The following is a 56,982-nucleotide window of genomic DNA, read 5'->3' as shown; positions in this document are numbered from 1 at the left end:
CCGCCCCTGACGCGGGACCAGGTACTGCTGATGCAGCGCGACAACCTCGCCGACCCGGACGCGGGCAGCTTCGCCGACCTCGGTATCATGCCGCGTACACTTACTGACAGCCTGCCGCGCTGCCTGGCGAGACAGGGGTAGCACCGCCTAACCTTGGTGATCACCGCCTTTGCCCTCAAACGACGAAGAGCCGAGCATGCGCGGCTCTCTTGCTTCCCTGTGTGCCACGCACATTCAACTCTCCAGGCGCTGAAGCGAAATACCACCTTCCCTAGCCATGGCAAAAAACGACTCGACAAAATGCTCTACCGATGGCGGCACCGGGCGCAAGGCAGGAAACAAGATATGAAAATGGAAAGGAATGTTCGGAACGAAGGACTTTATCATTATGTCCGGGTTCGTTTCTTTTGCATGGTGAGCGGTAAATGGATCAACAATCGCCGCACCGATTCCTTCTGCCACCAAGGCCGAAGTGGAGCTGGCAAAAGATACTTCCAGCACGTCACGACGAACAACTCTGGCATCGGAAAACACCTGATTGACACGGCGCTGCGTGACATCCATTTCGCTGCGAATAAAAGGCTGCGACACGAAGTCTTCTGGTGTCAAGACAGCCTTTTCTGCTAACGGACTACCCGACGGCAAAATAGCCACGCAGCTGCAACGCACTTCCGTACTATGGACCCCCGGACAATTCGGATTGTCGACGGCAGCGAAGCCTACATCACAGGACTGAATCTCTGTGCGACGCAATACCTCTTCAGAGCGATAAGCCTTCAACGTTCCATTGAGCTCGGGAGCCTGCTTAAGAAATTTCCCCAACAGACGCGGCAAGTAATTGTGGGCCAGAAGGGGGAAGGTGTCCACGTGAAGACTGCCCCAGTGGTGGGTGCGGATATCCCTGGCACTTTCCGCCAAGGAGTCCATAGCTGTAAATGCCTTGACCACTTCCAGGTAAAACGCCTTGCCCTGATCCGTAGGCACAAGACGCCCCTTGATGCGTTCAAAAAGCTTGAAATCCACACGACGTTCCAGGGCCGTGATCAGCTTGCTTACCGCCGGCTGGGTCAGGTGTAGCCTTTCCCCTGCTGCAGTCACACTCCCCAATTCATAGACGGCTTTGAAGGCATTCAATTGCTGAAATTTCATTACCCCTCTCTTGGCTCGACGCTACTGATAACAGGGCACATGAGCATTGTCGTTGCTTATTCTCGCCGACCGGACGCTGTCTTATTTGGTACAGCGTGCCTGCTTGCGCTTGCGCTACGGCGTCGACCATACCACAAAGGTCATGCAGCGAGAGCTGGCGGGAGAAAGCCCTTATGCGAGAGAAAGCCCTTATGAGGGAGAGAAGCGACTCTCATGATTACCATGCATGGCAGCCATGCATCAACCTGAATACTGGAATGACGAAAGGCGAAACAAGCAACGGGAGCCGCCTGGCTCCCATTGTTGTTTCGACCGTCTCCTGTTAGACGAATTGACTCTTAGCTTAGCAACACCCCAAGGCTCAACAGCACCATGATCATGATGATGAGCATTGCCAGCAGCGGCGCGGTAAACTTGAACCATCGGCCATAGGAAACACGCCCCATTGCCAATCCACCCATGACAATAGCGGAGGTAGGGTTGATCAGGTTAGGCAGACCCGAGGCAGACTGGAAGGCGGTAACCACCAGGTCTCTGCCCACCCCAACGAAGTCCCCTAACGGTGCCATGATCGGCATGGTCATCACGGCCAGTCCCGAGGACGAGGGTACCAACACTGACAACGCTGCCTCGATCCAGTAGACCGCATTGATGAACGCCACTGGCGACAAGTCCTGAACCATGGACTCTGCCCAATAGATAAGGGTGTGGGTGATATTACCGGCATCCATGATCATCACGATGCCGCGGGCTAATGCGATGACCAGGGCCACCCCTAGCAGATCACGCGCGCCGTCGATGAAGCTGGTGGTTAGCTCCTCCTCTCCCATACGGGCCACCAGGCCTATCACTATCGTTGCTCCCAGAAAGAGTGCCGAGATCTCCGCCATCCACCAGCCGGCCAGGGTGACACCCCAGATCATGACGGCGAAAGTTGCAGCGAAGACAGCCAGCACGAGCTTCTGGGTACGTGTGAACACCACGTCGCCCTGGGTATTATGGCCGTGCAGAAAGTGCGCCTCGTTCTCCTCCTTGAGATCCCGCACCAGTGAGCGCTCGGGCTGACGCTTTACCAACCGGGCGTACCGCATCACGTAGAAAACGCAGATCAGCCAGCCTGCCACCAGAATCACGACGCGCAGCAGCATACCTTGAATGAAGCTGATGCCCGCGGCATTGGAGGCGATTACCGTCGCAAAGGGGTTGATGGTAGACCCCAGGCAACCGATTCCTGCGCCTATCATCACTACCGCGACTCCGGTCAGGGCATCATAGCCCGCCGCAATCATCACCGGAATGATGAGTGGGTAGAAGGCGATGGTCTCCTCTGCCATACCGTAGACGGTACCACCGGTGGCAAAGATGCCCATCAGGATGGGAATCATCCATATTTCTCGTCCCTTGAGTCGCTCCGTGGTTCTCCCGATGGCATTATCGATGGCTCCTGTCCTGGTGACTACCGCAAGAAACCCTCCGATGATCAGCACGAAAAGCGCTACGTCGACTGCTGTGGCGGTATAGTCCGAGTGATTGTAAAACCCGTTGATAGGCGCCAGCAGTATTTCCGATATCCCTTGTGAATTGGCTTCCACGGAATGATAGGAACCGGCGACCGGCACCATCCTGCCCAGCACATCATTCTCGACCATATCGTACTTACCTGCAGGAATGAACCAGGTAAGTATGGCGACAATCACAATAAGCGAGAATAAAATCGTATAAACGGAAGGTAGCCTAAGCCTTTTCATGATCATCTCCGTAATATATAGAATTATTATTCATAAAAATGGCTGCCTTGTTGCATTTACTTTTCCGGAGTTCAGGAAACTGCCTGGCGTATCTGGTCGATGGTCATTTCCGCCATTCCCATTTTTTCCAGAGTGCGTCCGCTCTCCATATAGTCGGTGCGGTTGAAGGCATTGGTAATCGTGAGGACGGCCTGAATGATGGGTGTATTCACTCCCGCCAGCTGGGAAAACTCAAAGCAGGGAACGAAAAGAAAGGGTACGTCTTCGGCAATATAGCGCGCCTGCGGGCCGTCGGGTGCGGAGTTCAACTTTCCGTGAGTTTCCGAAGTTCGATTGATTTCATAAACACTTTCAGCATTCATGTCATATAGCGTATTCATCGCATCGAGTTCAGAGCTCAGCTCAAGACCGAGTGCCTGACCCACCGCCAGGCGCTCCAGATCAAGATCTTCAGCTACTCTAGCGACGGCAGGGGAGCAGCAATCCTTGTAGAAGTTAAAATTTCCGTTGAAGTTTTCCAGCAACCCCATGTTCAAGGTGGTCAGCAGCGGGTGACCTCCGAAGTTAATGTTTTCAAGTCCGGCGGCGATCACATTTTCCAGCGGCGTCAGGGGGATCGGAAAATGAGGTTGCAAACGCTCGATGGCCTGCTGGGTACGGCTGGCGGGAAGCGCTGCCAGCGGTAGCATTTCCTTGATACCTAGAATACCTACCTGGGCTTCACCAGCGATACGCGTTGCCCAGGGAATGGAAATGGCATCGACAAAAGTGACATCCAGATCCTGATAACCTTCCTCGTTCTTGATACGGTTGAGCACCAGGGAGCCATAGTTACCCGGCATCAGCAGAATGAGATGCTCACTGGTGAGATAGGGCAGCATATCGCGAAAAAGCGCTTCCTGGGCGAAGGAAGGTACCGGCATGATCAGCACGGAGGAGAATGCCACTGCCTCTTGAATATCCTTGGTGACTTCCAGCGTTTGAAAGCCCGTAAAGGACATCTCGACACCGTTCACCTGCTCGACGGCTTGGATCCCACCTGCCTGGCGGATAAAGTCGATTTGCTCGTCGAAGCCCTCGGAGCCGAACAGACAAACGTCGGAGCCCAGTAACGAAAAGTGGTAGGCGGCAGTCAAGCCGGCATTGCCGGCGCCCAGTACAGTGACTTTGTTAGTGCTCTTCATGAATATTCACCCCGTTGGGATTATTGCTTGCGTGAGTTGCGCAAGGCTGTCTCAATTCAAAGCAGCCGTCCAAGTCGGAAATACGGGGTATGCATGAATAAAAGTTATGGGCTAGAAAACACCACCCTATGTCATTGTTTTAGTTGTAAATATAGGTCAAAAAGCTTTCGATGATCGTTGTGGAAACCATTTGCGCCTGAAAGTGCCGCCGACAAGTGGTGCCTACCTCGCTGAAGGGGTTGCCGAAACTATCTTCTTAGTCCTGACGCCCAGCGCCATCCGTGACTGCTGCCGCCGCCCTTATTCGCCTGGCGCCTCGCCGCCACCCTGCTCTCCCCACTCCCCTCACCGCCCCTGACGCGGGACCAGGCACTGCTGGCGCAACCCGACAACCTCGCCGCCCCGGACGCGGGAGCTTCGCCGACCTCGGCATCATGCCGCGCACACGCTGCATGACAGCCTGCCGCGCTGCCTGGCGAGCCAGGGGTAGCATCGCCTGCCTTATACCTTGCGCCCGGCATCGTGCAACCGGCCCACCTCCACTTGATAAGCATCGAGAGGCAACCTCTTACCCCTCCCCTGCTGGCAATGAAACGACCACATGAAGATACACCAGCAGAAAAAGTTGCCATCAGGGATGAAAAATGAAGAATGCACGCCCGAACCCATCGCAACACAGGCGACCTTCATGGAATTCTTCAACCGGCTGGTAGATGGCGGCAATGGCCTGCTGTGGGGCAGCGTACTGATCTACCTGCTGATCGGTGCCGGCCTCTACTTCACCGTCATGACCCGCGGCATCCAGTTCCGCTACTTCGGCCATATGTTCAAGCTGCTGCGCCACTCACGCCAGGCCAATGGCGGCATCTCCTCGTTCCAGGCGCTCTCCACCAGCCTCGCGGCTCGGGTGGGCACCGGCAACCTGGCCGGGGTGGCCGTAGCCATCTACTTCGGCGGGCCCGGGGCGATCTTCTGGATGTGGATCACGGCACTGGTCGGCATGGCCACCAGCTTCGTGGAGTCCACCCTGGCCCAGGCCTACAAGGTCGACCACGGTGACCAGACCTTCCGCGGCGGCCCCGCTCGCTATATCGAACGGGGGCTCGGCCTGCGCTGGCTGGCCATTGCCTTCTCGATCTGCCTGGTCATCGCCTTCGGCCTGGCCTTCAACAGCGTGCAGGCCAACTCCATCGCTCAGGCGATGCAGGAGGCCTACGCCGTACCCACCTGGGTCATGGGCCTGATACTGGTGGCGGTCGTCGCGCCGATCATCTTCGGCGGGCTCAAGTCCATCGCCCGGGTCGCCGAGCTGGTGGTGCCGCTGATGGCGCTGCTTTACCTGCTGCTGGCGCTAAGCGTGGTGCTGCTCAATATCGATGACCTGCCCGCCGCACTGGGCACCATCATCAGAAGCGCCTTCGGCCTCGAGCAGGCCGCCGGTGGCGCAGTGGGGTATGCGGTAGCGCAGGCGATCATGAACGGCATCAAGCGCGGCCTGTTCTCCAACGAGGCGGGCATGGGCTCGGCCCCCAACGCCGCGGCCACCGCCACCACTCACCCCAACCACCCCGCCGCCCAGGGCTTCATCCAGATGCTCGGCGTCTTCCTCGACACCCTGGTGATCTGTACCGCCACCGCGGCGATCATCATCATGGCGGGACCCGAGCTGCTGACCGGCGACGAGGCCAACGGCATCCAGCTCACCCAGATGGCGCTCTCCCAGCATGTGGGCGAATGGGGCGGACAGTTCATCGCCATCGCCATCCTGCTGTTCGCCTTCACCTCGGTGATCGCCAACTACTCCTACGGCGAGTCCAACGTGGAGTACCTGGCCGGGCGCCGCCGCGCGCCGCTGGCCATCCTGGTCTATCGCCTGGCGGTACTGAGCATGGTGATGATCGGCTCCCTGGCAAGCCTGGGGACCATCTGGAGCTTCGCCGACCTCTCCATGGGGATGATGGCGCTGATCAACCTGGTCGCCATCCTGCTGCTCTCGCCCGTGGCATTTGCGCTGTTCAGGGATTACGAGCGCCAGCTCAAGGCAGGCGAGGAGCCCACCTTCGACCCCGGCCGTTTCCCCAGGCTGGCCGACAAGGTCGACCCCAAGGCCTGGCCCCGGCGCTGATACTGGGCTGGCTACTGGGCTGGCAGGACACGCGAACGCTTGACTACCCGACAACGCCACGCCCGGACGTGGCGTTGTCGTTTTCTCCCGCCGTTCAGAGGCCAACCCCGAACAGCGCCTGGGCGAGGTGGCCGGTCAGGAAGGCCAGTCCCGCCGCCGCGCCGCCCATCAGCAGGGTACGCACGCCGGAGGTCAGCACCGGCTGGTGATAGACGAGGCTCTTGCCCATGCCGATCAGGAAGAACATCAGCCCGGCGAGCGCGAGGCTGGAGAGAAACTGCCCATTGGCCGTCAGGCCGGGCACGGCGTAGGGCAGAAGCGGCACCGCCCCCACCACCAGAAAGGCAGCGAAGGTGACCAGCCCCGAGCGCAGGGGGCTCAAACCCTCGGTCTGCAGGCCATGCTCCTCGCGCAACATGGTCTCCACCCACAGCTCGCGGTCGCTACAGATGGTCTCGACCACCCGCTCGAGGGTCTCGCCGGCGAAGCCCTTGGCGATGAAGATCTGGCGGATCTCCTCGCGCTCCCCCTCGGGAATCACATCGATATGATGGTGCTCATCGCGGCGCACCCCGTCGACATGCTCACGCTGGGCCTTGATCGCCTCATAGTTGCTGATCGCCATGCTGAAGCCATCGGCCAGCAGATTGGCGAACCCCAGCACCAGTGCCACGGTGGCCGAGAAGCCGGCCCCGAAGGCACCGGACACCACGGCGAAGGTCGTCACACAGCCGTCGATGCCACCCAGGATGGCGTCGGGCAGGCTCTGCCCGGCATTGCCTCCCTGCAGCCGGCGGCGAATGGCCTCCGGATGGTGCTCCGCCTCCAGATCGCTACGCTTGTGCCCTTGCATGCGGACTCCTTCCCACCGGTTGATGACATCGCCCCCCACCTGAGAGGGCCAGTGACTTCCCTCGGCCCCTGCAGGGCCTGGCTGGCTCCATGATAAACTCGGGGGAACATCCACAAGGTAGCCACTGCCGGCACGCCTGGCCTGCATCGCGAGGCCCCGAACTCCGCGGGTCTCGGCCGTGTCGCCCGGCACACAAGGAGAAGCAACGAATGAGCTCTACCCCCTGGACCGCCCCCATGCCCGACGAGCAGTTCGAGCTGATGCGCGAGATTCTCGCCGCCCCGAGCCCGGTGGGACTCGAAGGGGCCATGACCTATGGCGTGCTCAAGCCCCATTTCGAGGGCTTCGCTCCCGAAGGCTGGCAGCTGCACCAGTTCAAGGGGCACGCCAGCGTGGTGCTGGATACCCATCCCGGGCGCGACGATCTGTTCAAGGTGATGATCATCGGTCACGCCGACAAGATCCGCATGCAGGTTCGCTCCATCGGCGAGGATGGCAAGATCTGGATCAACAGTGACTCCTTCCTGCCCAATGTGCTGGTCGGCCACGAGGTGACCCTGTTCAGCGAGGACCCCGAGGCACCGGGCAGCTACCGTCGTATCCAGGGTGGCACCGTGGAGGCGCTGGGCGCCATTCACTTCTCCGACCCCGCCCAGCGCAGTGGCGACAAGGGTATCAAGAAGGAGCAGCTCTACCTCGACCTGCAGATCCATGGCGACAACAAGAAGCAGCAGGTGGAGAACCTGGGCGTGCGCCCCGGCGATGCCATCCTGCTGGAGCGCCCCATCCGTCACGGCTTCAGCCCGGACACCTTCTATGGCGCCTACCTCGACAACGGCCTGGGCTGCTTCGTCACCGCCGAGGTGGCACGCCTGATCGCCGAGGCGGGAGGCACCGAGAAGGTCAGGGTAATGTTCGCCATCGCCAGCTATGAGGAGATCGGCCGCTTCGGCAGCCGGGTGCTCGCCGGCGAGCTCGAGCCCGATGCCATCATCGCCGTGGACGTCAACCACGACTATGTGGCCGCCCCCGGCATCGGCGACCGCCGCATGCAGCCACTGGAGATGGGCAAGGGCTTCACCATGTCGGTGGGCTCCATCGCCAGCGAACAGCTCAATCGCATCATCGAGAGCACCGCCCGGGAACACGCCATCCCCATGCAGCGCGATATCGTCGGCGTCGACACCGGCACCGATGGCATGGCCGGCGTGCTCGCCGCGGTGGACTGCGCGGCCACCTCGATCGGCTTCCCGATTCGCAACATGCATACCATCTCCGAGACCGGCAATACCCGGGATGTGACGGCGGCGATTCATGCCATCACCCGCAGCCTCCAGGCGCTGGATGCCCTGCCCGATCCGCACCGCGAGTTTCTCGACAACCACCCGCGCCTCGACACGGCCAGCCCGCTTACCCACCGTGGCGGTGACAAGCCCGGGAATACGCAGGAAAACCAGGAGCTGATCACGGAGAGAGGGCCCGCGACGCCCCGAATGCCTGGCATTCGGGGCGCTATCGTGTGTGGCATCGACCATGCCGCCGAGGAATGATGCACCAGCGACATGGGGGGTGATGCAACGGAATCGGGATTCGCTCTCATTCCCGACAGGCAAGGGCTATGATGGCCTCACAGTCACCAGTTCAGTGAGAGCGACATGCACCCCTTTCTCGTCGATGTCTTTGCCATTCATCCCCGCGGTCAGGAGCAGCATCTCGGTGGCGGCATCTTCCATGCGGCCAGCGCCGACGACGCCGAGGAGCTGGCCACCCAGGAGTTCTGGCAATCCCGCCTGACCGACCAGGGTTACGATATCGGCTTCCGCACCGACCAGCCCGACACCGGCTGGAAGGTCATGAGCCTGGAAAGCCTGCAGGCCTTCGCGCCGCGTCAGGCCTACGCCTGATACACGACACGCCTGGAACGCTACAGAGCAACGCCCAGGCTTGTTATCCGCGCCGCCCCTCGGGGCGGCGCTTGCGTTGGCGCCCCCGCTACCTCCGTTCCAGCAGCCGGGCCAGAGCCTCGGCCAGCACCGGCGCCATGTCGATGGCGTTGCTCGGGTGAGCGATGCAGTCGGTGCTCCACACCTGCCCCACCCCGGCCGCACGAATCACCGCCAGGGCATCCTCGGCGAACAGGGCATGGGTCAGGGCCACATCCACCGAGTCCGCGCCGGCCGCCAGCAGCGCCTCGGCAGCACGGGCCACCGTATGCCCTGAGCTGGCCACGTCATCCATCAGCACCACCTCGCGTCCCGCCACGGGAATGTCGGGCAGTTGAATCGACACCTCGCGGTCACCGTGTCGCACCTTGCGACACACGCCATGATCACCGCCGATGACCTCGGCCGCCCTGGCCACCCACTGACCCGCCTCCTCGTCGGGCCCCAGCAGCAGCGCTCCGGGGCGCCTTTCGGCGACCAGCTCGGCCAGCCGCGGGGCGCCGGATAGGGCCAGCGCCTGCTCGAGGGGAATCGCCTGCTCCAGCCGCTCGATACGATGCAGGTGAGGGTCCACCGTGATCACTCCATCAAACAGCTCCGCCAGGAAGCCCCCCACCAGGGTCTGGCTGACGATCTCGCCGGGATGGAAGGCGATATCCTGGCGCATATAGGCGAGATAGGGCGCCACCAGCAGCAGGCGTCCCACGCCCTGGCGGCGGGCGTGGCGCGCCAGCAGCAACAGCTCCACCAGCTTGTCATTGGGCCTGTCCAGGCTGCGGTAGATCACCAGCGTCTCGGGAAAGGCGCCCTTCTCGGTAAAGGGCAGGGTCAGCTTGAGCTCGTCATCGGGGAAGCGGTGGCGGTCGACGGCCAGCGCCTGCAGGCCGGAGGCAGCGGCCAGGCGGCGCGCCGCGGCGGCTTCGTCGGCGAAGTGGAGCAGTACGGCTCGGTGATCTGGGCTCACGGGGTCACATCTCCACGTTCAGTTGGGGCAGCTCGTCACGCTCTCCCAGGGTGATGCCGCTATCGCGCTCGCTGGACTGATGGGCCAGCGAGAGTTCGTTGCGATGGGCGGCATAGACGGTATTCATCCTAGCAGCCGTTTCGATAAGGCGTCTTGATGACGCACGAGGCGAGCACGGCCTGTGGCGAAGGCGCCGATATCGGTGATGTCTATGCTGACCAGTACGCCTCACCGGTCATCACCCGAAAAATAGAACGTGAGGTTTGATAAGCTTTCGCTCGGCAAGTGAGGCACGCCGTCGCCGTTTCTGTCTGCACTCATCCCGTCGCGATGGCCTCGTCGCGTCCCGGGAGGCCGCCTCGAGCGCGGCGTGACGCCATCATCAAAGGAGAGTCGCCTTGGAGCTGATTCAGTACGCCCTGGACAACCTGGACCTGCTGCTCGCGCGCACCCTGGAGCACATCTCCCTGGTGGGTGTGGCAGTGGGTCTCGCCACCCTCACCGGCGTGCCCATCGGCATCGCCATCACCAAGAACGAGCGGGTGGCACGGCTGGTGCTCTACCTCGCCTCGATCATCGTCACCATCCCCTCGATTGCCCTGTTCGGGATCATGATCCCGGTGCTTTCGCTGATCGGCCACGGCATCGGCTATGTGCCCGCGGTGATCGCGGTGCTGCTCTACTCCCAGCTGCCGATCATCCGCAACACCTATACCGCCATCAACAACGTCAACCCGGCGCTGCGTGAAGCCGCCCGCGGCATCGGCATGAGCCCCAACCAGCGCCTGCGCATGGTGGAGATCCCGCTGGCGGTGCCGGTGATCATGGCCGGCGTGCGCACCGCCGTGGTCCTCAATATCGGGGTCATGGCAATCGCCGCCTATATCGGTGCCGGCGGCCTCGGCACCTTCATCAGCCGCGGCATCTCGCAGTCCGACCCGCGCCAGCTGATTGTTGGCGCCGTGGCGGTCAGCCTGCTGGCGATCATCGTCGACTACACCCTGCTCTTCGTGCAGAAGCGCCTGACGCCCAAGGGCATGGAGCGGGCCGCCGAGCTGGCCTGACCCTGCGAGCCTCTTACCCGGCCTCTGACAAGGAAACCACATGATCAAACTCGATAACCTGACCAAGGTCTTCGATACCCCCAAGGGTGCCGTGGTCGCCGCCGATCACATCAGCATGGAGGTCCCTCGGGGCGAGATCTGCATCCTGCTCGGCCCCTCCGGGTGCGGCAAGACGACCACGCTGAAGATGATCAACCGGATCATCCAGCCCACTTCCGGCAAGGTGTTCATCGACGGCGAGGACACCACCGGCATGGATACCCAGAGCCTGCGCCGCAACATCGGCTATGTGATTCAGCAGATCGGCCTGTTCCCCAACATGACCATCGAGGAGAACATCACGGTGGTGCCCAAGCTGCTCGGCTGGGACAAGGCCAGATACCGCGAGCGGGCCCGCGAGCTGATGGCGATGATCGCCATGGAGCCCGACGCCTTTCTCAAGCGCTACCCGAGCGAGCTCTCCGGGGGGCAGCAGCAGCGTATCGGCGTGGCCCGGGCGCTGGCCGCCGACCCGCCGGTGATGCTGATGGATGAGCCCTTCGGCGCCATCGACCCCATCAACCGCACGGTGATCCAGGATGAGTTCCTCAAGATGCAGCAGGAGCTCAAGAAGACCATCATGTTCGTCAGCCACGACATCGACGAGGCGATCAAGATGGGCGATCGCATCGCGGTGTTTCGCGAGGGCAGGCTGGTCCAGCACTCCGAGCCGGACGACCTGCTGGCGGCTCCCCGGAACGCCTTCGTCGAGTCCTTCCTGGGCGAGGACCGCGCGCTCAAGCGCCTCAACCTGGTCAGGGTCCGCGAGGTGGTCTCCGACGAGATCGCCACGGTCAAGCCAGGCGACACCCTGGAGACGGCGCTGGCCCGCATCGACGACTTCGGTTACCAGAACGCCATCCTGATGGTGAACGACCAGCGCCAGCCGGTGGGCCTGATCACCCGGGCCAAGGCCCGCACCACCAAGGGCTACTGTCGCGATCACTTCCAGAACGTGCCGGCCACGGTGACCCTGGACGATGACCTGCGCAAGGTCGCCTCGCTGATGTTCGCCAAGGACGCCACCTGGCTGCCCTGCGTTGACGACGAGGGGCGCGTCTGCGGTCAGATCACCCAGCGCGCCATGACGCACCACCTGGGTGCCCGCTTCCGAACCGCCGAGCGTTCGCCCCAGGCAAGCACCGAGACCACGAGCAAGGAGTAAGCCGATGCCGATACAGAGCCTCCGTGGGGCCCTGCAGGCGCTCCTGCTGGTCGCCGTCTTCCTGGCCGGCATCTGGGCCCAGTCGAGCGGGGTAATCGATGAGTTCCTCTGGTACCTGCCCGACGTGCAGTTTCTGGCCGTGCAGCATCTATGGCTGACTGCCGTCTCGGGCGGGCTGGCCATCGGCGTGGCGATCCCGCTGGGCATTCTGCTCTCGCGCCCCGCCATGGCGCGCTGGGCCGAATCGCTGATGCAGGTGCTCAACGTCGGTACCACCATCCCGACCCTCGCCGTGCTGGCGCTCTCCATGAGCTTCCTGGGCATCGGCACGGTGCCGGCGGTGTTCGGGCTCTTCGTGGCCACCCTGCTGCCCATCACGCGAAACACCTATGCCGGCCTCAAGGGGGTCAACCCGGCGCTGATGGAGGCCGCCGCCGGAATCGGCATGTCGGCGACCCAGCGGCTGATCAAGGTCGAGCTGCCTAACGCCCTCTACGTGATCTTCGCCGGCATGCGCACCGCCCTGACCATCAACGTGGGCACCGTGCCGCTGGCCTTTCTGATCGGCGCCGGGGGGCTGGGCGAGCTGATCTTCACCGGCATCGACCTCTACGATCCGGTGATGATGCTCTCCGGCGCCATCCCGACGGCGCTGCTGGCGATCGTGGTGGACGCCCTGATCGCCACCGTCGCCTTCCTGGTGGTGCCGCGGGGGGTCAACCCGTCGCGCGCCTGACCGTTCAAACCGTGCTAAACCCTATACAGCCACACGAGGAGAAATAGCCATGAAACGCTTGATGACCACCCTGACCGGCCTGGCCCTGGCCGGTGCCATGACCACCGCCGGCGCCGCCGAGATTACCGTCGGGGGCAAGAACTTCACCGAGCAGCAGATCCTCTCCAGCATGACCACCCAGTACCTGGAGGGCCTGGGCTACGATGTCGACACTCGCGCCGGCATGGGCTCCGCCGTGCTGCGTCAGGCTCAGGAGAACGGCCAGATCGACCTCTACTGGGAGTACACCGGCACCTCGCTGATCAACTACAACGACGTGACGGAGAGCCTCTCGCCGGAGGAGAGCTACCAGCGGGTCAAGGAGCTCGACGCCGAGAAGGGCCTGGTGTGGCTCGAACCCTCCGAGGCCAACAACACCTATGCCCTGGCGATGCGCGCGGAGAGCGTCGAGGAGACCGGTATCGACTCCCTCTCCAAGCTGGCCCAGGCGATCAACGACGGCGAGTCGCTGACCTTCGCCCTGAACGCCGAGTTCTATGCCCGCGAGGATGGCTGGCGCCCGCTCCAGCAGGCCTATGACTTCCGCGTCTCCCGCGGCGACGTCAAGCGCATGGACTCCGGCCTGGTCTACCCGGCGCTGCGCGACGGCGAGGTCGACGTGGGCCTGGTGTTCGCCACCGATGGGCGCATCCCCGCCTTCGACTTCCGGGTGCTCGAGGACGACCAGGGCTTCTTCCCCGCCTACGCCCTGACGCCGGTGGTGCGCCAGGAGACCCTCGACGAGCTTCCCGAGCTCGAGTCGCAGATGAACGCGCTCTCCTCACTGCTGGACGACGCGACCATGGCGGAGCTCAACGCCCGGGTCGACGTCGAGCGCGAGACCATCGAGGACGTGGCCCACTCCTTCCTCGAGGAGAACGAGCTGCTGTGACCTCTACGGCATGGCTGGCATAATGCCGGCTATTTCCACCGCTGTTTCCACAGCGGCTTTTATACCAAGGAGGGCCGCCCGCGGGCGGCCCTCCCTCTTTTCAAGGGGAAAGAGATGCACTACCAGGACAGGCTTCGCGTCGGCGCCGCCCAGATCAATGCCACTCTCGGCGATGTGGATGCCAATCTGGAACAACACCTCGCCACCATGCACGAGGCCCGTGAGAGGGGTGTCGAGCTGCTGGTCTTCCCCGAGCTCTCGTTGACCGGCTACGGACTGGGCAACCGCGTGATGCAGGTGGCCATGCCGCTGGAGGACCCACGCCTACACGAACTGGCCCAGGCCTGTGGCGAGATGCAGACGGTGGTCGGCTTCGTCGAGGAGGCGAGTCCCGGCGAATACTACAACGCCCTGGCCATCCTTCAGGAGGGTGAGATCACCGCGGTGCACCGCAAGCTCAACCTGCCCACCTACGGTGGCCTCGAGGAGGGCAAGTGGTTCACCCACGGCAACGAGCTGACCCAGACCCAGGTGCGCCCCGGCTGGTCGGCGACCCAGCTGATCTGCGCCGACCTGTGGAACCCGGCACTGGTGCATGCCGCCCTGCTGCCCCGCCCCACGGTGCTCTGTGCACCGATCAACTCGGCCTCGGGCGTGGTCAGCGATGATTTCTCCAACGAGCAGAACTGGGTGCTCAATGTACAATTCTACGCCATGACCTACGGCACCCCGGTCATCATGGCCAACCGCTACGGCCCCGAGGGACAGAGCCACTTCTGGGGCGGCTCACGCATCCTCGGCCCCCGCGGCGAGCTGCTCGCCGAGGCCGAGGAGCGCGAGATGCTGATCACCGCCGAGCTGTCGCGCACCGCCATCGCGCATGCCCGCTTCGAGCTGCCCACCCATCGCGATGCCGACACCCCGCTGATCCGCGAGCTGATGGCGGGCTATCGCTGACAACAGCTGACAACAAGGAGCACGAGACCATGTGGCACCAGCAGGAGATCCGTCTTCCCGCCCTGGCGCGGGGGTTCCATCTGATCACGGAGCGCATCGTCGAGGCCGTGCCGGAGCTGGCCCACTGCCGGGCGGGGTTGCTGCACCTGCAGCTGCAGCACACCTCGGCCTCGCTGACCCTCAACGAGAATGCCGACCCCGATGTGCGCCACGACATGGATGCCTTCCTGCGCCGGCTGGTCCCGGGTGACCTGCCCTACTTCCGCCACACCCTGGAGGGGCCGGACGATATGCCGGCCCACGTCATCGCCAGCCTGTTGGGCACCCAGCTGACCCTGGCGGTGCGCGACGGTGGCCTGGCGCTGGGCACCTGGCAGGGCATCTGGCTCGGCGAACACCGCGACCACGGTGGATCACGACGCCTGATCGTCACCCTCAACGGCGAGGTTTGACGCCAGCGGGACTCAGGGCAGGCGCCCCTGCTTCGCCAGGCGCCGCCTGACCCAGGCATCGTAGAGGCGGCGCAGCAACGGCTTGAGCCCCGGCAGGCCGATCAGCCACGCCAGCGGCCCGAGGCGCGGCACCCGCCGCATCAACAGGATATAGGCGTCGATCCCTTCCACGATGTCCCCGCCCTCCTCTTCCACATGCAGCGAGAGCAGCGCCGCCTGAGGATCGACGCCCTTGTCGCGGAGCATCTGCTGATGCTCGGTCACATCGCACCACACCACCCGATCGCCGGCCTCTCCCGCCCACTGCTCGTAGCGGGCGCGATCCTTGCGGCAGCGCGGGCAGATGGCATCGTAGTAGACCTTGAGCAGTGGAAGCTCGGACATCGAAATTCTCCTTTGTGAACTGGCCCGCTGCGGCGGCTCACTCGGCCCCAGGGCCTCATCGAACGCGCGAAGGCCGCAGCATGGCACTCCTTACCACATACCTTACCAGTAAGCAGGGTCGTCGAACGCCGCGACGCAGCGCGGTGCACCCGCCGAGGCCGTTACCTCGCCTCCATCCAGCGCCTGACCGAGCCAGCCTTCGGGCTGGGAGAGCCTGAAGGGCGCCGTCTCCAGGGGCGCAGGCGTAAGGCCGACCCGCGAATAGTAGGCCGGATCTCCATAGGTAAAGATTCGCGTCGCGCCTATCGCCTTCAGCCGCTCGAGACCGAAGCGGATCAGGCGCTGCGCGATGCCCCGGCCCTGGAGGTCGGGGTGCACGGCCACCGGCGACAGCAGGAAGGCCGTGATCGGGGGATCAAACGTCAGCCGCGAGAAGAAGATCCCGGCCACGATCCGGCCCTGTTCCATGGCCACGAAGCCCAGGACATCCTCAGGGGCACTATCGACCATCAGCTTGCGCACCAGGCCCGCAACATGCTCGCCCTCTGCCGGTCCCTCGGCAGCGGAAAAGGTGCGGGAAAACAGCGCCTGAATCTCCGGCGACTGGTGCGTCTTGAACTCTACCAACTGCATGGCCTGGTTACCTCTTTGGGTGGGCGATGGTCAGTCTTTGGGAAGTGATTGGCCAAGCCTTCATCATGGTGACCGATATGGCTGATATCGGCAATAAGCGGACGTTCAGCCATAGCTGATTAACGCTGATGGTAACCGGCGCCGGAGCGCAGTAGAGGGAACCAAAAGCGATAAGCTTTTGGCGTCCGGTTGACCTTTTGGTTATGTATTAACGCATGGCTGTCTGCCATGTGAAGTCGTCCCCCGAGTTGCGTAATTCGACATGCCATACTTTCTTTAAAACTGTCCTGTAGAACGGTAAGCAAAACTTATACTTCAACGTCATCTGATACTCACAGTTCTGAAGGCTAGAGCCAACCGGCATTCCAACGTGCGGCACAGCAGGGAGTTCTGTTTTCTCCCCTGATGCAAGCTTTTTAATCGGCACTCCACAATCGGTTGTGTTCAGATCTGACATCGAGATGCCTCCCATCACAAGGTTCATTCTGCTGACATCAACAATGACATTGAAAGCAGGCAGTTTTCCGATGTTTTTTATGACGAGTCGGGACTCGTAGTTGTGTTTCGTCTTGTCTTTGACTTCTTCTATCGACAGATTAGGTGGGAAAGCATAGTAGGCAGTAACAAAACCAATTACCCCTAGCACAGATGTCGCACCGACAAACTGAAGTACGACTGAACCATAATGTATGAATTGCTCGATTGCCTCAGGGTTCACCAACTTACCTCACGACTAGACTTCAGGAGCGGACGATACATAACGCCCGCATTTGCGGCTGGTTTGGAGCGCAGCGGAAAACCAGTCCGGCAACATGCGCTTGTTAAGCCTTTTTAGACTGACCATCTCTAGCTTCTGCACTTTTTCTTGGTCCTTCAGGCGTGAGAGCATAGAGCGCCTCTAGCTCCTTAGGCTCAGTTATCCCTTTTTTAACAATAAAATTAATTAATTCGAACATTTTTTCGGCAACATGATCGAAGTCTTCATCAGACATTTCGCCAGGATGGACAGCATTATTTCCAGTAATACGGACCGTATCAGCGACTTTTACGACAAGTGGAGGAACTGTATTTTTATCAGCAAGAGCCCTAATATCATCATTAATATTCTTTCCTTTCTCGCCAAGGTGTTTGCAAAGCTTCTGAAGCCCCAACCTTAAGAGTGCAGCAGCTCCGCGAGGAGATTTTGAGAATATTCTAGCCGCTTCAAGATAATCTCTAGCAACATCGTCTGGCATATCTTGTTCTGGCAATGGCGCCAAACCAAAATCTGGAAATAACATTTCCCCTTCAGTCGCCTTCGAATAGAACTGAGATTGTTTCGTCTGTGTTGCTCGCCAAAGACTCGCTTTTTTGCAGTGGGAGCACATTGCTTCAAGATAATCTGAGCCCCTATCATGTGTGGATAGCCACGACCAATCCATGTGTGAATATGTGCCACACAATGGGCAATGAAATGCATCTAGAGAAATTTGGGGAGCTATATATTTCATTAAGGTTCTTATCTCTTCGTATTGAGGCTTAACGCCTCGATCATCGGCTGACGCTGCAACGCAGCGACAGTCCGGTGTAGCCCCGAAGGGGCGAAACGAAATGCATCGACTTGTTACATTTGATTACCACGTCGAATCCCTTGTCATTCGAAATAGTTTCTGTTGTTTCTTTTGTCTGATACGTATTCAAATACGCATTATGAGTTAATATCGCTGAGAGTAGAAGTAACGAAAACAAAAGCATTACGAATCCATTTCTAATGCACATGTAGGCAACTTGATTTCCAACTTGCTTAACCAAGTTCATGTTCTCTTGGCCTATTAACGCCTTAACTATTTCAGATGTGCCATTATTTGCTTTCCGATACTCGTAAAGAGTTCCATAACCATATGTTGGCATTAGTTTAAATGCTCCCAAAGAGATAACACCCCCTTTAAGCATATATAGTGAACATATACTGAGAAACATAACAACTAGCGGTTTTAACTCATGAGCCGGTAGCAGTTTTGCTACCACCGTTGCGGCAACACCCAGAACGGTTAAGCAGACACTCAATCCCAATGTGAATTTCGAGGTTTTATCATCTATTTTTTGTGACCTCTGATGCTCTTCTTTGAGGCGACTGGATACAGTCTCTTCTTCAAGCTGAAAGTAATAGGAATACCTATCGTCTAATACCTTGTTTGTGTCCCGTAGCTTTCTCTCATATATTCCTTTTAAATGAAGGAATGGCAATATTTCTTGGACTAGATGAATAAAACGCATGAGATCTATCCAGCCAACATATTCGCAATATCTTTTTCAATTGGCCGCTTCTCAGTCGAAAGCCACCCCCACTCACCGGTAGGATTAATTTCGATGAAATAGTAACTTTCATTGCTTTCTATCAGGTCGATCGCTCCAAATTTTAAACCCATTTCACTGACGATCTTTCGACAATACTCAACGATAACAGGCGGCAATTTGACATCCGTATACTCAATTTCTTCTTTTTTGAGTAGTCTCCAGTCTTCATCGATACCGCTTCCAGCCGATGTTATTCTGACTGCATGTACTTTTTCTCCAATAACAGTAACCCTGATATCAGTTTTCGGGTAGACGTATTCCTGTACCGTTAATGGAGCTATCTTTGTATTCTTTTCGTTTAACTCTTTGCTAGTAATACTCGATGTGTATGTAAACAAACAGTCTTCACCTTCACGTAAAAGCACAGTATCTAGAGACTTTACGATTATATCGGCATCAAATTTTTCGAAATGGTTTGAATCATTACCAATCATTGTTTCTGGTACTTTAAAACCTACCCTTGAAGCCAACATCAACTGATATGGTTTTGATTCAGCAGAATAAGTACTGGCTGGCCAATTCATCCATATAGCATCTTCGAACACAATGAGGCCTCTTAAAAAAGCTGCCCACTGAGATCTAGAAAGCTGTTCTTCTAAAGCAAGCGCGTGTGCGGGAGTATTTCTTATAAAAACTGGCTGTCTAAACCATACTGAGGTGACATTCGATACCTCTCTATTTATCCCGTACCCCTTCACTGTTAAAACTTTCTTCACGGGGTCAATATTTATAAAATAGTCAGACAGCTCCTCCTTGTTCAGCCGGATATAATCGACACCCTTTTTCTCTAACTCTTGGATTACAAGATCAACGGAAAAATCATACTTGCTACAAAGAACCAGACAGAACTTACTCATTCTCCTTTTTGATCCTCGCCAGTTTCAACGTCGCATTTCTTGGTGACCTGTACGCCGAATTCAGAGCCATGCGACACTAAAACATCATTTGCTTTCGTCCAAAGACCTCTGCCGTAGTCGTAGCTGCACCCCTCCGGCATTTCAGGAGTGGCTGCGAATGGCTTTCTCTTTGCTAAGGCAATTAATACATGGTCTGACATAACGATATCCTTACAGTGTTCTTAATTTGAAATGTAACAGGTATTAGAGAGCGCGCTCGTTTATTGACTTGAACGAGCGCGCGCGTTCAACATTCTTATCCCTCCACATCAATCCATTGATTTTTCGATGTATTTTCGTTGACGTGGCTATATAACACCAATAAACGCGCATGCTGCCTTTGCCAGCATGACCACTTTGGGTCAAAAGCAGCCGATCGCACGATAAACCGGGCTCCTACGACCAGCATGGCAATGCCCCTCTAGTGTTCAACATGGCGAATCCTTCACTCTGCAAGCGGCTCTCCTTTGAAAACCGCTGGAGTGGGCAGGGCAAGTTATGTTTATCGAACACGGTGGCTATCTCTGGCATACCGCCTGCCCTTCTGCATGGCCGAATATGGGCTCCATGATAGCTGCAATTCTCTAGTGTTTCTTGGGCAGCCGAATACTTTTCGCCGAAAATGTAAGCGATAACCTACGTGAAAAATTCGTTTACCACGGTTTGCCGTGGCGATTAACAAGATACGGTACGGGATATAAAGCAAGGTAGGCTTGCGCTGGGGGCGTAAAGGCGATGCTGGCAGCCGCGCCATGTCATCGAGCACATCGCCGACGGCAATGGAGAGCCTGCATGCCGGCCATAGGCAAACTTCAATTCCCCTGTGACCACCTGTTGCGTCACACTGGCCTCGACACTCCAGACAAGCAGCACCACTGACACGGAGATTTTCATGAGCCAACGCATCCTGATGGTCCTTACCTCTCACGACCAACTGGGCGACACCGGCGTGCCCACCGGCTTCTGGCTGGAGGAGCTGGCGGCGCCCTACTACGCCTGCCTCGATGCCGGCGCCGAGGTGGTGCTGGCCTCCCCCGCCGGTGGCCAGCCGCCGCTGGACCCCAAGAGCGATGCCGAGGAGAGCCAGACCGACGCCACGCGGCGCTTCAAGCAAGACCCCGAGGCCCAGCAGCAGCTGGCCACGACTCGGCGCCTGTCCGAGGTCAGCGCCGACGACTTCGACGCCATCTTCTACCCCGGTGGTCACGGTCCGCTCTGGGACCTGGTGGACAACCCCGACTCCATCCGCCTGATCGAGACCTTCTGGGCCCAGCAGAAGCCGGTGGCGACGGTGTGCCACGCCCCCATCGTCCTGCTTCATGCGCGCGACACCGAGGGTCAGCCACTCGTCCGTGGCCGCCGCGTCACCGGCTTCACCAACGGTGAAGAGGACGCCGTGGGTCTGACCGAGGTGGTACCGCATCTGGTGGAAGACGCCCTCAAGGCCGCCGGAGCGGACTACTCCAAGGCGGACGACTTCGCGCCCTACACCTGCCGCGACGGCCGCCTGATTACCGGCCAGAATCCGCCCTCCTCGGAGCCCGTCGCCAAGGTACTGCTCGAGGCACTAAGCGAATAACCCGCGCCTTTTTCCAAGCCCCATGGCAGAGCGCCCCGGCATCACATGATGCCGGGGCGCTCGTCTCTCTACTCCAGGGCCAGCTACTCCAGGGCCAGCTACTCCAGGGCCAGCTACTGCAGGGTCAGGCTGCTGGCAGGGTCGGAACACTTGCAGGGTCGGGATCAGCCGCGCCGGTAGGTGCCCACCAGGCGGTTCATGCCGAGCAGATGCGGCTCGACCTTGAGCAGCAGATCCCGCAGGGAGATCCCTTCGGGCAGGTCGTCGGTGGGCTTGTCCAGCGCCATCACCCAGAAGTAGTAGCGATGGGTATCGTGCCCCTCCGGCGGCATGGGGCCACCATAGCCCAGCTTGCCGAAGTCGTTCTTGCCACGCGTCCCGACGCTGGTCGCTTCCTCCAGGCTGGTGGTGGACGCGGGAATATTGTAGAGCACCCAGTGCACGAAGCCGTAGGTACCGTTCTGCACCAGGGGGGCATCCGGATCGTGGCAGATCAGCGCGAAACCCTTGGTGCCTTCGGGGGCATCCTGCCAGGCCAGCGCTGGCGAGAGATCATCACCCTCTCCCGTATGCTTGGCAGGAATGGCGCCTCCGTCCTCGAAGGCGGGACTGGAGAGGCGCAGGGTCGACAGGGCGAATGCCATCGGTAATCCTCCTGATTGAAGACAGACGAACGTCAACGTAGCCTGGGAAACAAACGAGGAGCTGTCAACATGCCCAAGCGTCTGCTGATCGTTGCCCATGCCCCCTCACCCAACACCCGCAGGCTTCGCGAAGCCGCCGAGCAGGGCGCCCGTCATCCCGAGATCGAAGGCCTGGAGGTCATCGTCAAGCCACCCCTCGAGGCGGGTCCCGAGGACGTGCTTGGCTGTGATGCCATCCTGCTCGGCACCACCGAGAACCTAGGCTATATGAGCGGTGCCCTCAAGGACTTCTTCGACAGAAGCTATTACGAGGTCCTCGAACAGACCCAGGGGCTGCCCTGTGCCCTCTATGTCCGCGCCGGTCATGATGGCACCGGCACGCGCCGCGCCGTGGAGAGCATCACCACCGGCCTGCGCTGGCGCTGGGCGCAGGAACCGCTGATCCTGCGTGGCGAATGGCAGGAGTCCTTCACCGACCAGGTGGAGGAGCTCGCCATGGCCATGGCCGCGGGACTCGAGGCGGGGGTGCTATAACCTTATTCGATAGAATTACGTTGAATGCCCCAGCCTGCCTCACCGGTCCTGCTATACCTGAAAGGCGGCCCTGGTGATCGAGAAATGGCCGGGCCCCGCCTGGCCAACCTGGCCGATACCACAACACCAAGACAACGACTCCAGGATAGCCACACCAGGATAACAATCGAGATAACCGTCAAGATAACCATCGAGATAACAACACAGCCTGTCGACCAGATACCGGGCGACACCTCTCCTGACAGGCATTGCCCCGCCACCTCACTGGTTCTGGTGTGCCTCTGGCCGACTCACTGCTACGAGGTGAGTCATGAACAGCATCGCCAAACGGTTGGCCATAGGTATCGCCAGCCTGCTACTGCACGCTTCACTGCCTGCCGATACCGAGACACCCCTGACCATCGCCACCGCCAGTCCGGCCGGGGTCTACCACGTGGTCGGACGCGCCCTGTGTCGAACCCTCAGCACGCCCTGTCGGGCACAACCCAGCGATGGTTCCAGCGCCAATCTGCGCGCCCTGCGCCGTGGCGAGCTGGCATTCGCTCTCGCCCAGTCGGACCTGCATCAGTATGCCACCCAGGGCATCGAGGGTTTCCGCCAGGCCGGCGCCGATACGGCCCTGCGTTCGGTATTCTCGCTGCACAGCGAGCCATTCACCCTGGTGGTCCGTCGCGATGCCGACATCGCGAGCTTCGAGGATCTGCAGCGACGCTCCGTCAATATCGGCAACCCGGGCTCCGGGCAGCGCAGCACCATGCTCAGGCTGATGGATGCCCGGGGGTGGAGCCGCAGCACCTTCCGCCAGGTTCACGACCTGCCCGCCGATCAGCAATCCATGGAGCTGTGCCATGGCAATATCGAGGCCATGGTCTATACGGTGGGGCACCCCAACTCCTCGGTCGCTCAGGCCATTCGTCTCTGTAACGCCGAGATCGTCGATGTCAGCGGCAACACCATCGACCTGCTGGTCAACGCCTACCCCTATTTCAGCTACGCCACGATCCCCGCTGGCCTCTATGGGCCCGACCAGCCGGAGGTTCACACCTTCGGCGTCAAGGCAACGCTGGTCACCCGCGCCGATGTCGACGCCGACCAGGTCTACCGGCTGGTGTCCGAGGTGTTCGGCGCGTTCACCCGTTTCAAGGCAACCCATCCCGCCCTGGGGGTGCTGACGCCCCAGGTGATGATCGAGGAGGGCCTAAGCGCCCCTCTCCATGATGGCGCCTTGCGCTACTATCGTGAGCGGGGCTGGGTCCATGACGAGGCCCTGCTCCCCGTACGCCACGAGATTCGTCGCGGCGCAGCCTTGGCGGGCATGGCAAACTGATACCGTCGGCAGGAGGGAGTCGAGCGAGTGGAAAGCTGTCGAAGGTGGCAATCTGTTGCAGGTGGCAATCTGATGCCAGTGGCCACCAAAACGAAGCGGCGGCGCCCTCGGGGCGCCGCCGCTGTTTTCTGCATCGAGCCGGTGCTTACTTCAGGCGTTCCAATACTCTTACCATAAGGATAATCTTCTCAACCGTGACATTGGATAGCCACTCCTCCTTGAGTACCGGCTGCGCCTATGCACACTCATGTTCATCACCGCCGCACCCGAGGCCTCAACGGAGAACCTCGAGAGTATCGACCAATGGCTCAGCGTCCCAGGCGCCGATAGAGCGTCGAACGGCTGACCCCCAGGGCTCGAGCGGCGGCGGTATAGTTGCCGTCACAAGCCTCCAGGGTGCGCTGCATATGTGCCTGCTGTAATTCTCGAAGTTCCTGGGGACCGCCTGCTGTCCCCGATGACCTCATGGCCAATGCCTCTGAAGGGGCCCCTCCTGTCAACTTGCGCTGCCAGCGCGGCGACAGCGCATCCAGTGTCAGGGCATCAAGCTCCGGTTCGGCGCCGACCAAGGCCGCTTCCAGGCAGTGCTCGAGCTCGCGCCAGTTGCCGGGCCAGTCATAGGCGGCCAACCGCTCGCAGAGCGACTCCGCCAGGGGCAGGTCACGACCGTGACCGCGACAGAGCACCTCCCAGCGATGGCGAATCGTTTCCGTCAGCGGCTGTTGCTGGTTCAGCGCTGGCAGCTCGACCACCACACCGGCCAGGCGATAGAAGAGATCCTCGCGGAAGTCGCCAACCTCGACCCGAGCCTCCAGATCGCGATGGCTGGCGGCGATCACCCGACACTCGATGGGTACCTCGCGATGATCACCCAGTGGCGTCACCACCCGCTCCTGAAGTACCCGAAGCAGGCGTGCCTGCAGCGCCAGCGGCATATCACCGATCTCATCGAGCAACAGGGTCCCGCCGTTGGCCTGCACCAGGCGCCCGTCATAGCCCCCCTTGCGGGCGCCGGTAAAGGCACCCTCGCCGTAGCCGAACAGCTCCGCCTCGATCAAGCTCTCCGGCAGGGCCGCGCAGTTCAGCGCCACGAACGGAGCTTTTTCGTCGATACTGGTGTGCAAGGCTCGGGCCAGCTGCTCCTTGCCGGTGCCGGTATCGCCCTGCAGCAGGACCGGCAGCCCCGCGGCCAGGGCCCGGGACGCCCTGCGCGCTTCCCGGGCCAAGATCTGCGGCCAGCTGGCCACCAACGACTCCAGCACCGGCCGACGGGGCCGTGACGACTTGATCGGCATACGGTTGCCGAAGCCACCCCCCACCTCGCCATCCAGGGTCGCCGGCCGCCAGGCCTCAGGCGGATTGAGGCGCCCCACCAACTGTCCGCCGGTCAGCTCCAGCCCCAACAACGCCGAGTTCGTCTCACACTGGCGACGAAGCTCCGTCCAGGAACGACCCAAGAGCGACTCGATATGACCACCAATCAGGCCCGCAGCATCACGCCCCAGCCACTGGGCCGCCTGAGGATCGACTGCCAGGATCAGGCCGGCCTTGTTGATCGCCACCAGGCCGCACGCCACCCCATCCAACTCGGTAAGGGATGCATGCACCTGAAGCACCCAGCGCTGCTGGTAGTGATCACGAAACAACTGCTGCTCCAGGGCACCAGTGAGTTGCTGCACCCGCCGCAGGAAGATCTCTGGACGAGGATGGTCGGCATCGAAGGTCAAGTCGATCAACCCCAGGCAGTCGCCACTCACATCAAGCAGCGGTGCCGCCACACAAGAAACCGGATTCTCGGGGAACATCAAATGCTCGCTGGATTTGACCAGCACCGGCGCGCGCTCGATCACCGCTAGGGCTGGTGCATTGGTCCCAAACCAACGCTCATCCAGAATAATGCCGGGAGCGATGTGTAGCCGTTCGTCAAGCACGAAACGTTTCCCGTAGCTCTTGAGCACGGTGGCATCGGGGCCAGCCAGCAACAGCTGGCAGCCGCGCAGATCCTCGGCAACCCGCTTGAGCAGGGGTTCAGCCAGGGTGATCAGTCGACGATGTGAGTCACGCCGGTCCCGCAGTTCGCTACCACTGAGTCTGAGCAACTCCGGCACACTACCGGGAGAGAGGCCGTGATCCAGGCAGCGCTGCCAGGAGCGACCGATGCTGGCATCGAGCAGATCCACCGGCAGTTGTCCTCGACGTAGCCGGGCATGGGCCTGGCGCATCACCTCGGTAGTTCGCAGGGCGGCCTTGGTCAACATAGGTGTCTCCCCATGGGGCGAGGTGTCCCAAGATGCGACAGCCGTCGTGTCCGGCGACGCATCATCTGCGGCCAACCCTCCGCGAGGCACCTCTACCCACTGTTTTCATTGTGATTATTACGTTACAGAACGCTGGCATAGTACTTGCTATACCAAGCAGCAGGCCCATGCTGTCTAGTCAGGTCTGCCAACAATCATAAATCAGCCCCACAGGAGCACAACCATGACGCAGCCTTCCCCCACCATTCAATCCTGGCTGGATAAGAGTCACGACCTTTTCATTGGGGGCCGCTGGCGACCCGCCGCGAGCGGCAACACCCTGGATGTCTACAACCCCGCCACCGCGGAGGTGATCAGTCGTGTACCGGCGGGGGACGCCGCGGATATCGACGACGCGATCACTGCCGCCCGGGAGGCCTTCCTCAGCTGGCGCCGATCGCGCCCTTCCCTGCGCGAAAAGCTGCTGCTGGATCTCGCCGACGCCCTGGAGGCCCGCGCCGATGACTTTGCACTGCTCGAAACTCTGGACAACGGTAAGCCGGTGACCTTCTCGCGGCATATGGACGTGACTCTGGCCATCGACTTCATCCGCTATACCGCCGGCTGGGCCACCAAAATCGAGGGGCGCAGCATGACCCCCTCCATGCCCTTCGTGCCCGACGATAAGCAGATCGTCGCCTATACCCGCCGCGAGCCGATCGGCGTGGTGGGAGCCATCATCCCATGGAACTTCCCACTGCTGATGGCGGTATGGAAGGTGGCCCCGGCACTCGCCGCGGGCTGCAGCATTGTGCTCAAGCCCGCCGAGGACACCCCCCTCAGCGCCCTGCTGCTGGCTGAACTGGCCGAGCAGGTGGGCCTGCCCGCCGGCACCCTCAACGTGGTCACCGGCCTGGGGCACACCGCCGGAGCGGCCCTGGCCGGCCATCCAGGCATCAACAAGGTGGCCTTCACCGGCTCGACTCCGGTGGGCAAGCTGATCGGCCACGCCGCCATGGAGAACATGACCCGCACCACCCTGGAGCTGGGCGGCAAGTCGCCGGTGATGGTATTGGCCGATGCCGATATCGAGGCCGCCGCCACAGGCGCCGCTCAGGCGATCTTCTTCAACCAGGGCCAGGTCTGCACCGCCGGCTCCCGCATTTACGTGCACGAAACGATCCACGACGCCTTCGTCGCCAAGCTCGCCGACCAGGCCCGGGGTCTGACCCAGGCACCAGGCTGGGAAGCCACCAGCACACTGGGGCCACTGGTCTCTGCCAAGCAGCAGCACCGAGTACTGGACTACATCGACCAGGCCCGCAGCGACGGCGGCACCATCGTTACCGGCGGCGGCAAGGGCAGAGAGAACGGTTACTTCGTCGAGCCCACGGTGATCACCGGTCTGGCTCAGGAGAGCCGCTGCGTGCAAGAGGAGATCTTCGGCCCAGTGGTGGTAGTACAGTCCTTCCGCGAGCTCGACGACCTGGTATCGATGGCCAACGACTCCCCCTACGGCCTGGCCGCCAGCATCTGGTCCAACGATCTCGCCGCGGTCAATCGCCTGATCCCGGAGATCGAGGCCGGCAGCGTCTGGGTCAACGGTCATAACCTATTGGACGCCAGCATGCCCTTCGGCGGCTTCAAGCAGTCGGGGATCGGTCGCGAGCTCAGCGACTCCTTGATCGAGCATTACACCGAGCAGAAGTCGGTCGTCATGATAGTCTGACAGGACTCAGGCCCCGGCACCTTGCCGGGGCTCCTTCGAACCACAAAAGATACCCGCAATGCACAATAAAAATAACTTCCAGTGTCCTACGATGACGCTGGGCAACATGCTGCTGGCCGCTGACCTGCCGGCACAAGCCTACGAGATACCCGATCTCGGCCACTCCACCCTGGACATCGACCTCCAGGCGCTGCTCGGACTATGGGCTACGACTTCGATAGCCTGGATACCACCGACCGTCCCAACATGGGCGGGGGCGAGCTCAACTTCTATACGGAGTGGCTGCTCAGCGACGAGACCTTCTTCTATGCCCAGTTACTGGTAGGGGGCTTCTTTTGATGCTTGATAAAACAGCCGGTGAGGTGCTGATCGCCGGCAGCGGCCCCGCCGGGGCGGCCCTGGCCATGTTGCTACATCGCGCCGGCCGGCGGGTGACGGTAGCAGGCCGCATCCGCGACTATCGCGCCATCGAAGGTATCAGCCGACGCAGTCTTCAGGCCTTGCACGGCCTGGGGCTGACACGGGCCGCCGCTTGCGCCGTGGGTCCCCTGCCACGACGGGTCATGTGGGGCGGCGAGGCGCGTGCCCCCAATGCCGAGTGGCTGTTGCCACGCCCGGTCTTCGATGCCGCCCTGCTGGCGGACCTGCGCGAAGCCGGTATTCCGGTGATCGAAGCACGAATCACGGCCCTGGCGAGTGACGGCGATCGGGCGCAGCTGACCCTGGCGGATGGCCGCATCCTCAGCGCCCCCTGGGGCGTGGATGCAAGGGGGCGGGCGGCGGCACGGCGCCAGTTACGCGATGGTGCGCCCTGGGCCACCCCGGCCTGGATCCTGCGCGGCGATGCCACCCAACCCTCGCCGGCAAGCGCCGCCCTGTCGCTCACCGGCGGCGGCTGGGCCTGGTGGTCGCGACTCGCCGGACAGCAGTACCTGCAGCTGGCCCTGCCGGAGGAGACGCTACGCCGGGCGCGTCGGGAACCAGACGCCTGGCTGGCCGCCCAGCCCGAGCTGGCCGAGCTCTGGGGCGACAGCTCCATCCAGCATCACTATCAGCGCCCCAGCCTGCTGGGGCGCACCCGGGCCCGGGAGAAGCGCCTATGGCGCCTGGGGGATGCCGCCATGGCCATCGACCCACTCTCCGGCCAGGGCGTCTTCAATGCCCTCTCTTCGGCTCATGGCCTCGCGCCGGTGCTCAATAGCCTGCTCAAGGGCCGGCCCATCGCGACCCTGGAGCGCTTTCACCAGCGTCGCCAGGACGCCCAGTACTTTCGTTTCGCCCGGGCCGGTCGCGACTTCTATCGTCAGGCCGCCTCATGGGACTCGGTAACCGCCGAACCGGCGCCCTACTGGGTGGAACGCTGCCAATGGCCCGACCTACTGCCACTGCATATGCCGGAGCCCTGGTCGCGGGTACGCGTGCGACGAGGGCTCGCCATTGTCGGCACCCGCCTGAGCGAACAAGCCCTGGTCTTCACCCCTGATCAGCCCCTAGGCATTCGGGCTGTTGCGGGGGTTCCCCTGGCGCCGCTGGTCGAGGCGATGAAAGTAGAGGATACCCGTCGGGTGGAGACACTGCTGACCGAAGCGGGCGCCGCCGCCCCGGCCATCATCCGCTGGTGGGCCGATCACTCCGACTGGCCGGCTCTCCCTGTCAGGTCTCCTACATCTCCCGCCAGTGCCGTCACCGACTCGGCCAGCCAGTAACCCAGGGCGTGGGCCGCCGCGAAGCTGGCACCGCCCAGTGGTGATGGCGCCCTTAGTGTCGGTGGCCCCACCTGCCAGGGCTGCAAGACGCCGCTCGCCCCCCGAGGTTCTCGAGCCGCCCAGACACAGGCATACCATCGCCCGTCGCCTCCCTTCTGCGGTTTACCCGGTGGTAATCCCGCCAACCCGCTGACTGCGATGGGTCCGGGCCAGGCAGCCGGATAAACCGCTTTCCCGAAGCGTGGACTGGCGGCTACGATACGAGTGCCGGCTGCCTGGAGGCGTGCCACCGCCGTTTGCAGCCGCGCCTCGGGGCGGGCCAATCCCAAACTACACAACAACCAAGCCGGAGGCTCCTCGAGATGCCATTCGAAGGCCGCCGCCAGACTCGCGGCATCGGCGGTTAAGCGTCTCTCGAAAAGCTTGTAAAGCGCGATATCCAGCCGCGATAGCGCCAGATAGTGGCCCAAGGTGGCGAAGATGGCACGCCCATGGCCCAGCCGGTCCCCGGCCTCCGTACCATTCGGTGAGTGAAAGCGTGCCAGGCACACGCCTGGGGGAACACCACTGTCAATCACTCCCAGGGTCGGCGTTAGCGACATGATGCCGCCTCCTCCACGGGGGCCAGGCGCCCCCGCTCCAGTCGGTAACGGGCATCGAGGTGGCCGAACCGCTCCCCCTGGTGGCTGATGATCAACCGGGTCGTGTCGCCCAGGACGTCATCGAGCAGGAGGTCGAAGGCCCTCGCCGCTGCCGGGTCGAGCGCCGCGGTAGGCTCGTCGAGCAGGACCAGGCGGGGACGCTTGAGCAGCGCCCGTGCCAAGGCCAGGCGTGCCCTCTGGCCGCCGGAGACCTTGCCGCCCAGATCACCCAGCTCGGTCTCGAGCCCATTCGGCAAGCTGGCCAACCACTCACCCAGGCCGACCCGTCTCAGCGACTCGCAGAGTGCCTCATCCGTGGCATGAGGTTCCAGGGCACGCAGATTGCTGGCCAGGCTGCCGCGCAGCAGGCTTGGATACTGCTCAACCCACGCCACCTGCTTGAGCCACTGACGACGGGAAAGGGCTTCGAGCGGCACGCCATCGACCCGGATGACTCCAGCCTCACGCGCCTCCAGCCCCAGCAGCATGCGTATCAGGCTGCTCTTGCCGGCCCCTGAGGGCCCCTCGATCAGGACTTTCTGTCCCGGCTCGAGACCAAGGCTGACCCCGTCCAGCAGCCAGGTATCCTGCCCCGGATGTCGAAAACGCACGCCCTCGAGACGCAATGCCCCCGGGCCGTTTGGACTCTGGCCCTGGTAAGGGTCGCTCATGGCGGGCTCGGCAAAGAGCTCGGCGAGGCGTGAAGCGCTGACTCGAGCCCGCTGCCAGCCTCCATAGAGACCGAGCAGACCGCCGATGGGCGCCATCACCATGCCCAGATAGGCCAACAAGGCCACCAGCTCACCGAGCTGCAAGCGTCCCTGGATCACCAGATAACCGCCCAGCAGCAGTACCCCAGCCCGGGCCAGGGCGAGGATCAACTGGGGCCCCATGTCGCTGAGAAACCCCACCCGACGCACCGCCAAGAGGCGCCGCAGCTGCTCGTGGCCAAGCCCCTGTAAGCGGTTGAGCCGTGCAGCCTCCAATGCCTGGCCCTGGAACCAGGGGCCATGTGCCAGGGTATCCTGCCAGAAGCCGGAGATATCCCCGCTCTGCGCCCTCAGGGCCTCCTGACGGCGTGTCAGCGCTGGGCGCCAAGCGCGCAGCCAGAACCACTGGATCGGCACCAACACCGCCACCAGCGCCATCAAGGCAGGGCTGAACAGGCCAATCATGGCCAGCGCCCCGACCAGCCCCAGCAGGTTGGAGAGGCCGCCCAGCAGGCTATCCAGGGCGAATCCTTGAAGGATGGTGAGGTCGCCGTCGAGACGGCTCATCAGATCTCCCCGACCCCGAGCCTGCCAGCGAGCAGGTGCCAGGCGCAGTAGATGGCGCAGCAAGGCACGGCGCAGTGACAACAGCAGTCGAGCGGAGAGCGCCACGTGCTGCAGCCGGGTCAGCCCCTGCAGCGCCATGGCAGAGAGCCCCACCGCTACCAGGGCACCCACGTAAGTGGCGACGGTGGCGAAATCACCTTGCATCAAGCCCTGGTCGATCAGTCGCTGAGTCAGCAACGGCGGCAACAATGCCATCAGCGTCGCCGACAGGCTCAACCCCAGCAGTCGGGCGAGCGCCAGGCGCCTCGCCTTGAGGGGACGATAGAGCCAGCTCCAGGACAGTGCCCTCTCATCGCGGGCAGCGTCAGTCTCACGCATCGACACTCTCTTCATTCAAGGCGCTGGCCCCAGTAGAAAGGGCCGGTCGCTCTGGCAAGCGCCGGCCAGTAGGCTCGCGCAACGGCAAGCTAGAAGCGTGCCACCTTGAGGGTCGCGGTGCTCATATCGCCGGGCAGCTCAATACGCCCCAGGTCATTGAAGTCGTCATCGTAGATGGCGATATCACTGGAGGCGCCACCTAGATAGATCCGTGAACCATCATAGGAAGTGTTGATGCTGTAGTAGGTATGATCCAGGTCGATCACTTTGACGATCTCCCTTGTGCGTGAGTCGAGCTTGCTGAGCTGGGTATAGACACCGTAGAAGACATCCTGCTCGCGAGGATCCGAGACCATGGAGAAGATGATGAACTCGAAGGGAGCAACCTCCTTGTTTTCGGTCTCTCCGGTGGTCAAGTCCACACGGCTGATGCCCCAGTGCCAGGCCTCGTTCTCCTCACCGGGATGCTCCGCCACCGTATAGGCACGCAGGAACTCGTCGGTGACCTCACCCATGCTCCATATGGCCAGCGAGTCGGGCGGGCTAAAGTCGGGTCGATCCCAGTTTCGGTTGGCGATGGCAATTTCAGTGTCGCCGTTCTCCGGATCCACCCGATAGATATCGGCTCCGGCTAGATACAGGTAGCCATCCTCGGCTGCGGCCATGGTGGTCACCTGGCGCGGTGCCGGGAAGGTGGCGATCGGCTCGGCATCCAGGCCCGACGCGGTATCGTAGACCGCCAACTGCGGCTCCAGCACCTCGTAATGGTCGAGGCCCAATCTCACCCGGTCCCAGACGCTGTAGAGACGGCTGCCGTCGGGGCTCACCGCCAGCGAGGCAATAGACTTGGCGCGGATGCTATCGCTTGAACCGCTGGCGCGAAACACCTCCTCACAGCTGGTGAGATCAATGCCAACCGCCTCTTCCCAGCGGTGATGCAGCACATAGGCGGTACGCTCGTCCGGGGAGAGCTGCAGGGTGCCGGGACCGAAGTCGCCCTTCACGTCGCAGGTGCGAACGACCTCACGGGCCTCGGGGTCGATCACATAGAGCTGGTTTGGATGCGCCATGGTGACCAGATACTCGCGCGTGGCGTCGTTCTGGACATCGTCGGCCAGCAGCGGCTGTGCCGAGAGCGCCAGAAGGCCCGCCAAGGTCAGATTGAGTCGCTTCATCACTGGGCTCTTCATCACTTCTCCCCCCCCGGGTAGACACTGTCGAGCTTGCGCCAGTCATCCTCGGCCCGCTCTGCCCCTTCACCCCAATCGGGGTAGGTATTCATGGTGTCCGGCACCTGGGCAGGCCACCAGCAGGGGTCGGCACAGCCGTAGAGATCCGCCTCCATGGGCTGGCACAGCGAGGCGACACCGCCGAAGGGATCTACCTCCCAGCCTGGGTCGAAGCTGGAGGTACAGCCGGCGATGGTCTGCATGGCCTGAACCTCTTCCAGGGCTTCGGGACTCGAGGCTCGTTCCATCTCGCGGGCCTTCCGGTTGAGCGGGGCCAGCCCCAGCTCACTGAAACGTTTCTTGTTATGGGTCATGCGCTCTGCCTCCCGGCCAGGGGGCCGTCCAGAAAGTCGGGGTTATGTCGCAAGATGCGGGCATAGGCCTGGATGCCGAAATCGACCCAGTCGCGCATTAGGTCACAGTAATGGTAGGTGGGTGTCATGGGATCACCATAGCGGGCGTAGCTCTCGTGGTAACAGCCACCGGAACAGAGGTTGCGAATCCGGCAATCAGCACAGCCTCGCTCGCTGCGGTCGGACCGCGCCTCGATAAACTGCTTGAGCCCCGAATGATCGAGGCCGTCATCGACATTTCCGAAGGTTGGCATGTCAGAGCCGGTAAAGCGGTGGCAGAGGTGGACATCCCCCTGGTGATCCACCGAGACCAGCCCAAGGCCAGCGCCACAGGGTACTGCCTTGCTGCGCCCCTCCCAGAGGTCGGTAAGCAACTGGTTGAAGTTGCCGAAGCCGATATCGCGCCCGTCGATGGCAGCCGACACGGCACGCTCGCCGAGTTCTACCATGCCGTCAAAGACCGTCTTGAGCTCTTCGCTGGTAAGGTTGTAGGCGGCCATGTCCCCGGAGGTGACCGGCGCAAACCCCGCCTCGGCGAACCCCAGCTCGTTGACCAGATGGTCATGGATACCGATCACATCGGTCACCCCACGAGTCAGAGTGACCCGGGCCCCCACTGGCCGCGAGCGGTAATTGGCCAGCAATGGCGCGATACGCTTGGCCACCAGGTCATAGGTTCCCTGCCCATTGACGGCGATGCGGTTCTTGTCATGAATCGCCTTGGGGCCATCCATGCTCACCGTCAGGCCGAAACGGTGCGCGTCGAAGAAGGCGATCTTTTCCTCGGATAGCAAGGTGGCATTGGTGGTCAAGGTGAAGTCCACTGTCTTGCCAAGCCCATGGATCCGTGCCTCGGCCCACTCGACCACCTGGCGGATTAGTGGCATGTTGCTGAGTGGTTCGCCGCCGAAGAAGACGATGTTATAACGATCCCGCTGTGGGGCCTCACGCAGCACCATTTCGATGGACGCCTGTGCAGTGGCCAGGTCCATCTTCTTGCCATCCCGAGGATTGTCCAGATCTTCCTTGTAGCAGTAGCTGCAGCTCAGGTTGCAGCCGGTATTGACGTTAAGCACCACGGTGGAGAGGGGGAATTGCTCCACCTCGACCGTGGGATTGTAGGCCTGAACGACCCCACCGGTGATAAGCTTCAGCGACTTGAGCTGCTCCAGTCGCGCCTCGATATCACCACCCAGAGCCTTCAGGTGATGGGGTAGAGCCTGGCTGTCCAACCCTTCGCCACGACTGGCCAGCGCCAGTAGCTCCTCGCTGAGGTCGTCCGGGGCGAAAAGACTGGTGGTGGGGATATGGAACCAGAGCGGCTCGCCTTCCACTTCCACGCGATGCAGGTTCTGGGGTATCGCTTGCAAGATTCCCATGGTGCTCTCCTTAACGAAGCGGTGGGTTGTTCCAGCGCTGCACGGTAACGATCAGCTGCGCCTCGTCCTGAATCTCAGGCTGGCCCTCCACCGCTGCGGTCACGCGTAGGTTGCCCACACTATTGGCGTTGTACTGGCGCTGGGGATTGGGACCCGCACCAGCGGGACTGAAGACGCCAGTCGCCGCATCCATCACGCCGGCGAACTTCACATCTTCGTCACGCTCAGCGATGTCGTCCCAGGGCGCGACATCCCAGCGCACGGGCACTTGTCCCAAGGGGAGCGTCTCATCACCCATCTGGGTATAACCGGCGGCGGTAAACACACCACTGACTGGCGGCGTCTTGTCGTTGCCGATACGCGCCACCCCAAGCGCAGGACTCACCTCCAAGCGGTCAACCTGCCGATAGCCGGCCAAGAGCGCGTCGGCGCTGCTCTCACCTACCGTCACCGGCAACCAGCCGGTGGGGAGCTGGCTACCGGCCTCGACGTCCACCACCAGGCGATGCGCGCTGCGCTCCACCACCCTTCGCAGGGTTACATGCTCACCCAGGTCGATCTCGCCCTTGTCCAGCCCATGGCCCAATAACACCAGGCGACGACGCTCGCCTGCCTTGAGTGAGGCGGGCAGGCTAGCAACCAGATTGGCCGCCTGGGCCTCCTGAGGCAGCATGGTGACCTGCATGCCCAGGGCATCATCAAGATCGTCAAAGATGCGCCCACCAGGATGCTCCCGGGAAAGGTCCAGCACCTGCTTGAAGTCGCGGCCGTTAAGGGTCAGGCGAGCGCGCCATTCATAACCGGTATAGACGACCGCCTGACCGTCACCGTCGAGTCTTCGCCCATCGGTGAAGGCACCATCCAGTGCAACCCTGTAGGCATCCTCGCCTTCAGCAGGGACCACACTGACATCAGCGTAGAAGTCGCCCTCGCCGGGCCAGTGACCCCAGAGCTGCCACTCACCCTCCGGTTCATGGGGCTCGGCCTGCTGCCAAGCCTCCCAGGCTTCGCTCGTCAGCCCCTGAGTTTCCGCCAGCCAGGGGACGATCTCGTCCAAAGCGACGCCAAACCAGTCACGATCTCGTGCCATGGACTGGTATTCCGTGGTCTGAAACTGGCCTATGTGAAAGTTAACCAGATGCTCCCACTCGCCTTGGGAGCGCCGCTGTAGTTGAGCGCGGCCTCCCGTATGACATCGTGCACACATCTCCTGATAAATGGGGTGGTCAAATGACTCGATGCGGTTGAGGCGCCGCTCGATCAGGGCACGCTGCGCTTCACTCTCCTCTGGGGCTAGCCCCCGAGTGTCGGCCAGGTACTTAACAATATCGCGACGTGCATCGTTCGGCAGTTCAAGCCCATGCATGACCTGCATCCGCGCCACCGTCATGTCCCAACCCTCGGGCGTCTTACGCTGCTGACTGATTCGACTCCAGGAGCCTGACTCGTCGCTGGCCTGATGACAGCCCGAGCAATATTGGTCAATCAGTGACTGATCGGAGGCTACCGCAGTAGCAGCAGCAAGAGGGGTAAGCGTCAGGGCCAAAACACTTAGGCCTTGCGCTGGGGATAGCATCATCAAGGCAGTCTCTCCTGTTTATTATTGTCGCCAAGTTATCGAGGGGGGGGAGACGAATCGACTCCTCCTGAGAAGATCATGAAAGAGTCAGGCCATTAATAAACTTCTACTTTAAAATCAGTTAATTAAAAAGAGCATGTTCCGTCACAAGTCTCTTCCATCTCCCTGGGACTGGCCGACGATGTTTCAGCCTGCCACAGAGTGTGGCGCATTGGGACAGTGCCAACCTATAAACGAAGCGGCGGCGCCCTCGGGGCGCCGCCGCTGCTTTCTGCATCGAGCCGGTGCTTACTTCAGGCGTTCGAACACCGTCGCCACGCCCTGCCCCATGCCGATACACATGGTGGCCAGACCCAGGGTGGTATCGCGCTCGCGCATCACGTTGAGCAGGGTGGTGCAGATACGCGCACCGGAGCAGCCCAGCGGATGACCCAGGGCGATGGCGCCACCATGCAGGTTGACCTTCTCGTCCATGACATCGCGCAGGCCCAGGTCCTTGAGCACCGGCAGCGCCTGGGCGGCGAAGGCCTCGTTGAGCTCCACGGTGTCGAGATCATCGACACCGAGGCCGGCGGCCTTGAGCGCCTGCTTGGAGGCCGGCACCGGAGCATAGCCCATGATGGAGGCATCGCAGCCGGCCACGCCGGTGGAGAGCACCCGGGCGATGGGCTCGAGACCCAGCGCCTGGGCCCGCTCGTAGCTCATCACCGCCATGCCCGAGGCACCCACCGAGAGCGCCGAGGAGGTACCCGCGGTCACGGTGCCGCCGCGCGGGTCGAAGGCCGGCTTGAGTTCGGCCATCTTCTCCAGGCTGGCATCGGCACGGATCACTTCATCCTGCTTGATCATGGCGCGGAAGCCGTTGGCATCGTGCCCCTCCACGCCGATGATCTCGTTGTCGAATCCACCTTTCTCCAGGGCGGCCTGGGCACGCTGGTGGGAGCGTACGCCGAAGGCGTCCTGATCTTCCCGGGAGATGCCGTGCATCTTGCCCAGCAGCTCGGCGGTAAGGCCCATCATCATCGCCGCCTTGGCGGCATGCTTGCTGGCCGCCGGATTGACGTCGACGCCGTGGGTCATGGGCACATGCTCCATGTGCTCCACGCCCCCGATCACATAGAAGTCGCCCATGCCGGCCTTGATATTGGCCGTGGCGATATGCAGCGCGCTCATCGAGGAGCCACACAGGCGGTTGACCGTCTGGGCCGGTACGGTGCGCGGAATGCCGGTCATGATCGCCGCATTGCGGGCGATGTTCATGGCCTGCTCCAGGGTCTGGTTGACGCACCCCCAGATCACGTCATCCACTTCGGCCGGATCGAGGCCCGGATTGCGGTCGAACAGCGACTGTATGACGGCGGCGGACAGGTTCTCGGCCCGCACGTGACGGAAGGCGCCGTTCTTGGCCTTGGCCATGGCGGTACGCACACAGTCGACCACCACGATATCTCTCGGATTCAAACTCATCTCTTGCGACTCCTGTAGGGGTGGTGGGGTCAGGCCTGGTCCGGGGCCTGGACCTGAGTGTCGTAGAAGCGCTCGCCGGCAGCCGCCATCTCGCGCAGCTTGTCGGTGGGGACATAGAGGGCGCCCAGCTCCCCGGCCAGCTCGTCGGCCAGTGCGACGAAGGCCTCCACTCCCATGGCATCGATATAGCGCAGCGCGCCACCGCGGAAGGGCGGAAAGCCGATACCGTAGATCAGCGCCATATCGGCCTCGGCCGGACTGCCGACGATGTTATCCTCCAGGCAGCGCACGGCCTCCAGGCAGAGCGGCACCATCATCCGGGCGATGATGTCGTCGTCGCTGAATTCGCGACTCTCCTTGACCACCCCCTTGACCAGCTCGATGGCCGCCTCGTCGCGCACCTTCTTCGGCTTGCCCTTGCGATCCTCCTCGTAGGCGTAGAACCCCTTGGCGTTCTTCTGCCCCAGGCGATCGTTCTCGTACATCAGCTGAATGGCGCTGCTTTCGCCCTCGCCCCCCAGGCTGCCCATGCGCTCGGGGAAGCCCTTGGCCATGACCTCGCCGGCATGCACCGCGGTGTCCATGCCCACCACATCGAGCAGGTAGGCGGGCCCCATGGGCCAGCCGAACTTCTCCATCACCTTGTCGACCCGGGCGAAGTCGGCGCCCTGTTCCATCAGCAGGCTGAAGCCGCCGAAATAGGGGAAGAGCACCCGGTTGACCAGAAAGCCCGGGCAATCATTGACCACGATCGGCGTCTTGCCCATGGCACGGGCATAGGCCACGGTCGCCGCCACCGCGGCGTCACTGGTCTTCTCGCCGCGAATCACCTCAACCAGCGGCATGCGATGCACCGGGTTGAAGAAGTGCATGCCGCAGAAGTTCTCGGGACGCTTGAGATTGGCCGCCAGACGGTCGATGGAGATCGTGGAGGTGTTGGAGGCGAGGATGGTCTCCTCGCCGACCTCACCCTCTACCTCGGTAAGGACCGCATCCTTGACCTTGGGGTTCTCGACCACCGCCTCGACCACCAGATCGACGTGCCCGAAGTCACCGTAGGAGAGGGTCGGGCGAATGTTGCTGAGCCTCTGGGCCATCTTCTCGGTGGAGAGCTTGCCACGCTCGACCTGCTTGGCGAACAGCTTGCGGGCCTCCTTGAGCCCCAGCTCGATGGCGTCGTCCTTGATATCCTTCATCAGGATGGGGGTGCCCTTGGAGGCACTCTGGTAGGCGATGCCACCGCCCATGATGCCGGCACCCAGCACCGCGGCCTGCTTCACCGGACGCGCCGCCTTCTCGTAGCGACTGCCCTTCTTCTTGACGACCTGGTCGTTCATGAACAGGCCGACCAGGTTGAAGGCCACATCGGTCATCGCCAGCTTGGCGAAGGCCTTGGCCTCGATGACCTGAGCCCGGCTGCGCTCCTCACCGGCGCCCTTCTGGATCACCTTGATCGCCTCGATCGGCGCCGGGTAGTGCGGGCCCGCCTTGCCGGCCACGTACCCCTTGGCGGTCTCGAAGGCCATCATCTGTTCGATGGGGCCGAGCTTGAGGGGCTGCTGTTTCTCCGCACGGCGGGCACGGTAGTCCAGCTCCCCGGCAATGGCGCGGGCCAGGATATCGCGGGCGGCGGCCTCCAGCTGCTCGGCCGGCACCACGGCATCCACGGCACCCATCTTCAGGGCAGCGTCGGCCCGGTTCTGGGTCCCGCCGGCGATCCATTCGATGGCATTGTCGGCACCGATCAGGCGCGGCAGGCGCACGCAGCCGCCCCACCCCGGGAGGATGCCGAGCTTGGTCTCGGGCAGGCCGATCTGGGCGGATTCACTCATCACCCGGAAGTCGGTGGTCAGCAGCACCTCGCAGCCGCCGCCCAGCGCCAGGCCATTGATGGCGGTGACGGTAGGAAAGGGAAGATCCTCGATGGCGTTGAAGATGCCGTGCACCCGCATCAGCATCGACTCCAGGAAGTCACCGCCCTTGCCAAACATGGCCTGGAACTCGGTGATATCGGCGCCGACGATAAAGGCCTCCTTGGCACTGGTGAGCAGCAGGCCCGCCAGGCCGGTCTCGCCCTGCAGCGCCTTGACCGCCTCCTCCAGCTCGGTGACCACCGCACTGGAGAGCTTGTTGACCGACTCATCCTCGAGATCGAAGGTCAGCGTGGCGATATCGTCATCGCCGCGTACCACCCCGATGGCATTACCCTGATAGATCATTCCGCGAACCTCCCGATTTCATACGGACGTTTGAATGCCCACAGCTTGGTTCAGCCTGGCGCACACGTCAAGTCTCTTCCCCGGTGACTCAGAGCTATTTCAGATAGCAGTACCGCTCAAGGCTATTCCGGCGACAGGCCTACGAGGGGGCGCTACCAGTACTTCCTTGTAGGCTACCTCGGCCATCCCTGGTCCTCGGACCCCCTCTCCACCCTGTCCCCGACGCCTTGCGCTATCAGGCTGGTGCCATCTGCGATAGCCCTGCTCGCTGACTCAGAAGCATGGCAGCCAGGCCAGCCAGCAATGCTGCTAGGATAGCGGGCTTACCGAGTCGTAAGTCCAACCGAGACAACCATGCCCACCCCACACGATACGCCATCCGCCAGCCGCATCACTCGCCTGCAGGCCCGCGCCGAAGGGGTGGTGAGACGACTGCGGCCCTGGAGCTGGCTATGGCCGCCCATCGCTTTCGCCGCGGGACTCGGCAGCTTCTTCCTGGCAGAGCGCCAGCCGTGGCTCGGTGCGCTGCTGGCGCTGGGGATGCTCGCCGCCTGGCTGCTGCTGCTCTCCGAAAGCGTGATCGGCCGCCTTCTGGCACGCCGCGGCTACCCCACTCTGGCCCAGGGGGCGACCCAGTTCATCGCCCAGATGATCCACCAGGAGACACTCTTCTTCTGCCTGCCCTTTCTGCTGGCGACCACGGTATGGAGCAGCGGCCAGGCCCTGTTCACCCTGCTGGTGATCGCCATGGCGCTGTTCTCGATTATCGACCCGCTCTACTACCGGGTCGCCGAGCGGTTACGCTGGCTCTACTTCGCTTTCCACGCCCAGTGCGTCTTTGTGGTGGTGCTGGTCACCCTGCCCACCCTGCTCCATCTGACCACCTACCAGAGCCTGCTGCTGGCGATTGCCGCCATGCTGCTGTTCAGCCTGCCGAGCCTGCTGCATCTCACCGCCAACCAGAGCGGTCGACGCTGGCTGATGGCGCTCACCCTGCTGCTGCCCCTGGCCGGCGCCGCCTGGCTGGGCCGGATCTGGGTACCGCCGGCCAGCCTGTGGATCACCGCCACGGCGCTCTCGCCTGGCTTCGACGCGGCCGCCCGCTCACCGGAGGGTGAACTTCGCCTCACCCCCGAGGCGCTGAGCGGCCAGGGACTGTTCGCCTTTACGGCCATCCGCGCCCCGCGTGGCCTGCGGGAGGAGATTCGTCATGTATGGCGCCACGAGGGTGAAGAGGTCGACCGCATACCGCTGGTGATCGAAGGGGGGCGCAAGGCGGGGTATCGGGCCTGGAGCCATAAGCAGAACTTCCCCGAGGTGACCGCGGGGCAGTGGCGCATCGATGTGATGACCGAGGGCGGTCAACGCATCGGGGTGATCCGCTTTCGGGTCGCCGACGGGCAGGGCGCGACCCTGGCCGATGGTCGCCTGCGTCGACCGGCGGGCCTGCCGGGGCTTTCCTGGCAGCCCCCGGTCCCAGGCGGTGGCGAGCCCATCGCCGAGGAGACGCCCCCACAGGAGGCCAATCCCACACCGCAGCGCCCTGACCGGAACACCGAGAAGGAGGATGGCACCGTGGGGGCCGGAAACCCGGCACCAAACAGTGAGTGGAAAAGCGAATGATAAGCCCGCTTGCAATCCACGCAGGGGGTTCCGACAATTCGAGAATACTTCCTGAACCGAAGGCCCTTTGCCCATGCATGAGAATATCGGGTTCCAGCTCAGCCGGTTGCCTCGCTTATGGCGCGCGGTCATCGATGAGCGTCTCGCGCCCCTGGGGCTGACCCAGACTCGCTGGGTTACCCTCTATCATCTGTGGCGGCTCGGCGACGGCCAGCCCCAGTGCGACCTGGCCCGCGCCATCGGCGTGGAGGCCCCCTCTCTGGTACGCACCCTGGACCAGCTCTCCGACCAGGGCCTGGTGGAGCGTCGCCCCTGTGAGCAGGACCGCCGCACCAAGCGCGTGTTTCTTACCCCAGCCGCCACCCCACTGCTCGAGCGCATCGACGATGTGGTACGCGAGGCTCGCAACGAGATGTTTGCCGGCCTCGACCAGGACGACATCGCCACTCTGGCCGAGCTGCTGTCACGCATCGAGGACAACGGCCTGGCCCTGCAATCGCGTGGCGAGGCCACGGCAGAAGACTAGAACGCGGGCGGCCCCGACACTTGCCGATCATCGGGTCGGCCCGCCAGGCCGTCTCGCAGGGCCTCGAAGTCCTCCAGATAGGTCGAGAAGCGCGCAAAGCCCTGGGACTCCTGCCACCACAGGGTCAGGGCGTCGGCCCCGGACTCCACGACCAGGGCGTCCTGAGGCAGCCGCTCAAGCAGTCGCTTGAGCCTGGCCTCCAACGCCTCGGGCAGGGGGCGCAGTGGCTCCTTGCGCCAGCGCCAGTCATGCGCGAAGGGCTTGAGCGCCTCGGCCGCGTGCGAGTCCCGCACCAGCATGAAGTCCGGCCCCGGCTGCCGTGGTGGGTAGGGCCAGCGATAGGCCGGCATCAGAGTCTTTTCGCCATGCAGGGGCGGCACCCGCAGGGTTACCTTGAGGCCCGTCTGCATGGCAGCATTGCGCAGTGAGCCCACCCGCTTCTGGCGTGGATTGGGCTTGAGCCATATCACCGGTGATATCACCAGCATCATGGTCAGCAGGATAATCAGCCAGATCATTGGCGCCTCTCCCCTCGAGTTAATGCGAAATGGTTGATATAGATCGTTGTCTTGCCGCGCCTGCCGGCCTAGAGTGAAGGCATACGATTCACCGAGAGACACCCGTCGAGGAGACGTCCCATGAGCAACGAATATCGTCACGTCCTGGTCGCCGTCGACCTGACCAAGGATTCCCACAGGGTGCTTGAGCGTGCGCATCAGATTGCCGACCGCAACCATGCCCGGCTCTCGATCATGCATACCCTCGAGCCGCTCGGCTTCGCCTATGGCGGCGATATCCCCATGGACCTGACCAGCATCCAGGACCAGCTCGATGAGCATGCCAAGCAGCGGCTGGCCGAGATCGCCGACAGCCATGTGGCCAAGGAGGATCAGCACGTGCTGGTGGGCATGCCCGACACCGAGATCCACCGCTTCGCCGAGGAGAATGATGTCGACCTGATTGTGGTCGGGTCCCATGGCCGCCATGGCTTCGCCCTGCTGCTGGGCTCGACCTCTACCGGCGTGCTCCACGGGGCCCAGTGCGACGTCCTCGCCGTGCGCGTCGGCAAGAAGGGGGAAGAGAGCGCGGAATAATCCCCTCGCCTCCTTCCTGACAAGGCGCCCTCCGGGGCGCCTTTTTCATGGCTCCTCGCTCACGCCTCTTCGTTCATGGTTCATGCCTCTCCGGCGGCCATCGCCTCCAGCTCCATCCAGCGCTCCATGGCCGCATCGAGCTCGGCCTGACGCGCCGCGAGGGCCTCCAGGGTGGCGGTCACCTCACTGGCCTCCTGCTGATAGAAGGCCGGGTCGCCCACCCGGGTCTCGAACTCGGCGACCTCTCCCTCCAGCCGCTCGATCTCCGCCGGCAGCCCATCGAGTTCACGCTGCAACTTGTAGGAGAGCTTGACCGGTTTCTTCGCGGTAGCGCTCGCCGACGACTCGCCCGTGGAGGAGGCCTTCCTCTCCGGCTCCGCCGCGGGCGCCTCCGCCACCGGCTCGGCATGCTGGCGCGCCGCCCCTTCCCAGGGGGCCGGCGGCAGGCTGCCCCCCTGACGCACCCAGTCGCTGTAGCCGCCCACATACTCACGCACCCGCCCCTCGCCCTCGAAGGCCAGCACGCTGGTGACGACGTTGTCCATGAAGGCGCGATCGTGGGAAACCAGCAACAGGGTGCCATCGAAGCTGAGCAGCAACTCCTCGAGCAGCTCCAGGGTTTCCACATCCAGGTCGTTGGTCGGTTCGTCCAGCACCAGCACGTTGGCCGGCTGGGTGAACAGCTTGGCCAGCAGCAGGCGATTGGACTCACCGCCGGAGAGCGCCTTGACCGGCTGGCGCACTCGCTCCGGCGTGAACAGGAAGTCCTGCAGGTAGCTCATCACATGGCGGTCGCGGCCGCCCACGGAGATGCGGTCGCTGCCCTGGGCCACGTTGTCGTAGACCGTCTTCTCCGGCTCCAGTCCGGCGCGCAGCTGGTCGAAGTAGGCCACCTGCAGCTTGGTACCGAACTGCACCTTGCCTTCGCTCGGCTCCAGCTCGCCGAGCAGGATCTTGAGCAGCGTCGTCTTGCCGGCGCCATTGCGGCCGATAAAGCCGATACGATCGCCACGCTGCACCTCGAGGGAGAGATCGCGAATCACCGTCTCGTCGGCGAAGTGCTGGCTGACATGCTCGAGGCTCACCACCCGCTTGCCGCTGCGCTCGCCGCTGTCGACGGAGAGTGAGGCCTTGCCCTGGCGATCGCGACGCTCGCTACGCTCCCGGCGCAGCTGCTCCAGTGCCCTGACCCGCCCCTCATTGCGGGTGCGGCGCGCCTTGATCCCCTGGCGAATCCAGGCCTCCTCCTGGGCGAGCTTCTTGTCGAACTCGGCGTTCTCTCGAGCCTCCACCTCCAGCTCGTGGTTCTTCTGCGCCTGATAGGCGGCGTAGTCCCCGGGGTAGCGCCCCAGGCGACCGCGATCCAGCTCCAGGATCGAGGTGGCCAGCTTCGACAGGAAGGCGCGGTCGTGGGTGATGAACAGCACGGCCCCCCTGAAGTCCAGCAGCTGCTCTTCCAGCCAGGCGATGGTGTCGAGGTCGAGGTGGTTGGTGGGCTCATCGAGCAGCAACAGGTCAGGCTCCGCCACCAGCGCTCTTGCCAGCGCCACACGGCGACGCCAGCCACCGGAGAGCGATGCCATCTCGGCCTCGCCGGGAAGGCCGAGGCGAGTCAGCACCACATCGATGCGCTGGTGGAAGGACCAGCCATCGATGGCCTCCAGCCGCGTCTGCAGCTCGGACATGCGGCGCATGTCCGGCTCCTCCTCGTGAATCAGATGGTGGTATTCGGAGAGCAGCTCGCCGGCCTCGGGCAGGCCACCGGCCACCATATCGAAGATCGTCTGGCCGGAGGCCTCGGGAAGTTCCTGGGCCAGCACACCGATCTTGAGCCCGGGAGCACGCCAGATGCTGCCGCCATCGGGCAGGATCTCGCCGGCCACAAGGCGCAGCAGCGTCGACTTGCCGGTGCCGTTGCGCCCCACCAGGGCCAGGCGCTCGCCCTTCTCCAGCACCAGATCGGCGCCATCGAGAAGCACATGGGTACCATAGGCCAGTTGCAGCTGTTCCAGACGTAGCAGGGTCACGCGGGGTCCTCCTCGATCGACAGGGCGCCCAGTGTAACGCAAGCGCGCCCCGACGTGGCCGCAGCATCCAGCCGACGGGTAGAATAGTGGCCTTTGCCGACCCTCACGCACAGGAGCCAAGGCGTGTCCGACACCCTCGACGACTTCCTGCCCGAGACGCTGCGCTTCACCGCGCCCGCGCCCCTGGTGGATATCGGTGCCAACCTCACCCATGACAGCTTTGCCCGGGACCTCCCGGCCGTGCTGCGCCGTGCACAGGCGGCCAACGTCACCACGCTGATTCTTACCGGCACCGACCGCGAACATGCCGAACAGGCCATCACCATAGCGCGCCAGCACGCCGGCAAGGGCCTGGCGCTGCATGCCACCGCCGGGGTGCATCCCCATGACGCCAGCCGCTGGGACGCCGGCCTCGCGACCGCCATGGGCGAACTGCATCGCCAGCCCGAGGTAGTGGCGGTGGGTGAGTGCGGCCTCGACTTCAATCGCAACTTCTCCACTCCCGCCGAACAGGAGCGGGCCCTCGAGGCTCAGCTGGAGCTGGCGGCGGAGAACGGCAAGCCGCTATTTCTTCACGAGCGCGATGCCGGCCAGCGCATGCGCGAGATACTGCATGCCTGGCGAGACGAGATCACCGATGCCGTGGTGCACTGCTTTACCGCCGACCGCGCGACGCTGTTCGGCTATCTCGACCTGGACCTGCATATCGGCCTGACCGGCTGGCTATGCGACGAGCGCCGCGGCCACCATCTTCGGGAGCTGGTCACGGAGATTCCTTCGAGGCGGCTGATGCTCGAGACCGACTGCCCCTACCTGCTGCCACGCAACTTACCTGCCAAACTCAAGGGCAGACGTCACGAACCGGCCCTGCTGCCCTGGATCCTGCGTGAGATTGCCCACTGGCGTGGCGAATCCGAAGCCGAGCTGGCAACCGCCACCACCGCTACCGCCCGGCGTTTCTTCCGGCTGACCGCGGACGCCGCCGGCGAGACAGGCCGCGACGACACGACACATGAGGACTCCTGACATGCCACCCAATGGCACAGACAACTCGATCCCCGGCTTTATCGCCGTGGAGACCGGCGATGCGGGCGGCCTGCCGCTGGCAATCGCCTGGACGCTGGCCGACGGCCGTATCAAGCACACCCTGATCCAGCCCGATGATGAGTGGCTGGAGGCCGAGCTGGTATCACTCGGTGGCTACAGCCTCGAGGAGCTCGGCAGCATGGGGGTCAGCCCGCTGGACGTGATCCGCGAGCTGGAGGGGGATCATTTCAATGCCACCCTCTACACCGCCGGCGTCGGCGACGATGAGGCGGCCCTCTCGCAGCTCTTCGACACCTATGGCCTCGACCCCTTCGTCGAGCTGGCCCCCGCCGACAGCCTGTATGATGACCTCGCCCCCGGCGACTGGTCGCGTGCCCGGGGCGAGCTGTTTGGCGAACTGGGCCTGGAGCCGCTGCGTCCCGAGCATGAGGTGGAGGTGATGCTGCACCTGCATCAACGCCTCAACGGCGGCGACGCTGGCTGACGCGCCCAGCTATCGCGCCAGCAGCGCCCGTGCATGCTCCACGATGCCTTCAACCGAAGGCAGAGTGATGGTGGCGGCCCGTGCCAGCGGAATGAAGCTGTCCTCGGCGGTGAGGCGTGCCAGACGCTCGCCGGGCAGCCCGCGCTCGACCAGGGCAGTCACTAGCTCCTCGCTCACCGACCCGGAACGGCGACACTCGTCGACGATCAGCACCCGCGCGCAGTCGGCCACCGTCGCGAAGAGGGCGTCGTGATCGATGGCGGTGAGCCAGCGGAGATCGATGATGCGCAGGGCGATGCCCTCGGCCTGAAGCCGCGCGGCCGCCTGACGGGAAAGATGGACGCCGTTGCCGTAGGTAACGATGGCAAGCTCGTTACCGTCACCCCAGCGGCCGAACTCCCCGGGCGCCAGGCGGTGCTCCGCTCCCGGGTCGGGAAAGCACCAGCCGCCATCCCCCTCCTCCAGCAGATCGCGGCGGTGATAGAGAGCGATCGGTTCGATCATGATCACCACCCGCTGCTCCTCGTCGGCCAGGCGCACCGCCTCCTGAAGCAGCCCCACGGCATCGGCGCCGTTGGCGGGGCAGGCCACCAAGAGGCCGGGGATATCACGCAGCACGGCGATGGCGTTGTCGTTGTGGAAGTGGCCGCCGAAACCCTTCTGGTAACCCAGCCCGGCGATACGCACCACCATGGGATTGGTGTACTGGCCGCTGGAGAAGAAGCTCAGGGTGGCCGCCTCGCCGCGTAGCTGATCCTCGGCGTTGTGCAGGTAGGCCAGGAACTGGATCTCGAGAATCGGTACCAGGCCGCTCTGCCCCATGCCGATGCCCAGCCCGAGTATGCTCTGCTCATCGAGCAGGGTATCGATCACCCGATGCCCCCCGAAGCGCGCCTGCAGCTTCTGGGTCACCCCGTAGACGCCCCCCTTCTGGCCGATATCCTCGCCGGCCAGCACCAGATGGGAATAGCGGGTCATCAGCCGGTCGAGTGCCTGATTGAGCCGTCGAGCCAGGGTGTCGGATGTCGTGCTGACCTCGCCACGCCAAGGCTGAGCGCGTCCGGGCCGCGGCGGTGGCACGATGCTGGCCATCACCTGCGATGCCTGCTCCAGGCGCGGGCGACACACCGCCTCCTCGGCCAGTCGCGCCACCCGCTCGCGCACCCGATGATAGAGAGCGGCGACCGCCTCCCGGTCGAGTCCCGCGTGACGGCGCAGCAGCCCGGCGCCGATCAGCAGCGGGTCGCGGGCTTCATCGGTCTCGATGCGCGACGCTGGCAGATAGGCCTGCTGGGCATCGGAGCCGGCATGACCGAACAGACGCACACAGCGCATGTGCAGAAACACTGGCTGGCGTCGGCTGCGAGCGATGCGTTCCGCCTCGCGGGCCACACGCCAGGTATCGAGCAGATCGAGGCCGTCGCAGGCCAGATAGTGGACCCCCGGGCGTGCGGCCATGCAGGCCGCCACCCAACCCTTCGGCGTGGGCGTGGAAATACCGATGCCGTTGTCCTCGCATAGCCAGATCAGCGGCATCGGCACAGCCTGGAAGGCGGACCAGGCGGCGGCGTTGAAGGCACCCTGGGCAGTCGAGTGGTTGAAGGAGGCGTCGCCGAAGCTGCACAGCACCACGCTGTCGCTGGGCCACTCGCCGCCACCGCCCAGCCGTCGCCACAGCCCCAGAGAGTAGGCCGCCCCCATGGCCTTGGGCAGGTGTGAGGCGATGGTGCTGGTCTGAGGAGGGACGCACAGCGCCCTGGAGCCAAGTACCTTGTGGCGGCCACCGGAGATCGGGTCCTCGGCGGAGGCCGCAAAGCTCAGCAGCATATCCCACAGTGGCGTCTGCCCCGGCACCCTGCGGGCCCGCTGAAGAAAGAAGGCCGCATCGCGATAGTGGAGAAAGGCGGGATCGGTGGGGCGAAGCGCCAGGGCGACGGCAGCATTGCCCTCGTGGCCGGCGCTGCCGATCGTGTAGAAGGCCTCACCGCGAGCCTGCAGACGCCGTGCCTGGAGATCCAGATGACGGCTCATCAGCTGCGACTCGAACAGCTCGATCAGCGCGTCAGGGGCGAGCCCCACGGCGCCTGGCGTCAGGGACTGATCGGCGGCGGGCCAGTCGTCCTGGGCCAGCGCATCGAGAAAGCGCTGCTCCTGGGGTAGCGGGTCGGGAAACACGGCGGCACCTCGCGGCGTTGATGACTCCCCCTAGCCTAGCCTGCTCTCCAGACGAGGTGGTTGGAGCGACCGCCGGGGTCCGACAAGGATGCTGCCCTTGGGTTCACATCGCCGCTGCCGAGAGTGGTGCACCATTCAGGCCGGCTGAGGCGTGGCGGCAAGCCTGGCGCGACCGGCCGCCACCGCCTCGGACAGCGGCAGGCCCTGATCATAGAAGGTGGCCAGGGTGCGGCGCCACGCGTCTGCCCGCGATGGCAGCCCTTCACGCTCGTAGCGTCGCGCACGCGCCTCGACCTTGGCGTGGAAGGCCTCACGGTCCACTTCGGCATCGCCATCGAGGTTGTCGACGCTGACATGGAAGCGCAGGCCACAGGCCCGCGAGAAGAGCAGCTCTAGCGCCTGGGGCCCGACCTCCACGGCCTCGAAGTCACGCTGCTGGGCGTCATCACGCCCATCGGGCAGATACCAGTAGCCGTAGTCCTCGAGCTGGCGGCGCTTCGCCCCGGCGATGCACCAGTGGCTGATCTCGTGCAATGCGCTGGTAAAGAAGCCGCGGGCGAAGATCACCCGGTGCCAGGGCGAGTCGGCGTCGGCAGGCAGATAGAGGGGGTCATCGCCACCCCGCACCAGACGCGTCCGGTAGGTCTCCTGAAACAGGCCATCGAACAGGGCGATGATATCCTCTAGGCGGTGTGTCACGCGGCCTCCATGATCGTGGTTGAGGCCCTAGTATACCGCCCGCCAGACGGGCAAAGAATGCCCGGCCTTGCTAGCATTGCTGCTCCTACCCGACTGCATGGAGCGCATGTCTTGAGCCGCCCGATGGCCACCTTTTTCGAAACCGCTCGCCGTGAGACTCGCCCACTGCTGGCGCTGGCCCTGCCGATCTGTGGCGCCCAGCTGGCTCAGGCCGGCATGAGCGTGGCCGATGTGATGATGACCGGTCGACTGAGCGCCACCGATCTGGCGGCGGTGTCGGTGGGCTCCAGCCTGTGGCTGCCACTGATGCTGTTCATGACCGGCACCCTGATGGGGCTCACCCCCATCGTCGCCCAGCTGCTAGGGGGAGAACGTATCGCCGAGATAACGCCCAACGTGCATCAGGGGCTATGGGTGGCGCTGGTGCTTGGTGCTCTGTCCGCCGGGCTGCTGTGGTTTGCGGTGGGCCCGATCTTCACCCTGATGGAGGTGCCCGAGGCAGTCGCCGAACGCTCGCGCAGCTATCTTCTTGCGGTGGCCTTCGGAATGCCCGGAGCCGCGCTCTTCCAGGCCCTGCGCGCCTTCTCCGACGGCATGAACCATACCCGTCCCTCGCTATGGATCAGCCTGGCGGGGCTGGCCGTCAATGTGCCAAGCAACTTCGTGCTGATCTACGGCGGCGAGGGGCTGACCACCCTGATGGGGCCCTGGCTGCCGCACTGGCTTCAGGCGCTGCCGGCGCTTGGCGCCCTGGGCTGCGGGATCGCCACGGCGCTTTCGCTATGGACCATGTGCCTCTGCATGGGGCTCTATACGCGCCACTCGCGTGCCTACGGCAAGGTCTCGCTATGGCACAAAGCCAGCCTTCCGCGTTGGCGACTGATCGGCGAACTACTGTACGTGGGGCTGCCCATCGGTGTGGCGATCTTCGTCGAGGTCACGCTGTTCACGCTGATCGCCCTGTTCATCGCCAGCCTCGGCGAGATCACCGTGGCGGCTCATCAGGTGGCTCTCAACTACACCTCCATCCTGTTCATGCTGCCGCTCTCGCTGAGCATGGCCCTGACGGTGCGGGTCGGTAATGTGCTGGGGCAGCAGCGCTATGGCTACGCACGCCGGGTCGCCTGGCATGGCATCATCCTCTGCCTGGCCGTGGCCCTGATCAACGGCCTGCTGTTGCGGTTCACCGCCGAACCGGTGATCGGGCTCTACACGCAGGATCAGGAAGTGGCCTCTCTGGCCCTGTCGCTGGTCCTGCTGGCCATGGTCTACCAGCTCTCCGACTCGCTACAGGTCAATCTCGGCGGCGCACTGCGCGGCTACAAGGATACACGTATCATCATGGTGATCACGCTGACCTCCTACTGGCTGGTGGGCATGGCCGGCGGCCACTGGCTGGGCACCCGCGGCATACCCGGTCTCGTGGCGCCGCTCGGCGTCCATGGCTACTGGATCGGCCTGATCGGAGGGCTCACCGTCGCGGCCATCCTGCTCGGTGAGCGACTGAGACGAATCAGCAAGGCGGTGGCCCATGGCGAACGCGATCCGCTTCATCCCTGACCCTATGTGCCGTGGCATCGTGGCCATCGTGCTTACCCTGGTGCTGGCAGGCTGCGACACCAACGGTGCCAGCGATCGGCTGCTCCACGACTATCAGCGAACCCTTGCCGAGCGCCTCGACCTCACACCTCCCGAGAACGCCGAGCCACGCAATATCGGTGCCTTCCCCAGGCTGCGCGAACGTCGTGTCCCCGTTCCCGACACTCGCGAGGGCCTGCTCGACATCTTTGCCCTGCGTGAATGCCATATCACCACCCTGGTCGCCCAGCGCAACAGCACCCTGGGACTCGTGGCCCCCGCCAGCCAGCGCTGGCAGTACGAACTCGAACTGTGGCAACGCCTCACGGCATGCCTGTCGAGCGAGGTGGTCGAAGGGCTGGCCGCGGATGATCTCGCCAGACTCGAGCAGCTTACCGCCACCAAGCGTCGACAGCTGCCACAAGCGAGCTGGAATGGGCTCTTCGGTTCCGAGGAGTGGGCGCAGAGCTTCTCTCGCGTCAGCTCCCCACTGCCCCCGGATGACCTGACGCCTCCGAGTGAGCAGCTAACCGCCCTCGAGTATCTTCACGCCTTGAGTCATGCGCCGCTGGAAACCTCTCCGCAACCGGCCGACCCCGAGGCACTCGAGAGACACCTGCAGGCGCTCAACGACCGCCCCTACACGGCACAGCTGCTGCGCACCCTGCTGCTCGCCGAACAGCGCGTTGCGGAAGCCAATACCCTGCTCGACCGGGCGCTCGCCACCCCCGGACACTGCCCGCCGGAAGGCTTCTCTGCCGACCCGCGGCAGACACCCGAGGCACGACGACTCGCCGACTGGCTGACGACGCTGGATGGTGCCGCCGAGGCGTGGCTCACCCGCCTCCTGCCGCTCTTCGATAGCCTTGAGGCGCCGCCGGAAGCGGTGCAGGCCTATCGCCAGGCGTGGCTCTCTCGGCAAAATTCCAGGGCGCCATTGCCGAGTTTCCATCAGACCCTGCAGGCCCATCTTGAGCGGCGCGAGTCGCTCGCCTCACGCTGCCCCGAGGCATGACCGTTAGCGGCCCCGTGATGCAGGGCTTAACCTATGATCGGGTCTATGCTATTGGTGGTGCCTGAGTGACGCAGAGCGCTTCCGCACCGGCCCGGGGCGATCGCCGCCCGGCCTGGATCCGTGATCAAGCAGCACCTGGAGGGACACCATGGGAACCCAGATGTCACCCCGCACTGCCCGGGTCATCGACCTGGATGCCAGGCGCCAGCGTCAGCAGGCCAGACGCCGCCTGGTCCGATTGGCGCCGGAGCTTGATGGACTCGAGATGGTGTATCGCCTCGACGCCAGCCCCGACACCCTGTATGGCATGCCACTGCTGGCCTGGGGACTACGCGAGGATGGTGAAGTGGTGGGCCTGGTGGCGTGGATGGAGTCACTGACACCCTGCCAACGCCTGGACGATGACGAGCATGGCCGCTTCATAGGCTACCGGGACCCCGAGACCGAGGAGCTGTTCGATAGCGCTCCGGAGCACAAGGTGATGGAGCTGGAGCAAGCCGCCAGCTACTTCGACTACGAGGAGACCGAGCAGGTCACCCTGATCCAGCAGCTACCCGAACTGCAGGGCACCCACGCCCTGTGCATGGACGACGGCGAGGCCCCCTGGCAGCTCAAGCAGGTATGCGGCTGGCGACTCTACAGCGACGGCACGGTCGAGGCGCTGCTCGCCGATGAGCGTCATGTGGAGCAGACTCCGATCGTGCTCGGCGATGCCTGCCTCTATCCCGTGCATAGCCGCCATCGCCGGGTCTACTTCTTTCAGCGTCAGATCGCCAATCGGATTCGTCAGGAGGACCCGGCGACCCTGGAGGCGCTGGCCCTGATGGTGGTGCCGGAGGACATCCCAGCCACGCCGGCGGCGCAGAGGGGACAGGATTAGCCTAAACGGATAAAGTAGAGATAGCTGTCTCCCTGCTGCTGCTGATGGACCAGCTCATGCCCCAGAAACTGGCAGAACTTGGGCACATCGCGGGTGGTCGCCGGGTCGCTGGCGACCACCTTGAGCACCTCGCCGGTCTGCATGTCGCGGACCTTGTTGTGCATCAGCATGATCGGCTCAGGACAGTAGAGCCCGGTGGTATCGAGTTCGGCCTGAAAGTCGTGTTTCTCCGCCATCGAGAACCTCCTGGTGACAATTGAAGATCGCTGTAAAGGCATTAGGTGCTAAAGAAATCAGTCGGAGCCTGCAAGATGATCAAGATCATTATCGAACGCCGTATCATGCCCGGCCTCGAGGAAGAGTACGAGGCGGCCGCCCGCGAGGCCATGCGAGTGTCGCTGGGTGCCAAGGGCTTCGTGGGTGGTGAGAGCCTCGTGGAGCAGGGGCACAGCGACCGGCGTCTGATGATCACCAAGTGGCGTGACCTGCGTGCCTGGAAGGAGTGGTACACCAGCGAGACCCGCACTCAGGTGATGCAGCGCCTGCTGCCACTGCTCACCGAGGAAGAGCGGATCCGCATCTACGAACCCACCACGCACTGACGCTTACCCTTTCAGTCTCACATGCACCGTCACCTCTTCACGATCGTGATAGAGGTGGCGGCAGGCAATCTCGGCCTCGACCCTGGCCGCCTCCAGCGCCTCGGCAAGCCGACGCAGACAGGCATCCACCTCCGGCCAGCGCTGCTTCATTGGCAGCTTGAGGTTGAAGACCGCCTCCCGGCACCAGCGTCGAACCAGCCAGCGCTCCACCATCGCCTCCACCCGTGAGGGCTTGTCGACGATATCGCAGACCAGCCAGTCGAGACGGTACGGAGGCTCCCAGGTAAAGCCGTCCGCATGCAGGTGCTCCACCTGCCCGGTGGCCATCAGCGCCTTGTCCATCGGGCCATTGTCGATCGCATAGACATGCATGCCCCGCTGCACCAGCTGCCAGGTCCAGCCGCCTGGTGCCGCTCCGAGGTCAGCCGCCTGCATGCCCTCGCCGAGTCGTTCGTCCCACTCTCCCCGCGGCACAAATTCATGCCACGCCTCCTCCAGCTTGAGAGTGGAGCGACTGGGCGCCGACTTGGGAAAACGCAGACGACGGATGCCTCCCGGCAGCTCGCTGCGATTCCCCGGAAAGCTCATCCCCAGCTGGACCCGGTCACCGGCACTCCACAGCAGATGCAGGCGCCTGCCGCCCGCCTTGCGACGCAGCGCCTTGCGCTTTTTCAGAAGCGAGCTCAACGGCCGCTCCAGCGCCTTGGCAAGCCCTGCCAGCGCCTTGCCATCGTTGGTATCCGGAGTCTCCTGCCAGAGGCTCTCGAAACTCCAGCCGCTGGCCGCCACCTGATCGACGATCGGTGTCAGTCGATCGTCCCGCGACAGCGTCAGCGGCGGCAGCGCCACCAGGCTCTGCCGGGCGAAGACCAGTCCGCCCAGCGGCAGGTCACGATGCAGGCCATTGGCGACCTCTCCCTCGGGGAGCAGGAACCTCACGAAGCCCGCGTCCCGTGTAAAGTCGGCCTGCCCTGCCCTGCCAAGCGAAGCGGCCTTGTCGGAAAGCTCGGCAGCCAGGTCGTGCTCGAAGCCCGGGCGGCAGTAGCAGAGAAGCTCCACCGGATATGTTGTCGTCTTCTCCATGCCGTCTCTTCCTTACCGTTACAGCACCTCGTGAACCCAACCTGCTGCCGGGGCACCGGCGGCAGAGCACCTTAGCACCGCACCACGCACAGGGAAAGCCGGCACGACCGCCGCAATCCCTCGTCCAGAACAACTCGCGGCGCAGTGGGCGCTGGAGTCCTATCCAGCACCGAGCACCGGTGATGACGACAACCAGGGAGCAGCCTGCACCACCACCGCACACAGAGTGCGCATGACCCATACATTTGCTGCATAATGGTGCATTGCTATATAGTCGTTACCGTGAAAAACACTTTCAGATTGGCCCGCCGCGGCCGGCCCATTCACCTTCCATCAGGATACGACGATGCCCTACGTTCATGAGACACTGGAAAATCTCCGCAAGAGCAGTCCCGCCCAGACCGAGTTCTACCAGGCCGCGGAGGAGGTACTGGAGTGCCTGCGCCCACTCTTCAAGCGCAGCCCCCACTATCATGACCACAGCATCATCGAGCGTATCGTCGAGCCAGAACGTCAAATCATGTTCCGCATCTGCTGGACCGATGACGAGGGCCGCGTCCAGGTCAACAAGGGGTATCGCATCCAGTTCAATTCGGCCCTGGGGCCCTACAAGGGCGGGCTGCGCTTCCACCCCAGCGTCACGTCCGGCATCATCAAGTTCCTCGGCTTCGAGCAGATCTTCAAGAATGCCCTGACCGGCCTGCCCATCGGCGGTGGCAAGGGTGGCTCGGACTTCGACCCCAAGGGCAAGTCCGATGGCGAGATAATGCGTTTCTGTCAGGCCTTCATGTCCGAGCTGTATCGCCATATCGGGCCCCATACCGACGTCCCCGCCGGTGATATCGGGGTCGGTGCTCGTGAGATCGGCTATCTCTACGGCCAGTACAAGCGCCTCACCGGCCGTTATGAAGGCGTGCTGACCGGCAAGGGGCTGGACTGGGGCGGCTCCATCGGCCGCAAGGAAGCCACCGGCTACGGCGCGGTCTACTTCGCCCAGAACATGCTGGAAGCCCGCGGTCAGACCCTGGAAGGCAAGACCTGCTTGGTCTCGGGAGCCGGCAACGTGGCGATCTACACCATCGAGAAGCTATACGAGCTGGGCGCCAAGCCGGTGACCTGCACCGACTCACGCGGCACGCTGCATGATGCCCGCGGCATCGACCTCGACCTGCTCAAGCAGCTCAAGGAGGTCACCCGCGCTTCGCTGGAGACCTATCTGGAGCAGCACCCCGAGGCAACCTATATCCCTGTCGGTGAGTATCCCGAGGACGGTCATGCGGTCTGGCGCATCAAGGCCGACGCCGCCTTCCCCTGTGCAACACAGAACGAGCTTACCGCCGCCGATGCAGAGGTCCTGGTCAGCAACGGTGTAAACTGCATCAGTGAAGGCGCCAACATGCCCTCCTCCGCCGATGCCGTGGATCGCTTTCTCGAGGCGAAGATCGCCTATGGTCCCGGCAAGGCCGCCAATGCAGGCGGCGTCGCGACCAGCCAGCTGGAGATGGCCCAGAACAACAGCATGGAACAGTGGCCGCTGGAAAAGGTCGACGTGAAGCTCAAGGAGATCATGGCCAATATTCATCGGCAATGCGCCGATACCGCCGAGGAGTTCGGCGAGCCTACCAACCTGGTGCTGGGTGCCAATATCGCCGGCTTCCGCAAGGTCGCCGACGCCATGATTGACCAGGGCGTTGTCTGACCACGCATTGATCACGCACCTTCCTGCAAGTGCGCCACGCAAAAGCCCGGACCAGCAGGTCCGGGCTTTTGCGTGTCTCGCCGAGCGCCGAGTTTGTCGGCGCCCGTTGATGCCTTAAACGTAGGGAAGATACCCACGGCGAGCCTGTGCCGCGAACTGGGCTTCAGCCAGCTTGATCATTCCATGCCAGAGCCCACGCAGAGCAGGCTTCACGACGCTACGTGAAGTGCCGCTACGGTCCCAGATGGTAGGGAAAGCTACTGCCGACTTGCTCATATCATGAACCTCACGGTTGGTGACCTTTGAGATGATTATACCTTTGTCTAACGACTAAAGTCTATTCACTTCCCTCCTCTACCCCCCCAGGCTCCCTGAAAAGGCAGGCAGCAAACGCAAAAAGCCCCGAGCTCATGCTGAGTTCGGGGCTTTTTCAATGAGTGATAGTCGATATTAGGTCCGGCGTTCCAGGTTCCAGACCCCGGCGGCCGGCACTCCAGGACGCTGCAGGGGCAGGTCCCTGCCATGAAAAAACCCCGAGCAACTGAATGCCCGGGGTTTCTCGGTATAAGTGCCTGACGATGACTTGGCCGGCACTCCGGGACTCTCCATGGG

53 protein-coding genes are annotated in these 56,982 nt (G+C 63.0%); 25 read left to right on the top strand and 28 right to left on the bottom strand.

Going from position 1 to position 56,982, the window contains the following annotated elements:
• Window positions 1-234: 234 nt before the first annotated feature.
• The 3 genes from IOC61_RS16280 to IOC61_RS16270 all read right to left on the bottom strand — a co-directional run bounded on the left by IOC61_RS16280 (window position 235) and on the right by IOC61_RS16270 (window position 4,081).
• Window positions 235-1,149 carry a LysR substrate-binding domain-containing protein gene (locus IOC61_RS16280; protein WP_195689786.1) on the bottom strand — a complete coding sequence of 305 codons (915 nt, stop codon included), beginning with the start codon at window positions 1,147-1,149 and terminating at the stop codon, window positions 235-237.
• 338 nt (window positions 1,150-1,487) lie between these two features.
• Window positions 1,488-2,897, bottom strand: a complete 1,410-nt coding sequence (locus IOC61_RS16275) for a YfcC family protein (RefSeq protein WP_195689785.1) — start codon at window positions 2,895-2,897, stop codon at window positions 1,488-1,490.
• A 71-nt stretch (window positions 2,898-2,968) separates the two neighbouring features.
• Window positions 2,969-4,081 carry an NAD/NADP-dependent octopine/nopaline dehydrogenase family protein gene (locus IOC61_RS16270; protein ID WP_195689784.1) on the bottom strand — a complete coding sequence of 371 codons (1,113 nt, stop codon included), beginning with the start codon at window positions 4,079-4,081 and terminating at the stop codon, window positions 2,969-2,971.
• Between the two features lie 688 nt (window positions 4,082-4,769).
• Here IOC61_RS16270 and IOC61_RS16265 point away from each other — a divergent pair.
• Entirely contained in the window at window positions 4,770-6,206 is a 1,437-nt protein-coding gene (locus IOC61_RS16265; protein ID WP_195689783.1) for an alanine/glycine:cation symporter family protein, read from the top strand.
• A gap of 94 nt (window positions 6,207-6,300) precedes the next feature.
• Here the strand turns inward: IOC61_RS16265 and IOC61_RS16260 are convergent, their stop codons facing one another.
• Window positions 6,301-7,059 (bottom strand): VIT1/CCC1 transporter family protein, encoded by a 759-nt coding sequence (locus IOC61_RS16260; protein WP_195689782.1) that lies wholly within the window; start codon window positions 7,057-7,059, stop codon window positions 6,301-6,303.
• Between the two features lie 209 nt (window positions 7,060-7,268).
• On the opposite strand from IOC61_RS16260, the gene IOC61_RS16255 reads away from it, so the two are divergent.
• Together IOC61_RS16255 and IOC61_RS16250 are read left to right on the top strand one after the other, a co-directional pair.
• Window positions 7,269-8,609: a M20/M25/M40 family metallo-hydrolase gene (locus IOC61_RS16255; protein WP_195689781.1), complete on the top strand. Its 1,341-nt coding sequence runs from the start codon at window positions 7,269-7,271 to the stop codon at window positions 8,607-8,609.
• Between the two features lie 105 nt (window positions 8,610-8,714).
• Window positions 8,715-8,963, top strand: a complete 249-nt coding sequence (locus IOC61_RS16250; RefSeq protein ID WP_195689780.1) for a hypothetical protein — start codon at window positions 8,715-8,717, stop codon at window positions 8,961-8,963.
• An 88-nt stretch (window positions 8,964-9,051) separates the two neighbouring features.
• Here the strand turns inward: IOC61_RS16250 and IOC61_RS16245 are convergent, their stop codons facing one another.
• Both IOC61_RS16245 and IOC61_RS17835 read right to left on the bottom strand, forming a co-directional pair.
• On the bottom strand, window positions 9,052-9,966 hold the full coding sequence (locus IOC61_RS16245; protein ID WP_195689779.1) for a ribose-phosphate diphosphokinase: 915 nt from the start codon (window positions 9,964-9,966) through the stop codon (window positions 9,052-9,054).
• 4 nt (window positions 9,967-9,970) lie between these two features.
• Window positions 9,971-10,093, bottom strand: a complete 123-nt coding sequence (locus IOC61_RS17835; RefSeq protein ID WP_267491323.1) for a hypothetical protein — start codon at window positions 10,091-10,093, stop codon at window positions 9,971-9,973.
• 271 nt (window positions 10,094-10,364) lie between these two features.
• On the opposite strand from IOC61_RS17835, the gene IOC61_RS16240 reads away from it, so the two are divergent.
• The 6 genes from IOC61_RS16240 to IOC61_RS16215 all read left to right on the top strand — a co-directional run bounded on the left by IOC61_RS16240 (window position 10,365) and on the right by IOC61_RS16215 (window position 15,310).
• Window positions 10,365-11,030, top strand: coding sequence for an ABC transporter permease (locus IOC61_RS16240; RefSeq protein WP_195689778.1), 666 nt, complete (start codon window positions 10,365-10,367; stop codon window positions 11,028-11,030).
• A 40-nt stretch (window positions 11,031-11,070) separates the two neighbouring features.
• Entirely contained in the window at window positions 11,071-12,234 is a 1,164-nt protein-coding gene (locus IOC61_RS16235; protein WP_195689777.1) for an ABC transporter ATP-binding protein, read from the top strand.
• Between the two features lie 4 nt (window positions 12,235-12,238).
• Complete coding sequence (locus IOC61_RS16230; RefSeq protein ID WP_195689776.1) at window positions 12,239-12,970, top strand: ABC transporter permease; 732 nt, start codon at window positions 12,239-12,241, stop codon at window positions 12,968-12,970.
• A gap of 49 nt (window positions 12,971-13,019) precedes the next feature.
• Complete coding sequence (locus IOC61_RS16225; protein WP_195689775.1) at window positions 13,020-13,901, top strand: glycine betaine ABC transporter substrate-binding protein; 882 nt, start codon at window positions 13,020-13,022, stop codon at window positions 13,899-13,901.
• A gap of 114 nt (window positions 13,902-14,015) precedes the next feature.
• A complete protein-coding gene (locus tag IOC61_RS16220) occupies window positions 14,016-14,858 on the top strand; it encodes a nitrilase-related carbon-nitrogen hydrolase (RefSeq protein ID WP_195689774.1) in 843 nt (280 codons plus the stop codon).
• A 29-nt stretch (window positions 14,859-14,887) separates the two neighbouring features.
• Complete coding sequence (locus IOC61_RS16215) at window positions 14,888-15,310, top strand: secondary thiamine-phosphate synthase enzyme YjbQ (RefSeq protein WP_195689773.1); 423 nt, start codon at window positions 14,888-14,890, stop codon at window positions 15,308-15,310.
• 12 nt (window positions 15,311-15,322) lie between these two features.
• Here IOC61_RS16215 and IOC61_RS16210 read toward each other — a convergent pair whose 3' ends face one another.
• The 7 genes from IOC61_RS16210 to IOC61_RS16180 all read right to left on the bottom strand — a co-directional run bounded on the left by IOC61_RS16210 (window position 15,323) and on the right by IOC61_RS16180 (window position 19,721).
• Window positions 15,323-15,694 (bottom strand): thiol-disulfide oxidoreductase DCC family protein, encoded by a 372-nt coding sequence (locus IOC61_RS16210; protein ID WP_195689772.1) that lies wholly within the window; start codon window positions 15,692-15,694, stop codon window positions 15,323-15,325.
• Window positions 15,695-15,796: 102 nt separating this feature from the next.
• Window positions 15,797-16,327 carry a GNAT family N-acetyltransferase gene (locus IOC61_RS16205; protein ID WP_195689771.1) on the bottom strand — a complete coding sequence of 177 codons (531 nt, stop codon included), beginning with the start codon at window positions 16,325-16,327 and terminating at the stop codon, window positions 15,797-15,799.
• A 208-nt stretch (window positions 16,328-16,535) separates the two neighbouring features.
• A complete protein-coding gene (locus IOC61_RS16200) occupies window positions 16,536-17,045 on the bottom strand; it encodes a hypothetical protein (RefSeq protein WP_195689770.1) in 510 nt (169 codons plus the stop codon).
• Between the two features lie 103 nt (window positions 17,046-17,148).
• Complete coding sequence (locus IOC61_RS16195; protein WP_195689769.1) at window positions 17,149-17,817, bottom strand: DUF4145 domain-containing protein; 669 nt, start codon at window positions 17,815-17,817, stop codon at window positions 17,149-17,151.
• 40 nt (window positions 17,818-17,857) lie between these two features.
• On the bottom strand, window positions 17,858-18,583 hold the full coding sequence (locus tag IOC61_RS16190) for a hypothetical protein (RefSeq protein WP_195689768.1): 726 nt from the start codon (window positions 18,581-18,583) through the stop codon (window positions 17,858-17,860).
• Window positions 18,584-18,588: 5 nt separating this feature from the next.
• A complete protein-coding gene (locus IOC61_RS16185; RefSeq protein ID WP_195689767.1) occupies window positions 18,589-19,521 on the bottom strand; it encodes a RimK-like protein in 933 nt (310 codons plus the stop codon).
• Window positions 19,518-19,721, bottom strand: a complete 204-nt coding sequence (locus tag IOC61_RS16180) for a hypothetical protein (RefSeq protein ID WP_195689766.1) — start codon at window positions 19,719-19,721, stop codon at window positions 19,518-19,520. The genes IOC61_RS16185 and IOC61_RS16180 overlap by 4 nt, the downstream gene beginning before the upstream one ends.
• 731 nt (window positions 19,722-20,452) lie before the next feature.
• Here IOC61_RS16180 and IOC61_RS16175 point away from each other — a divergent pair.
• Window positions 20,453-21,139, top strand: a complete 687-nt coding sequence (locus IOC61_RS16175; RefSeq protein WP_195689765.1) for a type 1 glutamine amidotransferase domain-containing protein — start codon at window positions 20,453-20,455, stop codon at window positions 21,137-21,139.
• 164 nt (window positions 21,140-21,303) lie between these two features.
• Here IOC61_RS16175 and IOC61_RS16170 read toward each other — a convergent pair whose 3' ends face one another.
• Window positions 21,304-21,783: a YbhB/YbcL family Raf kinase inhibitor-like protein gene (locus tag IOC61_RS16170; RefSeq protein ID WP_195689764.1), complete on the bottom strand. Its 480-nt coding sequence runs from the start codon at window positions 21,781-21,783 to the stop codon at window positions 21,304-21,306.
• Between the two features lie 69 nt (window positions 21,784-21,852).
• Between IOC61_RS16170 and IOC61_RS16165 the strand changes: the two genes are divergently transcribed.
• A complete protein-coding gene (locus IOC61_RS16165; protein WP_195689763.1) occupies window positions 21,853-22,317 on the top strand; it encodes a flavodoxin family protein in 465 nt (154 codons plus the stop codon).
• 310 nt (window positions 22,318-22,627) lie between these two features.
• Window positions 22,628-23,644: a TAXI family TRAP transporter solute-binding subunit gene (locus tag IOC61_RS16160; protein WP_195689762.1), complete on the top strand. Its 1,017-nt coding sequence runs from the start codon at window positions 22,628-22,630 to the stop codon at window positions 23,642-23,644.
• Between the two features lie 308 nt (window positions 23,645-23,952).
• On the opposite strand, the gene IOC61_RS16155 is transcribed toward IOC61_RS16160, so the two are convergent.
• Complete coding sequence (locus IOC61_RS16155; protein ID WP_195689761.1) at window positions 23,953-25,902, bottom strand: sigma-54-dependent Fis family transcriptional regulator; 1,950 nt, start codon at window positions 25,900-25,902, stop codon at window positions 23,953-23,955.
• Between the two features lie 223 nt (window positions 25,903-26,125).
• On the opposite strand from IOC61_RS16155, the gene IOC61_RS16150 reads away from it, so the two are divergent.
• The 3 genes from IOC61_RS16150 to IOC61_RS16140 all read left to right on the top strand — a co-directional run bounded on the left by IOC61_RS16150 (window position 26,126) and on the right by IOC61_RS16140 (window position 29,316).
• Entirely contained in the window at window positions 26,126-27,610 is a 1,485-nt protein-coding gene (locus IOC61_RS16150) for an aldehyde dehydrogenase family protein (RefSeq protein ID WP_195689760.1), read from the top strand.
• A gap of 201 nt (window positions 27,611-27,811) precedes the next feature.
• A complete protein-coding gene (locus IOC61_RS16145) occupies window positions 27,812-27,949 on the top strand; it encodes a hypothetical protein (protein ID WP_195689759.1) in 138 nt (45 codons plus the stop codon).
• Complete coding sequence (locus IOC61_RS16140) at window positions 27,949-29,316, top strand: FAD-dependent oxidoreductase (RefSeq protein WP_195689758.1); 1,368 nt, start codon at window positions 27,949-27,951, stop codon at window positions 29,314-29,316. Before IOC61_RS16145 ends, IOC61_RS16140 begins: the two co-directional genes overlap by 1 nt.
• 592 nt (window positions 29,317-29,908) lie before the next feature.
• Here IOC61_RS16140 and IOC61_RS16135 read toward each other — a convergent pair.
• From IOC61_RS16135 to fadB, 7 genes are all read right to left on the bottom strand, one after another.
• On the bottom strand, window positions 29,909-31,612 hold the full coding sequence (locus IOC61_RS16135; RefSeq protein WP_195689757.1) for an ATP-binding cassette domain-containing protein: 1,704 nt from the start codon (window positions 31,610-31,612) through the stop codon (window positions 29,909-29,911).
• A gap of 89 nt (window positions 31,613-31,701) precedes the next feature.
• Window positions 31,702-32,787 (bottom strand): quinohemoprotein amine dehydrogenase subunit beta, encoded by a 1,086-nt coding sequence (peaD, locus tag IOC61_RS16130; RefSeq protein WP_229333206.1) that lies wholly within the window; start codon window positions 32,785-32,787, stop codon window positions 31,702-31,704.
• A 14-nt stretch (window positions 32,788-32,801) separates the two neighbouring features.
• Entirely contained in the window at window positions 32,802-33,155 is a 354-nt protein-coding gene (gene qhpC, locus IOC61_RS16125) for a quinohemoprotein amine dehydrogenase subunit gamma (RefSeq protein ID WP_195689755.1), read from the bottom strand.
• Complete coding sequence (gene peaB, locus IOC61_RS16120; RefSeq protein ID WP_195689754.1) at window positions 33,152-34,573, bottom strand: quinohemoprotein amine dehydrogenase maturation protein; 1,422 nt, start codon at window positions 34,571-34,573, stop codon at window positions 33,152-33,154. Before peaB ends, qhpC begins: the two co-directional genes overlap by 4 nt.
• Window positions 34,574-34,583: 10 nt before the next feature.
• Window positions 34,584-36,149, bottom strand: coding sequence for a quinohemoprotein amine dehydrogenase subunit alpha (gene peaA / locus IOC61_RS16115; RefSeq protein ID WP_229333228.1), 1,566 nt, complete (start codon window positions 36,147-36,149; stop codon window positions 34,584-34,586).
• Between the two features lie 291 nt (window positions 36,150-36,440).
• Window positions 36,441-37,619 carry an acetyl-CoA C-acyltransferase FadA gene (gene fadA / locus IOC61_RS16110; protein ID WP_195689753.1) on the bottom strand — a complete coding sequence of 393 codons (1,179 nt, stop codon included), beginning with the start codon at window positions 37,617-37,619 and terminating at the stop codon, window positions 36,441-36,443.
• Window positions 37,620-37,648: 29 nt separating this feature from the next.
• Window positions 37,649-39,838 (bottom strand): fatty acid oxidation complex subunit alpha FadB, encoded by a 2,190-nt coding sequence (gene fadB, locus IOC61_RS16105; protein ID WP_195689752.1) that lies wholly within the window; start codon window positions 39,836-39,838, stop codon window positions 37,649-37,651.
• Window positions 39,839-40,192: 354 nt separating this feature from the next.
• On the opposite strand from fadB, the gene IOC61_RS16100 reads away from it, so the two are divergent.
• Window positions 40,193-41,461 carry a DUF5924 family protein gene (locus IOC61_RS16100; RefSeq protein ID WP_195689751.1) on the top strand — a complete coding sequence of 423 codons (1,269 nt, stop codon included), beginning with the start codon at window positions 40,193-40,195 and terminating at the stop codon, window positions 41,459-41,461.
• A gap of 73 nt (window positions 41,462-41,534) precedes the next feature.
• On the top strand, window positions 41,535-41,987 hold the full coding sequence (slyA, locus tag IOC61_RS16095; protein ID WP_195689750.1) for a transcriptional regulator SlyA: 453 nt from the start codon (window positions 41,535-41,537) through the stop codon (window positions 41,985-41,987).
• Here slyA and IOC61_RS16090 read toward each other — a convergent pair.
• Window positions 41,984-42,505 (bottom strand): preprotein translocase subunit YajC, encoded by a 522-nt coding sequence (locus IOC61_RS16090; protein ID WP_195689749.1) that lies wholly within the window; start codon window positions 42,503-42,505, stop codon window positions 41,984-41,986. The two genes, slyA and IOC61_RS16090, sit on opposite strands and share 4 nt — an antisense overlap.
• Before the next feature lie 120 nt (window positions 42,506-42,625).
• Between IOC61_RS16090 and IOC61_RS16085 the strand changes: the two genes are divergently transcribed.
• Complete coding sequence (locus tag IOC61_RS16085) at window positions 42,626-43,081, top strand: universal stress protein (RefSeq protein WP_132045141.1); 456 nt, start codon at window positions 42,626-42,628, stop codon at window positions 43,079-43,081.
• A gap of 80 nt (window positions 43,082-43,161) precedes the next feature.
• Here the strand turns inward: IOC61_RS16085 and IOC61_RS16080 are convergent, their stop codons facing one another.
• Window positions 43,162-45,108: an ATP-binding cassette domain-containing protein gene (locus tag IOC61_RS16080; protein WP_195689748.1), complete on the bottom strand. Its 1,947-nt coding sequence runs from the start codon at window positions 45,106-45,108 to the stop codon at window positions 43,162-43,164.
• Between the two features lie 123 nt (window positions 45,109-45,231).
• Here IOC61_RS16080 and IOC61_RS16075 point away from each other — a divergent pair, with 123 nt between their 5' ends.
• Both IOC61_RS16075 and IOC61_RS16070 read left to right on the top strand, forming a co-directional pair.
• Complete coding sequence (locus IOC61_RS16075) at window positions 45,232-46,134, top strand: TatD family hydrolase (RefSeq protein ID WP_195689747.1); 903 nt, start codon at window positions 45,232-45,234, stop codon at window positions 46,132-46,134.
• Window position 46,135: 1 nt separating this feature from the next.
• Window positions 46,136-46,639 (top strand): hypothetical protein, encoded by a 504-nt coding sequence (locus IOC61_RS16070; protein WP_195689746.1) that lies wholly within the window; start codon window positions 46,136-46,138, stop codon window positions 46,637-46,639.
• A 9-nt stretch (window positions 46,640-46,648) separates the two neighbouring features.
• On the opposite strand, the gene IOC61_RS16065 is transcribed toward IOC61_RS16070, so the two are convergent.
• Window positions 46,649-48,814, bottom strand: coding sequence for a thiamine pyrophosphate-dependent enzyme (locus IOC61_RS16065; RefSeq protein WP_324254732.1), 2,166 nt, complete (start codon window positions 48,812-48,814; stop codon window positions 46,649-46,651).
• A 135-nt stretch (window positions 48,815-48,949) separates the two neighbouring features.
• Entirely contained in the window at window positions 48,950-49,513 is a 564-nt protein-coding gene (locus IOC61_RS16060; RefSeq protein ID WP_195689745.1) for an elongation factor P hydroxylase, read from the bottom strand.
• Window positions 49,514-49,636: 123 nt separating this feature from the next.
• On the opposite strand from IOC61_RS16060, the gene IOC61_RS16055 reads away from it, so the two are divergent.
• From IOC61_RS16055 to IOC61_RS16045, 3 genes are all read left to right on the top strand, one after another.
• Complete coding sequence (locus tag IOC61_RS16055) at window positions 49,637-51,073, top strand: MATE family efflux transporter (RefSeq protein WP_195689744.1); 1,437 nt, start codon at window positions 49,637-49,639, stop codon at window positions 51,071-51,073.
• Window positions 51,045-52,106: a DUF3080 family protein gene (locus IOC61_RS16050; RefSeq protein WP_195689743.1), complete on the top strand. Its 1,062-nt coding sequence runs from the start codon at window positions 51,045-51,047 to the stop codon at window positions 52,104-52,106. The genes IOC61_RS16055 and IOC61_RS16050 overlap by 29 nt, the downstream gene beginning before the upstream one ends.
• A gap of 148 nt (window positions 52,107-52,254) precedes the next feature.
• The gene (locus IOC61_RS16045; protein WP_195689742.1) at window positions 52,255-52,986 is read left to right on the top strand and encodes a hypothetical protein; all 732 of its coding nucleotides are present in this window, start codon (window positions 52,255-52,257) and stop codon (window positions 52,984-52,986) included.
• Here the strand turns inward: IOC61_RS16045 and tusA are convergent.
• Window positions 52,983-53,222: a sulfurtransferase TusA gene (tusA, locus tag IOC61_RS16040; RefSeq protein ID WP_132045155.1), complete on the bottom strand. Its 240-nt coding sequence runs from the start codon at window positions 53,220-53,222 to the stop codon at window positions 52,983-52,985. The genes IOC61_RS16045 and tusA overlap by 4 nt on opposite strands.
• A gap of 75 nt (window positions 53,223-53,297) precedes the next feature.
• On the opposite strand from tusA, the gene IOC61_RS16035 reads away from it, so the two are divergent.
• A complete protein-coding gene (locus IOC61_RS16035; protein WP_132045157.1) occupies window positions 53,298-53,588 on the top strand; it encodes an antibiotic biosynthesis monooxygenase family protein in 291 nt (96 codons plus the stop codon).
• Window positions 53,589-53,591: 3 nt separating this feature from the next.
• On the opposite strand, the gene rlmM is transcribed toward IOC61_RS16035, so the two are convergent.
• A complete protein-coding gene (gene rlmM, locus IOC61_RS16030; protein WP_195689741.1) occupies window positions 53,592-54,671 on the bottom strand; it encodes a 23S rRNA (cytidine(2498)-2'-O)-methyltransferase RlmM in 1,080 nt (359 codons plus the stop codon).
• Between the two features lie 346 nt (window positions 54,672-55,017).
• Between rlmM and gdhA the strand changes: the two genes are divergently transcribed.
• Window positions 55,018-56,370, top strand: coding sequence for an NADP-specific glutamate dehydrogenase (gdhA, locus tag IOC61_RS16025; protein ID WP_195689740.1), 1,353 nt, complete (start codon window positions 55,018-55,020; stop codon window positions 56,368-56,370).
• Window positions 56,371-56,982 lie beyond the last annotated feature (612 nt).

Origin of the sequence: Halomonas sp. KAO (assembly GCF_015595025.1) — a bacterium.
Classification (GTDB): domain Bacteria; phylum Pseudomonadota; class Gammaproteobacteria; order Pseudomonadales; family Halomonadaceae; genus Halomonas.
This window is presented reverse-complemented; position numbering and strand designations above follow the sequence as displayed.

Coding starts and splice junctions, on each gene's coding strand:
- IOC61_RS16180 (WP_195689766.1), bottom strand. CDS start 19,721: ATGTCAGACCATGTATTAATTGCCTTAGCAAAGAGAAAGCCATTCGCA.
- IOC61_RS16155 (WP_195689761.1), bottom strand. CDS start 25,902: ATGTTGACCAAGGCCGCCCTGCGAACTACCGAGGTGATGCGCCAGGCC.
- fadA (WP_195689753.1), bottom strand. CDS start 37,619: ATGAGTTTGAATCCGAGAGATATCGTGGTGGTCGACTGTGTGCGTACC.
- IOC61_RS16055 (WP_195689744.1), top strand. CDS start 49,637: ATGGCCACCTTTTTCGAAACCGCTCGCCGTGAGACTCGCCCACTGCTG.
- IOC61_RS16250 (WP_195689780.1), top strand. CDS start 8,715: ATGCACCCCTTTCTCGTCGATGTCTTTGCCATTCATCCCCGCGGTCAG.
- IOC61_RS16220 (WP_195689774.1), top strand. CDS start 14,016: ATGCACTACCAGGACAGGCTTCGCGTCGGCGCCGCCCAGATCAATGCC.
- IOC61_RS16035 (WP_132045157.1), top strand. CDS start 53,298: ATGATCAAGATCATTATCGAACGCCGTATCATGCCCGGCCTCGAGGAA.
- IOC61_RS16145 (WP_195689759.1), top strand. CDS start 27,812: ATGGGCTACGACTTCGATAGCCTGGATACCACCGACCGTCCCAACATG.
- IOC61_RS16185 (WP_195689767.1), bottom strand. CDS start 19,521: ATGAGTAAGTTCTGTCTGGTTCTTTGTAGCAAGTATGATTTTTCCGTT.
- IOC61_RS16235 (WP_195689777.1), top strand. CDS start 11,071: ATGATCAAACTCGATAACCTGACCAAGGTCTTCGATACCCCCAAGGGT.
- IOC61_RS16135 (WP_195689757.1), bottom strand. CDS start 31,612: ATGCGTGAGACTGACGCTGCCCGCGATGAGAGGGCACTGTCCTGGAGC.
- IOC61_RS16045 (WP_195689742.1), top strand. CDS start 52,255: ATGGGAACCCAGATGTCACCCCGCACTGCCCGGGTCATCGACCTGGAT.
- IOC61_RS16215 (WP_195689773.1), top strand. CDS start 14,888: ATGTGGCACCAGCAGGAGATCCGTCTTCCCGCCCTGGCGCGGGGGTTC.
- IOC61_RS16175 (WP_195689765.1), top strand. CDS start 20,453: ATGAGCCAACGCATCCTGATGGTCCTTACCTCTCACGACCAACTGGGC.
- IOC61_RS16270 (WP_195689784.1), bottom strand. CDS start 4,081: ATGAAGAGCACTAACAAAGTCACTGTACTGGGCGCCGGCAATGCCGGC.
- rlmM (WP_195689741.1), bottom strand. CDS start 54,671: ATGGAGAAGACGACAACATATCCGGTGGAGCTTCTCTGCTACTGCCGC.
- peaB (WP_195689754.1), bottom strand. CDS start 34,573: ATGGGAATCTTGCAAGCGATACCCCAGAACCTGCATCGCGTGGAAGTG.
- IOC61_RS16090 (WP_195689749.1), bottom strand. CDS start 42,505: ATGATCTGGCTGATTATCCTGCTGACCATGATGCTGGTGATATCACCG.
- IOC61_RS16190 (WP_195689768.1), bottom strand. CDS start 18,583: ATGCGTTTTATTCATCTAGTCCAAGAAATATTGCCATTCCTTCATTTA.
- qhpC (WP_195689755.1), bottom strand. CDS start 33,155: ATGACCCATAACAAGAAACGTTTCAGTGAGCTGGGGCTGGCCCCGCTC.
- IOC61_RS16085 (WP_132045141.1), top strand. CDS start 42,626: ATGAGCAACGAATATCGTCACGTCCTGGTCGCCGTCGACCTGACCAAG.
- IOC61_RS16260 (WP_195689782.1), bottom strand. CDS start 7,059: ATGCAAGGGCACAAGCGTAGCGATCTGGAGGCGGAGCACCATCCGGAG.
- IOC61_RS16050 (WP_195689743.1), top strand. CDS start 51,045: ATGGCGAACGCGATCCGCTTCATCCCTGACCCTATGTGCCGTGGCATC.
- IOC61_RS16265 (WP_195689783.1), top strand. CDS start 4,770: ATGGAATTCTTCAACCGGCTGGTAGATGGCGGCAATGGCCTGCTGTGG.
- IOC61_RS16160 (WP_195689762.1), top strand. CDS start 22,628: ATGAACAGCATCGCCAAACGGTTGGCCATAGGTATCGCCAGCCTGCTA.
- IOC61_RS16255 (WP_195689781.1), top strand. CDS start 7,269: ATGAGCTCTACCCCCTGGACCGCCCCCATGCCCGACGAGCAGTTCGAG.
- IOC61_RS16150 (WP_195689760.1), top strand. CDS start 26,126: ATGACGCAGCCTTCCCCCACCATTCAATCCTGGCTGGATAAGAGTCAC.
- fadB (WP_195689752.1), bottom strand. CDS start 39,838: ATGATCTATCAGGGTAATGCCATCGGGGTGGTACGCGGCGATGACGAT.
- IOC61_RS17835 (WP_267491323.1), bottom strand. CDS start 10,093: ATGAATACCGTCTATGCCGCCCATCGCAACGAACTCTCGCTGGCCCAT.
- IOC61_RS16165 (WP_195689763.1), top strand. CDS start 21,853: ATGCCCAAGCGTCTGCTGATCGTTGCCCATGCCCCCTCACCCAACACC.
- IOC61_RS16100 (WP_195689751.1), top strand. CDS start 40,193: ATGCCCACCCCACACGATACGCCATCCGCCAGCCGCATCACTCGCCTG.
- peaA (WP_229333228.1), bottom strand. CDS start 36,149: ATGCTATCCCCAGCGCAAGGCCTAAGTGTTTTGGCCCTGACGCTTACC.
- tusA (WP_132045155.1), bottom strand. CDS start 53,222: ATGGCGGAGAAACACGACTTTCAGGCCGAACTCGATACCACCGGGCTC.
- IOC61_RS16225 (WP_195689775.1), top strand. CDS start 13,020: ATGAAACGCTTGATGACCACCCTGACCGGCCTGGCCCTGGCCGGTGCC.
- IOC61_RS16230 (WP_195689776.1), top strand. CDS start 12,239: ATGCCGATACAGAGCCTCCGTGGGGCCCTGCAGGCGCTCCTGCTGGTC.
- IOC61_RS16170 (WP_195689764.1), bottom strand. CDS start 21,783: ATGGCATTCGCCCTGTCGACCCTGCGCCTCTCCAGTCCCGCCTTCGAG.
- IOC61_RS16195 (WP_195689769.1), bottom strand. CDS start 17,817: ATGAAATATATAGCTCCCCAAATTTCTCTAGATGCATTTCATTGCCCA.
- IOC61_RS16070 (WP_195689746.1), top strand. CDS start 46,136: ATGCCACCCAATGGCACAGACAACTCGATCCCCGGCTTTATCGCCGTG.
- peaD (WP_229333206.1), bottom strand. CDS start 32,787: ATGAAGCGACTCAATCTGACCTTGGCGGGCCTTCTGGCGCTCTCGGCA.
- gdhA (WP_195689740.1), top strand. CDS start 55,018: ATGCCCTACGTTCATGAGACACTGGAAAATCTCCGCAAGAGCAGTCCC.
- IOC61_RS16140 (WP_195689758.1), top strand. CDS start 27,949: ATGCTTGATAAAACAGCCGGTGAGGTGCTGATCGCCGGCAGCGGCCCC.
- IOC61_RS16210 (WP_195689772.1), bottom strand. CDS start 15,694: ATGTCCGAGCTTCCACTGCTCAAGGTCTACTACGATGCCATCTGCCCG.
- IOC61_RS16205 (WP_195689771.1), bottom strand. CDS start 16,327: ATGCAGTTGGTAGAGTTCAAGACGCACCAGTCGCCGGAGATTCAGGCG.
- IOC61_RS16275 (WP_195689785.1), bottom strand. CDS start 2,897: ATGAAAAGGCTTAGGCTACCTTCCGTTTATACGATTTTATTCTCGCTT.
- slyA (WP_195689750.1), top strand. CDS start 41,535: ATGCATGAGAATATCGGGTTCCAGCTCAGCCGGTTGCCTCGCTTATGG.
- IOC61_RS16280 (WP_195689786.1), bottom strand. CDS start 1,149: ATGAAATTTCAGCAATTGAATGCCTTCAAAGCCGTCTATGAATTGGGG.